The organism is Rothia nasimurium, assembly GCF_035916755.1.
Taxonomy (GTDB): domain Bacteria; phylum Actinomycetota; class Actinomycetes; order Actinomycetales; family Micrococcaceae; genus Rothia.
On the sequence record NZ_JAYWIX010000007.1, the window covers coordinates 1 to 57,671 of the forward strand.

Below are 57,671 nucleotides of genomic sequence, written 5' to 3' on the forward strand. Positions count from 1 at the left end.
CCCCCCCCCCCCCCCCCCCCCCCCCCCCCCCCCCCCCCCCCCCCCCCCCCCCCCCCCCCCCCCCCCCCCCCCCCCCCCCCCCCCCCCCCCCCCCCCCCCCCCCCCCCCCCCCCCCCCCCCCCCCCCCGACCCCGCTAAGGCCCTTGCCAGCGGCAAGCTCATCGAGGTTGTGTACGCAACCATGGACGACACCGACCTGGCTATCCTGCGCTCAGACAAGACCTACGCCCAGCTCAAGCGAAGCGGCGTCAAGATCCGCCCCTTCTCCACCACCCGCCCCAACGCAGGAACCCCCATCAACATCCCCAGCACCTACTGGAACACCAACTACTCCTGCGCTATTGACGGCTTTGCCCACGAACTGCACGAGGGCGAATGGCTCTGGCGGGACGCTATCCGCTACACGGCCTCCGGCTGCCAGGTGCGGGGCGGCTCCAGCGGCTCCCCGGTGATTGACGCTAACACCGGCGCTATTATTGCCGTCAATAACACGACAGCTGATCACGGTGAAGCCTGCGCGGTGAACACCCCCTGTGAGGTAGACCCAGCAGGTAACAAGAGGACCATGCAGGGCCGGGGCTACGCCACCCAGACCTACAAGATCCCCACCTGCTTCAACGGTTCCAACCTTGCCATGAATAAGGCAGATTGCTCCCTACCCAAGAAGCGTTAGAGAACGCTAGGGTAGACCTTCTGGGGTGCCCCGTTCCTTCTGCTTGCTCCCTCTGCTGGGAGGGGTAGGGGAGCGGGGCACAACTATGCCCGGGGTTGCTGGCCTCTAGCGGCTGGTGGCTTTTACCTGCGGGGATGCTCTTGCTTTCTGTACGACAGATTGTTACCGGCCTGGCCCGACTGTGAAATTTTCTACCCGTGCTCTCTCTGCATCGTCCGCCGCCCTCTTGAGCCTGACCCTCCTGGTAGGCTGTGGCGCCAAGGAGGACACCGCCGCGTCCTCTTCCGCTTCATCCTCCAGCAGCGCCGCCGCTAGCGCCTCTGCCGCTGAAACCTCAGCTGCCGCAAGCGAGAGCGCCGCCCCCGCCAAGGAAGCCGTTATCCCCGAAGGTCACAAGGTTGTGACCGCCAGCCAGAACCAGATTACCTTCGCTGTGCCCGAGAGCTGGATGGAACTGAACGCCCAGACCATCGCAGAAATTGAAGAAGCTATCCAGGCCATGATTGAAATCAGCGGTGGTGCCTTTGACGCCGAGACCTTCAAGCAGCAGGTTGCCGCACTGGACCTGATGGCTATGTCCACTGAGCTGAACGCAGTAGGTGGCAGCAGCGTAACTGTGGAGGCTAAGCCTATCCCCGCGTCCTCTCTGCCCACCAAGGAAGAACTGACCCCCATTCTGGAGACCTTTGGCGCAGACGTGGGTGAATACTCCACCATGGAAACTTCCCTGGGTGAGGACGCTCAGCTGACCTACAATATGTCTGCCAACGGCATCACCGTAGAGGGCGCCTACCTGATTGTTCCTGCTGGTGGTGGCTCCGGCTACTCCATGATTGCGATTTCTACCTCGGACGCCGCCGAAACCAAGGCCCTGGCGGAAAGCATCGCTAACTCCCTGGCCGCCGCCTAAGGCCTCTAGGTTCCTGGAGCACTCTTTACCCGCCCCATCACCTGCTACTCCCCTCAGGGGGGTAGAGGTGATGGGGCGGGCTGTGTTGCGGTGCCATCTTTTAGGGAAGCGCGGTCGAGTGCAGGAGCTGCCCCGGATAACTGCATTGCTGGTGGGGGGAGCCTAGGCGGCGGAGTCCTGACTGGGCCAATTCTAAAATATTTTTTAGAACTCTTTAGAAGATTTTAGAAGTGCTAGGGGTGGGTAGTTTCTGTGCCTGTCAGGGGGACTCCCTGCCTGCTTTAACGTGCAGAGTGTTGAGGGGCTGTACATGCCGGTAAGGGCTAGCTCTGGCAGGGCCCGTGGTTTTAGAGGGAGGATAGGCAGTTTGGTGAAAGAACTGAGAGCGCCGCTTCATGCGGCTGATGACCTGGTGGAGCAGTGGCTGGCCGGGTGTAGCCAGACTTCAGCCAGGCCTGGTGCCTGATACGGACGGACTAGGGGAGCGGAAGGAATCATTAGAGGCCAGGATTTTGGCAGGACTACTGTCGGCTTCTAGGTCCCTCTTGTAGCATGGTGGTATGAGCATGATAACTGCTGAATCTAGGCTGACGCTGGATAAGGTTGCGGAGCACAGGGCTGAACTACAGGCTGTGCTCGACCGCTATGATGCCTATGATTTGCAGGTGTTTGGCTCTGTGGCTAGGGGAGAAGCTAAGGCCCAGAGCGATATTGATTTTATGGTGAGGTTGCGGAACCCGGAGCATCGTTTTTTAATGCGAATGGGCGGTATTAACGAGTTATTCCGTCAGATTTTGGGTAGAGATGTAGATGTTGTTGTGCCTGAGTTTCTGCGTGAAGGGGTTTCTGCGACTGCTTTAGAGGATTGCGTGCCGGTATGAGCAGGTCTTTAGAGCAACGTTTAGAAGATATTCAGTCAGCGATTGATAAGTGTTTTAAGTATCAGAAATTTCTGGGTAAGACAGATACTGAGCTGATGGCTCTTGACGCCATTATTAGGAACATCGAAATTATTGGTGAGGCTGTTCGGCATTTGCCTGATGATTTTAAAGCATCCCACCCGGAGATCCCCTGGCATGAGGTCGTGGGCATGCGGAATTTTCTTGCCCATCAGTATTTCAGCGTTCTTGAAGAGCAGATTAGAAGTGTCGTCGAGAACGACATTAGGGATATAGAAGTAGTAATTCAAAGATTCTTGGGTAGTAAATAGTTGAGGTGTAACTGAAACATCCTTCCTGATATTTCAGCTGCATATTTGGCGATTCTCCTTTCTTCTGGATAATTTAGCGTATATAAGATTTCCAGAGTCAAATTAGTTTATTGCGCTCACTGCTACGTTCTCGCACCCGCGAAAGCTCTTGGGCTAAAGATAAATACCTGAGCTTGAGAAACTGTAGTATATTTTAAATTAGTATTCATGCTGGATAATTTTATTAATTGTTCAATTGAACTGAATCACAGGATCTTGGGTATATTGAGAATGTTTCATCGATTGGTTGGATGGCAAGGTATGCAGCTTGCCTATTTGTATCTGCGGAATTCAGGTGGTGTTCTAAATATATCGCTTTTAAGGACTCTTGCGAGTGCTCAATTGGAACTATTGTCGCAATTTTTTCAGTTTTATCATTATTTACCTGTAGGAGGCAGCTTTGTCCAATAATTACTGAATCTCGAATTGTGTAGACACTGGCTAGGAGGAATATTGTCATCCAGATATAGGAGGCTATTTTTAGGGGTTTATCTGAGATGGGGATTTCTTTAAAATGACTATGGATTCCCCAGAAAGTGATGGTTAAAAGAAAGATAGCCCGTAATAGTATAGATAAAGTTCCGTGGAATCCAAGAAAAAATTCAATGAAGAGTGAGAGCACAGTAAGCGGGATGGTAACGTGAGTAATTATATCGCGTGTGTATTGGATTTTCCGCGGATTCCCTTGTTCTTGCAGGTGTTTAATTCTTTTATATCTGGCATAGTAAAAAAGCGGTAAGGAAATCACTAAAAATAAAATCGATAATGTTGCGATATTACCGACTAGCCACGACTGTAGGGACATAGATTTCATAATTTCGTAGGCAATATAGTAGTCTCCGTGCGCTGATTTTAATGCGCTGGAGTACAGTAAAATATTGCTTGCTATTACAAGAATCAGAGAGTAGCTTCCAATTTCTTTAAAGTTGGTAATGTTCATTAAGCTCCTTGTATTAATTTTTTGTGGAAACGAGATTGCTGGTTTCCTGATCGGGGAACATTCTTCTGAGCTTTGGCGATGAACTTATTTTCTCTATTTCGAAGGCATATTCTGCTTCACTCCAGGTTGAGTGTTCATCTGTGCAGGAATCCAATGAGCGTAATTCAGATTTATCGACAGTTATTTTAGTAGGAATTTGCAATTTGCTATCATCAATCCATCTATCACTACTACCTGGCAGGATTGCAATTTCAATCTTCTCTGCCCAGTTGTTAGTCTCAAAATATCTGTAGGCATAAATTCTATCGTTTTCAATTTTGTACGCACATGATTGTGCATAAAGAGATTGAGGGGAGGAAAAATTTATTATTCCATTGAGTGGGATTGTAATTGCAATTACAAATATAATAACTTTAAATGGTATGTGGAATAAATCTTTATATTGATAGATTAATCGAGTGAAAACATTCAGGGAGATTGGCGCTATAATGATAATCAATACCATAAGGGCGAGGAGTGGGGGGAAGTGTAATTTTATGTAAATCCCCATCGATATAACCCCCATCAATATTAAAAGAATTATTACTTTTTTCCATATGGTAGGTATGTTTAATTCGTGGAGCTTATCTAAAAGTAGGTTTATGGGAGTTCCAAAAAATAGGAATCCTGCCAGGATGGATGAATATATAAATATCCCAATTATGGTGAATAATATTATATTGAAGAATATATCTCTGGTTAAATATTTGGATAAGTCTGCGGCGTAGTTAATATTCCAATTTGTTATCTGGAGTAGGAATAATGACGCCAAAAGTGTTGTTAGTCCAAAAACTACGGGTGTAGATGCAGAAACTTTTTTGCTGTATTCTGAAAGGTTTTCGACGGTTATCGTTTCCAAGATTTTTTTGAAATGGGGGAGGAGCCCATCTTTTGTGTATTCGGAAATCTTTCTGTAGTGAGATTTGTACGGGGTGAATGCATTGCGAATGTTTTCATTCGAGGTGTCTAGAGTAAAATCTGTACCTTCTTTGTATATATCAAATATATATCTAATTTTCTGTTTTTCGTTGCTCTTTTGGTAAAGCTTGTTGATTGAAATATACTCTGCTAATTTTGATAGGTGGATATAGTTGATATGAGCTGGGTTTTTAAGCGGATCTGAAGAGTATTCTTCATATATCTTATCGAGAGTGTTGAGATCGTGTGTGATGGGGAGATTGAGTCCTTTGACGTTCTTATAATATTTTTCGCTGTCTATGAATCTGCCGAAAATTTTACTAACTTTTTCAAAGTTAGTAGGGTTTGTGGTAAATTTATTTTTCCCATTTCTCTTATATGAGAAGTTGGTGAGTGGCCCTGGGGTGGCTGTTGAGAATTCTAAATCTTGGGTTCTTATGCCGCGTTTGTGAAGATGGGCATCAATTTTGAGAGGGTGGGTAAATTCTTTATCGCTTATTCTCAGATTTACCTCTTTATCTAAGTTGTAAGATGTAAGCTTGTGCTCTTCGATTTTAATCGTTAGGTGAGTCGGCTCTATTATAAATTTAGCCTTGACCCAGATGGCTCCACCATGGGGGAATTTTAGCTTCCTGAAGATTTCATCAATTAGCTTCTTGTTAACATAATCAGGTTCTTTGGATTTGATTAAGTCTTTAATTTTTTTAGGGAGTTTGTTTTCCTTCTCGGTGTTATAGGTTGAGCTGAGGATTCTAAATTCTGCTATTTCTTTGAGGGTAAGTTCTTTCATGTGGCTACCTGACTAGTTGAACTGGAAAAGCTAATGCTGTAAAGAAGGCCCCAGCATTTCTGCCGGGGCCACTCTTCACTTTCGGGGTTTTACTTGGTCAGGCTATCCACAACCTCATTCAGGGTTTTGCTCGGGCGCATGGCCGCATCCGCCAGCACGTCCGCCGGCTTGTAGTAGCCGCCCAGGTCCACAGGCGTACCCTGCACACCGTTCAGCTCAGCCACAATCTTCTCCTCGTTCGCTGCCAGGGCATCAGCTACCGGGGTGAACTTAGCCGCCAGGTCGGCGTCCTCACCCTGAGCAGCCAGCTCCTCAGCCCAGAACTTAGCCAGGTAGAAGTGCGAACCGCGGTTATCAATCTCGCCCACACGGCGGGAAGGCGACTTGTTCTCATTCAAGAAAGTACCGGTGGCCTTATCCAAGGTGTCAGCCAGAACCTGGGCAGAAGCATTACCGGTGGTCTTCGCCAGGTGCTCAAAGGAAGCAGCCAGAGCCAGGAACTCACCCAGAGAATCCCAGCGCAGGTGGTTCTCTTCTAGAACCTGCTGAACATGCTTAGGGGCAGAACCGCCAGCGCCGGTCTCAAAGAGGCCGCCACCGTTAATCAGCGGAACAATCGACAGCATCTTGGCTGAGGTGCCCAGTTCCAGGATGGGGAAGAGATCGGTCAGGTAGTCACGCAGTACGTTACCGGTCACCGAAATGGTGTCCTCACCCTTGCGGATGCGGTCAATGGAGAACTGGGTTGCCTCAGCCGGAGCCAGAATGCGGATATCCAGACCTGAAGTGTCGTGCTCGGGCAGGTACTTCTCGACCTTGGAAATCAGGTTAGCGTCGTGGGCGCGGTTCTTATCGAGCCAGAAGACAGCGGGGGTCTGGGAGTCGCGGGCGCGGGTGACAGCCAGCTTGATCCAGTCTTGAACGGGGATGTCCTTGGTCTGGCAGGCGCGCCAGATATCACCGGCAGAAACCTCGTGTTCAATGAGTACGTCACCGGCAGCGTTCACAACCTGAACCTTACCGTCCGCCTCAAGCTGGAAGGTCTTGTCGTGTGAACCGTATTCTTCAGCCTTCTGGGCCATCAGGCCCACGTTGGGCACGGTACCCATGGTGGTGGGGTCGTAGGCGCCGTTAGCCCGGCAGTCCTCGATGACGGTCTGGTAGACGCCAGCGTAGGAGGAATCGGGGAGCACAGCCAGGGTGTCAGCCTGCTGGCCTGACTCGCCCCACATCTGACCGGAGGTACGAATCATCGCGGGCATAGAAGCATCCACAATGACGTCCGAAGGAACGTGCAGGTTGGTGATGCCCTTATCAGAATTGACGTAGGCCAGCTCGGGGCCCTCCTGCAGGCCCTTGTGGATGAGCTCGCGGACGTCCTCACGGATATCCTCGGGCAGGGTATCAATGCCAGAGATGATAGCGGCCAGGCCGTTGTTGCCGTTCAGACCGGCGGCATCCAGCTGCTCACCGTAGGTCTCAAAAAGCTCGGAGAAGTAGGCGCGCACGACGCGGCCGAAGAGGATGGGGTCAGAAACCTTCATCATGGTGGCCTTCAGGTGTACAGAGAAGAGCACACCCTCAGCCTTGGCACGGGCAACCTGCTCGGCCAGGAACTTATCGAGTTCAGCTACATTCATGTAGGTGCCGTCGACGATTTCGCCAGCCAGTACGGGCACAGATTCCTTCAGGACGGTCACGGTGCCGTCGGTGCCAACATGCTGAATCTTCAGGGTATCGTCAGCCTCAATAATCACGGACTTCTCGTTAGAGAAGAAGTCGTCGTGGCCCATGGTAGCAACATTGGTCTTGGAATCTGCTGACCAGGCGCCCATGGAGTGGGGGTTCTTGCGGGCGTAGTTCTTAACAGACAGGGGAGCGCGGCGGTCGGAGTTGCCCTCGCGCAGAACCGGGTTCACGGCTGAACCCTTGACGCGGTCGTAGCGGGCGCGGACGTCCTTATCCTGCTCGGTCACAACCTCATCGGGGTAATCGGGGATCGCGAAGCCCTTCTCCTGCAGCTCAGCGATAGCGGCCTTGAGCTGGGGTACGGACGCCGAGATGTTGGGCAGCTTGATGATGTTGGCTTCGGGGGTCTTAGCTAGCTCACCTAGCTCGGTTAGAGCGTCCGCCACCTGCTGGTCGGCAGGGAGGATATCGCTGAACTGAGCCAGAATACGGCCCGAAAGTGAAATATCGCGGGTCTCTACCTCAACACCGGCGGTTGAAGCGTAAGCCTCAAGAATGGGCAGGAAGGAGTAGGTCGCCAGCAGCGGAGCCTCATCGGTGTGGGTGTAGATAATCTTTGCCATGAAGGGCGTCTCCCTTGTCGCTTGTGGGCAGTTTCATTTCCAAGAATACAACGATGTGCCTGCGCTCACTAAATAGATGGGCATGTGTGACAACATGACTCGACTACTGAGATAGGGTTACTGGTATGAGCACCGATACTCCAGCCCCGATTGTTGTTTCTGCACTTGTCATTCGTAATGCCTTGGGTGAGGTCCTCACTGTTCGCAAACGCGGTACCACAGGGTTTATGCTCCCCGGAGGTAAACCTGAGCCGGGCGAAACCGCCGAAGAAACCGCCCGCCGTGAAGCTACCGAAGAACTGGGCCTTGTTCTCGATAGCTATTCCTTGATGAATCTGGGAACCTACGAAGCGGCTGCCCTCAACGAGCCGGGGCGAACCGTCCGCGCCCATGTTTACCTCTTGGTAACTGCCGGGGGTGCTGCTGATCTGGAGAAGGCCGCGCCCAGCGCTGAAATTGAGGAAATCCGGTGGGTTCACCCCGACCCTGCACGCGATGACCACAGCAAGCAGGCCCTACTGAATACTCAGCATATTTTCCCGCTTCTCGCCGGCGATGATTTTGAGGACCCGGACGCGCTACCGCCCCGATAGGTACTGGTGATACCGTAGTGTATATGACTGACACCACACTCCAAGAAAAAGACCAGCAGAAAAACGCTGCCTACCTATCGCAGCTCATCGAACACCCCCGCATGGTCGGGCTGACGGCAGGCCGCACCGGTGCTCCGGTGCTCACCGTCAACACCCTCAATAAGGACGGCGCAAAGTGGCGCCCCCGCCTCTGGGCCCTTCCCACCGGTCAGGAGAGCAAGCCCTACCCGCTAACCGCACCCGAGTCGGGCGCCTCCGTCCTGACCATCACCGATGACGGGCAGATCTACCTGACCCTGGGCAAGGACGTCGACGAAGCCGACTCCAAGAGCCTCAAAGGTGTCTACCGCCTGCCCGAGCATGGTGAACCCGAACTCATCTTCACCCACCCCGGCGGCGTGGAAGCCCTCGCAGTACGCCAGCGCGGTGAAACCACCCGCTACATCTACAGCGCCAAAGCCCACCGGGGCAGCCTCGAAGAGCAAGCCAAGACCCTCGACGAACGCGAGAAAACCGCCACCTCCGGCGTGCTCTATACCGAATTCCCCACTCGCTACTGGGACCAGGACCTGGGCACCGGCGTCCGCGCCCTCTATGTTAAGGACGGGGACGGCGAACCCCGCCGTATTGCCCTACCCGGGGACCGCGCAGAACTCGCCGGTTTCGAAGTCTGCCCCACCGGCGACCGCGCCGCCATCACCCTGCATACCAAGGCCCGCGGCATCCACCAGCGCTACAGCACCTGGCTGCTAGACCTCAACGGCGAGAAAGAACCCCAGTTACTGGTCGAAGCCAGCGAAACCCACGACTACTCAGCAGGTGCCTTCACCCCGGACGGCTCCGGCCTGGCTATCACCGAGGTACGCCGCTGGCTGCCGGGCCAGTCCATCAAGGTCAATGCCAGCCACTACAACCTAGAAACCGGGCAGATTACCGAACTCTCCCGCGACATTGACCGCTGGGCAGACAGCATCGTATGGCTCGACAATCACCGCTACGCCTTCGTCACCGACCACCTGGGCGCAACCGCCATCTTCACCGGCAGTCTTGGCGGGGAAACCCGCACCCTGGTTGATGACGGCACCACCCACTTCTCGGCGCTGACCTACAACGAGGGTTCCCTGCTTGCCCTGGCTGATGCGCACCAGCATTCGCCCTACCCGGTGCGTATCGACCCAGAAACCGGCCAAGTCACCCGAATCGCCACCCCCGTAGAAGAGCTGAAAGCCCCCGGCCGTTTTGAGCGCCTGAGCTCCACCGCCGCTGACGGCACCGAATTCACCTCCTTCCTCGCTTTGCCTGAAAAGGACGCGGACGGCCCCCTACCTCTGCTGGTCTTTGCCCACGGCGGGCCCTGGGGATCCTGGAACTCCTGGACCTACCGCTGGAACCCCTGGGTCTTTACCGAGGCAGGCTACGCTGTACTGCTGCCAGACCCCGCGATTTCCACCGGCTACGGCCAGCACATGCTGGACCGCGGCGGCGACGACCTGGGCGGCACCCCCTACACCGACATCATGCAGGTGGTCGAAGAGGTCTCTGCGCGTGATGATATCCAGGGGGATAAGGTGGCCTTCTCGGGCGGCTCCTACGGTGGCTTTATGACTAACTGGGTGGCAGGACGCGCGGGCACCCGCTTCAAGTGCTACGTCACCCACGCCTCGATTTGGGACTACAACACCATGTACTACCTGTCAGATAACGGTTCCTGGCACGAATGGAAGGTCGAGTTCGGGGGAGAGGGCGATAGCATCTCTCCGCGCCATCGTGCTGCCGATATTGCAGCTCCCATGCTGGTGATCCACGGCGATAAGGACTACCGGGTGCCCATCGGCCAGGCCCACCACCTCTGGGCTGACCTGCAACGCCACTCACCAGATCTTGGCCACAAGTACCTCTATTTCCCCGATGAAGGGCACTGGATCCTGAAACCCGGCAACTCCCGCCTTTGGTACCAGGTCTTCACGGCCTGGCTGGACCAGCACCTCCTGGGCCAAGAGTTCAAGACTCCTGAAATTCTGGGCTAGGAGACCCTATAAGCTGGTCAGACCAGTTACCGCGTTCCGCCGTCTTCTGAAGAGGGAGACGGCGGGACCGATATTAACAACAACCCATAGGGGGTTTGTTATAACGAGCAACATAAATACGGTGCGTAAAAGTGATGAAGCATTTTCACTTAGCGTGAGATAGTTAAGCCAAATGGTGGCTCCAAAATATAAAACGGTACCCGCAGCTAAATAAACTGTTGCCCACCAAAATTCGCTGGCTGATGCATGGCCTTTGCTGTTCCAGTAGTGTCGGTAAAAAAGACGCACAGCCCCTGCGAAGCCTACCTGCTGGGCCACGGCCGGGGTGCGAAGCTCGTCCGGGTGCTCTTCATCGTCGAATCCATCGAGGTTAAGGGCTTCGGGGGTGTCTTCCAGAGGTTCTTCGCTGTGGATATAGCGGGTAGGCTTGTGCTCAGACATACCTTCAAGAATACCTAAACCGCAGGAGTCGACGATGACCACCCTTCTGCTGACTTATTTCGGCCCCTTTGAAGGGGTACCCATCAACCCCAGCCAGGCGGTAGCATTTGGGGCACAGGAAGCCCTGGCGATCTCGGCTCCACATCTCAGCGTTGAAGTTCACGAACTGCCGGTGGAGTTCGCCGAATCAAGCCGGGCGCTGGGTGAGCTCTTAGAACGCATCAAACCTGAGCTAGCTATCAGTCTCGGTGTTGCGGCTGGCCGCGATAAGGTTAGCCTGGAACGGGTTGCCATCAATCTTGACTCTGCCCGTATTCCAGATAATGCTGGTGCCCAGCTTATCGACCAGCCCATCCGCGGTGACGGCCCCGAAGCCTACTTCTCTACTCTGCCTACTCGAGTAATTTTTGAAGAGCTTAGCTCTCAGCAGCTGCCCGTGGAGCTGTCGTACACCGCTGGAACCTTTGTGTGCAACCACGTTTTTTACGAGCTCATGCACGCAACCAAAGGGGCAATACCGGCGGGCTTCATCCACATTCCCCTCACGCATGTAGAAGCCGCTGGGGGAGCGGACGCTGCGCCCGAGCGTCCGCAGGTCACGGCAAGCGCAGATGCTGGGGGAGTGGAGGGAAACAACCTACCTACCCTGCCAGAGTCCCAAGTGGTTGCAACCATCGAACAGGCGATCCTGGCCACCCTGGCCTAGTACTAGCACAAGACCCCGGTAACTCATGAGTTACCGGGGTCTTGTGCTGCGAGGTATATTTACCTGGGCGTCTAGCCGAAGCGATACTAGTTGCGGTTCTCCAGGTAGTAGCTAATCAGGCCCTGGGTCGAGGAGTCCTGCTGAGCCAGGACCTCGCGGTCGCCGCCTACGGCGGGAGCCAGCTGCAGGGCCAGCTGCTTGCCGAGTTCAACGCCCCACTGGTCGAAGGAGTCGATGCCCCAGACAATACCCTGAACGAAGGTGATGTGTTCGTAGAGGGCGATGAGCTGACCCAGGGCGGCGGGGGTCAGCTGGGAGGCCATGATGGAGGTGGTGGGACGGTTGCCTGAGAAGACACGGGCCGGAACGATTTCTTCGGCGGTGCCTTCGGCGCGGACCTCGTCGGCGGTCTTGCCGAACGCCAGGGCCTTGGTCTGGGCGAAGAAGTTGGCCAGGAAGAGCTCGTGGACGTCCTGCTCGCCGTCGCGGGTTGCGTGAACCGGGTTGGCGAAGGCGATGAAGTCGGCGGGGATCAGGCGGGTGCCTTGGTGGATGAGCTGGTAGAAGGCGTGCTGGCCGTTGGTGCCGGGCTCGCCCCAGAAGACTTCACCGGTGGCGGTGGTGACGGGCTTGCCGTCGGCGCGCACGGACTTGCCATTGGATTCCATGGTCAGCTGCTGCAGGTAGGCGGGGAAACGGTGCAGATACTGGTCGTAGGGAAGGACTGCGTGGGTTTCAGCGCCCAGGAAGTTGACGTTCCAGATGTTCAGTAGGCCCATGAGAGCGGGAACGTTTTCGGCCAGGGGGGCGGTGCGGAAGTGCTCGTCCATGGCGTGGAAGCCTGCCAGGAACTGCTCGAAGACCTCGGGGCCCAGCACAATGGCCAGGGGGGTGCCGATGGCGGAGTCGACGGAGTAGCGTCCGCCTACCCAGTTCCAGAAGCCAAAAGCGTTCTCGGGGTCGATGCCGAAAGCCTCGACCTTATCCAGGGCGGTGGAGACGGCGACGAAGTGGGCGGCAACGGCATCCTTTTCGTCCTTGCCGTCCAGGGCACCGGCCTCGCGCAGAGAGGTGAGCAGCCACTCGCGGCAGACGCGGGCGTTGGTGAGGGTTTCGAGGGTGCCGAAAGTCTTGGAAGCGACGATGAAGAGGGTGGTCTCGGGGTCGAGGTCCTTGACGGTCTCGGCGGCGTCGGTGGGGTCGATGTTGGAGATGAAGCGGGCAGACAGGCCGGGCTGGGCGTAGGGCTTCAGCGCCTCGTAGACCATGACGGGGCCCAGGTCTGAACCGCCGATACCGATGTTGACAACGGTTTCGATGCGCTTGCCGGTAATACCTACCCACTGGCCGGAGCGGACGCGGTCGGCAAAGTCGTAAATCTTGGCGAGGACCTCGTGAACGTCGGTATCGACGTCCTGGCCATCAACCACGAGAGCGGGGGTAGCGCCCTTGGGGCGGCGCAGGGCGGTATGCAGGACGGCGCGGTCTTCGGTGACGTTGATGCGCTCACCGGCGAACATGGCGTCGCGGCGCTCTTCGAGGTTAACCTCTTCAGCCAGCTGGGTCAGCAGGGCAAGGGTCTCTTCGGTGATGAGGTTCTTGGAGAGGTCAACGTAGAGGTCGGCGGCGGTGAAGCTTAGCTTTTCGGCGCGGGTGGGGTCGGCTTCGAACCAGGCGCGCAGGTCGGCGGTGGTCTTCTGCTGGTGGTCGGCCAGGGCTGCCCAGGCCTTGGTCTGGGCGGGGTCGGTGATGGCGGGGAGAGACATGCGTGCTCTACCTTCCTGTCGATTTGGGTGTTCTTGCCTCTATTTTATGTTGGTTTGGTAGTTTTTGACCCTGCTGGCAGGTGTGGTTTTTTGTGGTTTTGTCGGCATTGGCCATCCCAAGAGAATGCCTACTTATTATCAGTGGTGTTATTATTGGGGTGGAACAGGCATCTCTAGCCCCTTCCCGAACCACGCTATGCGGCCCCGCGCCCCTTGCGCGAACGTGGGTGCGGACGGCGGCACACGAGGTGCTTTTGCATGTCACCTAGGTCGAAACGTAAGAAGATATAAAGGACACTTTATGGCTACAACCCAGCAAACTCCGCCCGGCTCGGGCCCCGACCTGCGGAAGGGGGATATCGACGCGGCCGCCAAGGAAAACATGCGCGAAGGTTCCCTGGCTCCCAAGGTCTTTATTCCCGCAGCCGTCATCATGGCCGCCTTCATCGGCATTACCCTGGCCTTCCCCTATCGCACCAAAGAAATCTTTGATGCCCTGCAGGCCGACGTCATCAACTACTTCGGCTGGTACTACGTCGCTATCGTTGCTTTCTTCGTTATCTTTGCCCTCTACCTGGGCTTCTCCCGCATGGGCGACGTCAAACTAGGCGATGACGATGACGAACCCGCCTACCCTTTCACTACCTGGTTTGCCTTCCTCTTTGCCGCCGGTATGGGTATCGGCCTGGTCTTTTACGGGGCAACTGAACCCCTCATGCACTACGTTGCCCCCCGCCCTGGCGTGGGCGACGGCACCAGTGAAGAGATTGCCCAGGCAGCGATGAGCCAGTCCTTCCTGCACTGGGGACTGCACCCCTGGGCGATCTACGTCATCGTGGGCCTTGCCATTGCCTATGCAACCCACCGTCTCAAACTGCCCCTCTCCATTCGCTACTCACTCAAGCCTCTGCTTGGTGACCGCGTCAAGGGTGGAGCTGGCGACGTCATCGATATTGTTGCCCTCGTCGGCACCCTCTTTGGTGTGGCGACCTCCCTGGGGCTAGGCGTCATGCAGATCGCCGCTGGCCTGGGCTACATGAATATCCCTGCCGAAGGCAATGGCTGGTTGGTAGGCATTATCGTGGTGCTCATGGGTATTACCCTCTTCTCTGTGGTGACTGGCCTGGAGAAGGGCATGAAAATGCTGTCTAACGGCAACCTCATGCTGGCCGCTGTAGTCTGCCTCTTCGTGCTGGTCGTTGGCCCCACCCTTTTCCTTTTCCGTAACTTCGTGGGCTCCATCGGTAACTACCTGCAAAACGTTGTTGCCATGACCTTCGAAACCCTGGCTCTCTACGGCGTTGATGGTGAACAGTTCCAGGCTGCCTGGACCACCTTCTACTGGGGCTGGTGGATTTCCTGGTCGCCCTTCGTCGGCATGTTCATCGCTCGCGTCTCTAAGGGCCGCTCCGTGCGCGAGTTCGTTATCGGTGTGCTGCTGGTACCTGCGCTGACCTCCTTCTTCTGGTTCTCCGTACTTGGTGGCACCGCCCTGCACCAGGAACTCTTCGGCACCGGCACCAGCTTGGTGAGCGAAGATGGTAGTGTCTCTGCAGAAAATGCCCTCTTCCAGATGTTCCACAACCTGCCCGGTGGCGTCATTCTGACCGCCGGTGCGGTCCTGCTGATTACCGTCTTCTTCGTGACCTCGGCAGACTCCGGCGCCCTGGTGCTTGGCATGCTTTCCACCAACGGGTCACCTGAGCCCAAAACTTGGATTCGTGTCTTCTGGGTACTGGTTGCAGCTGCCACCGCTATCTCCCTGGTTGTCATCGGCGGTAGCGAATCGCTGTCGGCAATTCAAACCGTGGCAATTCTGACGGCCCTGCCCTTCTCCGTGGTCATCGTGCTCATGTGTATCTCCCTCTACAAGGCCCTGAGCGTTGAGCACCGTCTCTTCGTCCGCGCCCAGCGTCGTAACGCCCGCCGCGAGATCGAGGCCTCCCTGGCCGAACAGATTGACGACCGTGTCAACGAGCTGGTTGCCGAAGGTGTTGAAGACCGCGTCACCGCAGCAGTGGGTGAGCACCTCGACGAACACCTGGACGGCCAGCTAGAAGCCGCCCTGGAAGAAGCCGTGGATAAGGCGGTTGAGGCCAGGGTCGAAGAGGCCGTGGACTCCGCGGTTGAAAGCGCCGTCGAAGCCAAGGTCGAAGAGGCCGTAGAAAAGGCCGTGGACGAAGTCTCCCTGCAGGTTGAAGCCAACACCGCCGCGATTGAGCAAATCCGCACCGCAACCGGCTCCATCCCCGTGGTCAAGCCCCAGGATGTAAAGCAGACACCCTGGAATAAATAGGAAATAGATAGGGGCTTATTCAAAAGAGCGGTGTAGCAGGCTCGCAGCGAAGCTGCTGGCTCGGCGGCTGGCGTGAATCGCATTGTGAGCGAAGCGAACCCTGCGAGAGGGTCGGCAGCGAGCGCGAGCCTGCGGAACCGTTCTGAATAAGCCCCTTATTCATTCCTAATGTGTCCCAGAAGATAGCGGCTAGTTTAGGTGCCGCCGGTATAATCAAACCGAAAGCCCTCTGCGCTGGTGCCGAAAATTCGGTAGGTAAGCCGCGCACCGGCGTCCTTATCCCCAACATGTAAGCGAGATACTTTCCGCATGTCTGAAACTCAGAACACCGCTTCACGGAGCGACCTTCGCAACGTGGCAATCGTGGCTCACGTTGACCACGGCAAGACCACCATCGTTGATGCGATGCTCAAGCAGACCAACGCCTTCTCCGCCCACGCTGACGTGGAAGACCGCGTCATGGACTCCGGTGACCTTGAAAAGGAAAAGGGCATCACCATTTTGGCTAAGAACACCACCGTGTTCTACTCCGGCCCCGCAGCCAAGGGCGAAGAAATCACCATCAACGTTATCGACACCCCCGGTCACGCTGACTTCGGTGGCGAGGTTGAGCGCGGCCTGTCCATGGTTGACGGTGTTGTGCTGCTGGTGGACGCCTCAGAGGGCCCCCTGCCCCAGACCCGTTTCGTGCTGCGTAAGGCCCTAGCCGCTAAGCTGCCCGTTATTCTGGTTGTTAACAAGGTTGACCGCCCCGACGCCCGTATTGACGAAGTTGTTGGCGAGTCTATGGACCTGCTTCTGGGGCTGGCCAGCGACCTGGCCGATGAGGTTCCCGACCTCGACATCGATGCTCTGCTGAACGTCCCCGTCGTCTATGCATCAGGTAAGGCAGGCGCTGCTTCACTGAACCAGCCCGCCGACGGTGCCCTGCCCGATAACGATGACCTGGAACCCCTCTTTGAGACCATTCTGGAACACGTTCCTGCCCCCACCTACGACCCTAACGAGGTACTGCAGGCTCACGTAACCAACCTCGACTCCTCACCCTTCCTGGGCCGCCTGGCCCTGCTGCGTATCTTCAACGGCACCCTGAAGAAGGGCCAGACCGTTGCCTGGGTACGCCAGGACGGCGAAACCAAGAACGTCCGTATCTCCGAACTGCTGGCTACCAAGGCCCTGGAACGTGTTCCTGCTGAGTCCGCTGGCCCCGGTGAAATCGTCGCAGTTGCCGGTATCGAAGACATCACCATCGGTGAAACCCTCACCGACCCCGAGAACCCCAAGCCCCTGCCCCTGATTAAGGTCGATGACCCCGCGATTTCCGTTACCATCGGTATCAACACCTCACCGCTGGCCGGTAAGGTCAAGGGCGCTAAGGTTACTGCCCGCCAGGTGAAGGACCGTTTGGACAAGGAACTGATTGGTAACGTCTCCCTCAAGGTTCTGCCCACCGAGCGTCCGGACGCCTGGGAAGTTCAGGGCCGTGGCGAACTCGCCCTGGCAATTCTCGTTGAGCAGATGCGCCGCGAAGGCTTTGAGCTGACCGTGGGCAAGCCTCAGGTTGTCACCAAGACCATCGACGGTAAGGTCCACGAGCCCATGGAGCACATGATCATCGACGTGCCCGAAGAATTCCTGGGCGCCGTCACCCAGCTCATGGCAGCTCGTAAGGGCCGCATGGAAAACATGGCCAACAACGGCACCGGCTGGGTCCGCATGGAGTTCGCCGTGCCCGCCCGTGGCCTAATCGGCTTCCGCACCAAGTTCCTCACCGAAACTCGCGGTGCCGGTATTTCATCGTCCTACTCCACCGGCTACGAGCCCTGGGCCGGCGACATCGACTACCGCTCCAACGGCTCCATGATTTCTGACCGCGCCGGCGTCGTCACCCCCTACGCCATCATCGGCCTGCAGGAACGTGGCACCATCTTCGTCGAACCCACCTCAGAGGTCTACGAGGGCATGATCATCGGCGAGAACTCACGCGCCGATGACATGGAAGTTAACATCACCCGCGAAAAGAAGCTGACCAACATGCGCTCAGCTTCAGCAGATAACTTCGAAAACATGACTCCCCCCAAGAAGCTCACCCTCGAAGAGTCCCTGGAATGGGCCCGCGAGGACGAGTGTGTGGAAGTCACCCCCGAAGCGATCCGCATTCGCAAGGTTATCCTTGACTCCAACGAGCGTGTGCGCGAAGCACGCCGCCGCGCCCGCGCCTAAGGCTACAAAGGGATAGACGCTCTGCTCTCAGGGCCGTGGCCCGTTCCCCCGGTAGGGGAGCGGGCCACGGCCTTACTGATAGCCACAGGATAAAAGAGCGAGATGACCTAAGCGCATCGTCAATACAGCAAACCCAGCTAGAGCCCAGCTAGTCCAGCTAAAATTGCTAGGAACAAAACAGCACCCAGCAGAAAATCGCCACCATGGAACTCGACGCCCAGCCCCACTACCCGGTTGCCGGTGAAGTCATCACCGACAGCGCCACCTTCAGCCTGATCCCTGAAAGCCTCAAACCCAAAGACGCCACCGTCCTCTTCGTCCATGCCCACCCCGACGACGAAGCCTCATCCACCGGCGCCACCATCGGAGCCCTCACCGCCGCCGGCGTCACCGTCCACCTGCTCACAATGACCCGCGGCGAAATGGGCGAAGTGATCGATCCTGCCCTGCGTCACCTCGAAGCAACCCACCCCGCTAACACCGACCGGGGCCATGCCCTGGGCGAGTACCGCACCGGGGAACTCAAGGCCTCCCTCAAAGCCCTCGGCATCCGCCATCACCTCTACCTGGGCGAAGGGGCCAGCTACCTGCCCGGTGAGCGCACCAGCTACCGCGATTCCGGCATGACCTGGGGGTCGGACGGGCGCGCCATCGCCAACCCCGCCGCAGCCGACGACTGCCTCACCCGCCTGCCCCTCAAACCCCAGGCTGAGGCAATCGCCAGCGCTATCCGCGAGATCCGGCCGGATGTCGTCGTCACCTACGACGCGGACGGCGGCTACGGGCACCCCGACCACAAGCGCACCTACGAAGCTACCCTGGCGGCCGTCCGCTCCCTGGAAGGAACTCCCGCAGCCCCCACCGCCCTCTGGGGTATCGAGGGCGACCCCAATCCGCACGATACCCGCCAGCAGGCCGTTATCATGGGCAACTTAGACCGCAAACGTGAAGCCATGCGGGCCCACACCACCCAAATCGTCATCACCAGCGATACCACTTTTGAATATTCAAACGGGGTCTCTCAGCCCATCAACCCCACCGAAACCTACCGCCTGCTCTGGGGCACTGCCCAAGCAGGAACCCCAGCGGACGCTGCCCCCGAAGAGAGCGTCGAAGCTCCCGGACCTATCAACTCGGCCATTACCGCCGTCGCCCTCGGCCTAATCGCGGGTTTTGCCGGAACCATGTACCACGCCCACATCTGGTACCCCACCAGCACCCTCTGGGTGCCCTGGGGCGCTGCCCTCGGCCTGCTCACGGTCTACTTCGCCGCGACCTGGGCAGCAATCCACACCGAAAAGAACTGGGCCGCGGCCGTCGTTGGGGCCACCGCCTTCGTGCTCATTGGCATCTTCGCCTACACCAAAGGCACCTCAATGCTGGTCTACATCAACCCCGTCAACCCCGTGGGAACCGCCGGAACCATCTGGGCACTAGGCTCCCTGGCCGCCGCAACCTTCGGCATGGTGAGCGCTACCAGGTACCGCCGCAACAAAAATTAACCCGGCTCAACAAGCTATCTCATCCATCACAAAAATCTGCCCCCACACCGGTGACCAGATACACTAGAGCACAGTTAACCAACACACCACGCACCGGTGCGTCACCACCAGAAAGGCACCCATGACCTACATCATCGCCCAGCCCTGCGTCGACGTAAAAGACCGCGCCTGCGTCGAAGAATGCCCCGTTGACTGCATCTACGAAGGCGAACGCTCCCTCTACATCCACCCCGACGAATGCGTCGACTGCGGTGCCTGCGAGCCTGTCTGCCCCGTAGAAGCTATCTACTACGAAGACGATGTACCCGAAGAATGGGAAGACTACACCGCAGCTAACGCCGACTTCTTCGACGACCTGGGCTCACCCGGTGGCGCAGCCCGCCTGGGCGTCATCGCTAAGGACGCCCCCATGATTGCGGCCCTGCCCCCGCAGAACCAGGACTAAGATTCTAAACGCGGTTCAAGGAGCGAGTATCTCGTGAGATACTCGCTCCTTTAGTTTTATGCGAAGGCTTACACTAGAAAACAAACATATTCACAAGAGAAAGCAGACCATGCACGAATTTGGCCTCGACCTGCCCGACTACCCCTGGGACACTATGGCCCCCTACCGGGCTACCGCTGAAGCCCACCCCGAGGGGCTCATTAACCTCTCCATCGGAACCCCGGTTGACCCTACACCCTCAGTTATCCGTGATGCCCTGGCCGGTGCCACCGACGCCCACGGCTACCCCACGACCCACGGTACCCTCACTCTGCGTCAGGCTATCGTTGATTGGTTCGACCGCCGCCGCGGCGTGCCCGGCCTAACCACCGACCAGGTCATGCCCACTATCGGTTCAAAGGAGCTTGTTGCCTGGCTGCCTTTCCTGCTGGGTCTGGGGGAGGGGGACGTGGTCGTCCGCCCCACCGTTGCCTATCCCACCTACGACATCGGTGCCCAGCTCGCTGGTGCAACCCCCGTGGCAGCTGACTCCCTGGACGAGCTCGATGAGGTGACCCGTTCCCGCGTCCGCCTGGTATGGATCAACTCGCCGGCCAACCCTACCGGCATTGTGCGCGATGTGGAGGAGCTGAAAAAGATAGTGGAGGACGCCCGCGCCCTGGGCGCCGTAGTTGCCTCCGACGAGTGCTACGCAGAACTGGGCTGGGGGGAATGGGACGCTGCCCGCGGCGGGAAGCCGGTACCCTCTGTCCTTGACCCCCGCGTCTGCGGCGAGAACCAGGACCTGGTGCTGGCAGCCTACTCTCTTTCTAAGCAGTCCAACTTCGCTGGCTACCGCGGCGCTTTTATCGCGGGAGACGCCACGATTATGGCCAACCTGGTCAACTCCCGTAAGCACGCCGGTATGATTGTGCCTGCTCCCGTGCAGGTAGCCATGACCGCAGCGCTCTCAGACGACGCTCACGTTGAAGCCCAGAAAGACCTCTACCGGGCCCGCCGCGAGACCCTGCTGTCCGCCCTGGAAGGCTTTGGCCTGACCGTTGAGCACTCCGAGGCCGGGCTCTACCTGTGGGCTACAGCAGGTGAAGATACCTGGGCTACCGTCCAGCGCTTTGCGGACAAGGGTATCGTGATTGGCCCCGGCGTTTTCTACGGAACCGCAGGTGAGGGCTATGTGCGCATTGCCCTGACCGGCTCAGATGACGACATTTCCCGTGCCGCTGCCCGACTGTCAGAGTAAAGCAAAACTGTTAATGTCAAATAAGCTCAGCTAAAGAACGTAATGTAGCTTCTGAACTCACACCAATGTGACCCCGCGCATCATTCTGCTGTAATGTAGACCATAGATGACGTGCGTACGTGCACGGTGCGGCCTTCCACCACCCCGCGAAAGCCGCACCGTCCTTTTTAGAATCCCACTTCATCACACAGCACGTACGTTGCCTCGTATGACAGGAGGAACACAATGACTGAGAACAAAGCGCTGTTGAGCTATGACGGCAAAGAACTGCCCCTGCCCGCAGTAGAAGCAACTGAAGGTAACGGCGCCTTCGAAGTTGCAGGCATGCTCAAAGAAACTGGCAAGGTAGCCTACGACCCGGGCTTCATGAACACCGCAAACGCCAAGTCAGCTATCACCTACATTGACGGTGACACCGGCATCCTGCGCTACCGCGGCTACCCCATCGAAGAGCTGGCAGAAAAATCCAGCTTCATCGAAACCGCCTACCTGCTCATCTACGGGGAACTGCCCACTCCCGCCCAGCTTGAAGACTTCGACCAGATGATTCGCCGCCACACCATGGTGCACGAAGACTTCAAATTCTTCTTCCGCGGCTTCCCCCGCGACGCCCACCCCATGGCCGTCCTCGCATCCAGCGTCTCAGCCATGTCGACCTTCTACTCTGACTCTCTCGACCCCTTCGACCCCCGTCAGGTAGAAATCTCAACCTACCGCTTGCTCTCCAAGGTACCCACCCTGGCAGCCTACGCCTACAAGAAGTCCAAGGGCGAGCCCTCCATCTACCCCAAGAACGAGCTCAACTACACCGAGAACTTCCTGCGCATGTGCTTCGGCTTCCCCACCGAAGAGTACGAGGTCAACCCCCTGCATGCTAAGGCCCTTGACCTGCTGCTGCTCCTGCACGCAGACCACGAGCAGAACTGCTCCACCTCCACCGTGCGCCTGGTCGGCTCTTCAAACGCCAACATGTTCGCCTCCGTCTCAGCCGGCATCAACGCCCTCTACGGCCCCCTGCACGGTGGCGCCAACGAGGCAGTGCTCAAGATGCTCAACCAGATCCAGAAGGACGGCATCAGCCCCGAAGACTTCATGGAAAAGGTCAAGAACAAGGAAGACGGCGTCCGCCTCATGGGCTTCGGCCACCGCGTCTACAAGAACTACGATCCCCGCGCTCGTATCGTCAAGAAGACCGCAGACGAAATCCTCGAATCCATCGGCGGCAACAACGAACTACTCGATATCGCCAAGCGCCTTGAAGAAAAGGCCCTCAACGACGACTACTTCATCGAACGTAAGCTCTACCCCAACGTAGACTTCTACACCGGCCTCATCTATAAGGCCATGGGCTTCCCCGAGCACATGTTCACCGTCCTCTTCGCCCTGGGCCGCCTCCCCGGCTGGATCGCCCAGTGGACCGAAGGCATCCAGGACCCCGACCGCAAGATCGGCCGCCCCCGCCAGGTCTACATCGGCGAAACCGAACGCCACTACCCCGAGCGTTAACCTGCCAGGCAGCAAAATAACTAAGCCCCGGCGTCCTTACCTCCCAGGAGGTAAGGACGCCGGGGCTTGGTTTAAAGGGGATATTCGGCTACGCCTCTTTCCCGCGCTCCGCGCGCTTTCTAAAATCGCCACATCGGTGGCGATTTTTTAACGAAAGATATTCGGCTACGCCTCATATCCATTTGGATTATTCTTCTGCCAGTTCCAGTGGTCGCGCACCATAGTGTCGATGTCGCGAGTAGCAGACCACCCCAGATCGGCCAGGGCAGCAGCCGGGTCAGCGTAGGAAACAGCCACATCGCCGGGGCGGCGGTCCACAATCTTGTAGGGCAGCTCCTTACCGGCAGCCTTCTCAAAAGCGTGCAGAACCTCAAGAACCGAGTAACCGTTGCCGGTACCCAGGTTCCAGGTGTGCAGACCACCGTGGGTGGTGATATAGTCCAGGGCCTTGAGGTGGCCGTCCGCTAGGTCAACGACGTGGATGTAGTCGCGAACGCCGGTGCCGTCGACGGTAGGGTAGTCGTTACCGAAAACGTTGAGGTATTCGCGGCGACCCACCGCGACCTGGGCGATGAAGGGGACCAGGTTGTTGGGGATTCCAGCCGGGTCTTCACCGATACGGCCGGACTCGTGGGCACCTACCGGGTTGAAGTAGCGCAGCAGAGCGACGTTCCACTTGGAATCTGAGGCGGCCAGGTCAATGAGCATATCTTCGATGTGCTCTTTGGTGCGACCGTAGCAGGACTGGGCGTCCATGTTCAGCTTCTCGGTCAGCGGCATAGACTCGGGCTCGCCGTAGACAGTAGCCGATGATGAGAAGACGATGGAGTGGCAACCTGCGTCTTCCATGGCGTAGAGCAGGTTGAGGGTACCAGCGACGTTGGTCTGGTAGTACCAGAGGGGCTTCTCAGCAGACTCGCCTACAGCCTTAAGGCCGGCGAAGTGAATCACGGCATCGGGCTTGACCAGGTTGAAAAGCTGCTTCATCTCGGGTAGATCCAGCAGGTCAACCTGGCGGAACTCCACAGTCTTGCCGGTGAGTTCTTCAACGCGGGCCAGAGACTCCATGGAGGAGTTTGAGAGGTTGTCCATAACGGTTACCTCGTGGCCTGCCTTGAGCAGTTCGAGTACGGTGTGGGAGCCGATGTAGCCGGCGCCGCCGGTAACGAGAATCTTCACGTTTTCCCCTAGTAGACGATTAGTGTTCTTTCTAGCTTACCTGCACTCAGCCCCGCCAGCCGGTAGAAGTGGTGGCGGGGCTGAGCATATATCGAGTAAGTGTAGGGCGCGGACGCCTACCCCTAGCTGTTCTTGCGGCGGGCGGCGAAGAAGGCGGTAGCGCCTAGACCCAGCAGTAGGGCAGCACCTGCGAGGAAAGGCAGGGCAGTAGCGCCAGTGTGCGCTAGCGCGCCGCTCTTTCCAGTTTCACGGGCCCCTGCCACAGCACTCTGGCTGGCGTCAGCGGAGGCCGATGAAGCCGGGCTTTCGCTGGGAGCCGGGGCGGGGGCGTCCGCACTGGCGCTTGCCGTTGGCTCTTCGGTGGGGGCTACCGTGGGATCAGCCGAAGGAGCAGCGCTGGGGCTGTCGCTGGGAGCCGGGGCCGGGGTCTCTTCGGGTGCCTGCTCGGTGGGCAGGGAGCTGGTGCCGACCGTCCAGTTCTTCACGAAGAAGGTGGTCGGGTCGATGGTCTTGTTGGCGATAGCCCAGTCGATCATGAGGTCGCGCACGGCCTTCTGCTCCTCGTAGACGATAGGAGCTGCGGTGACGTGCGGGTAGCCTGAGCCGCCTGACCAGCGGTAGTTGTTCAGAGCCAGGATGACCTTCTGATCATCGGCGAGGGGAGTTCCGTCGAGCAGGGTGAGGCCCTCGATGCGCTCGCCGACAGGCTTGGAGATGTTGATGTGGTAGTTCACACCTGAGAGCACGTCGTAGGAGTAGTCGGGAATACCGCGGGTTGCCCCCTCGTAGAGGGCGTTAGTAACGGTGGACCAGTCGGTGATTTCAGCGCCGGGTTCCTGCTGCTTGTAGTAGCGGGCTGACCATTCAAGGTAGTCCTTGAGCTGGGCACCGGTGAGTTCAACAGCGTAGAGGGTGTTGTCGTAGATGTAGAGGCTTGCCATATCGGCGATGGTGACATCGCCCTGCTTGAAGACGGCGGTGCGGGAGAATGGGGAGGCCTCAGCAAGGACGGGTAGACCCTCGTACTGGGTTCCGCTCAGGGCCCGGGTGACTTCTTCGGTCTGCACCATATTGATGAAGTCCAGAACAGCGGTGTCTTCCCAGGCGCTGGTGGCGGCGTGCATTTCAGCGCTTGCCTGGGCAACAACGGTCTGCACCCACTCGGTAGTCTTTGAGTGGTAGGGCTCGATAGCGGCGAGGACGGACGCGTCGGCAGCGTAGTCACCAGCGTTGAGGGCAACGGCGGTGGGCTTTTCGGCCTCGGTCCACTTGACCTCGATATCACCGTCTGCTTCCTTGACCAGGGGCAGGGTGACCTCGGAGAGGAACCGGGCCCAGTAACCGGGCTGGGTGTAGAGCACCGGCTCACCGTTCTTGTTGGTGAAGTATTCCTGAACCTTGTTGGTGACGTGGGAGTGGCCGCCCACAACCACATCAACGTCGGTGGACTGTTCAGCAACAGACTTGGCGACGTTTTCGGTCAGGTCTGCCGGGTTGTAGGTGTAGTCTTCGGCGTCCAGGCCGGTGTGGGCGAGGACGATGACCACGTCGGCCCCTGCCGCCTTAACCTTGGGTGCCCACTCGGCGACGGTAGCGGCGGCGTCCTTAAACTCCAGCTTGCCCTCGACGGTAGCCTTATCCCACACGCGAACGCCGGGAGTTACCACGCCGATCACGGCTACCTGAATCTTCTCGCTGCCCACGGTCTTTTCAATCATGGTGTAGGGCTCGTAGGCGGGAGCACCGGTTGCGGTGTCGATGACGTTAGCACCCAGCAGGGGCATAGTCAGATTCTGGGTGTACTGGGCGGCTGCATCGGGGCCGTAGTTGAACTCATGGTTGCCCACTACACCCGCGTCATAGCCGAGCAGGTTAAAGACCGAGGCCATGGGGTCAATGCTGGTGGCGGTGCGGTTGTTCTGGTAGTAGGTCTGTAAGGGGTTGCCCTGGTTGGCGTCACCGTTATCGAGCACCAGGGTGGACTCTGCACCCTTTGCAGCCCGGGTCTGGGCAATGGCGGTTGCCAGGTGCTCCATACCTAGAGCCTGAGCACCTTCGCCGTAGGGGGCACCGGTGAAGTAGTCGTAGTTGAGGGCACGACCGTGAACGTCGGTTGAGGCTAACACGGTCAAATCGCCCAGGTCAGTAGTACCATCTGCTGCAAAAGCTGCGGGAACGAGAACGCTGGAAGAAACCAGGCCAAGACCTGCCAGCAGAGAAAGAGAACGCTTCATGAATAGCTTTCTGATGTGTTGTGAGTGTGTTCTCCCATTGTAAAGACCCGCCCTGCCGGTCAGTCGGTAGGGCGGGTCTTGAATATATTAATCTGCAGTAAATATCAACGGGTGAAATGATGACTTACTTTTTAGTTAGCGTGCAGCTCTGAGTTCAGTTCCACGGTGTTGTTGGCGCGAGGCAGAACTTCGATAGCGCCGGTCACGGAGTTGCGGCGGAAGAGCAGGTTATTGACGCTGGAGAGTTCCAGGGCCTTGACGACCTTGGGCTCAGCATCGGGGTTGAGGACGGTGACGCGGGAGCCAGCGGTGACGTAGAGGCCAGCCTCAACCACGCAGTCATCGCCCAGGGCGATGCCGATGCCAGCTTCAGCGCCGAGTAGGGAACGCTCGCCGATGGAGACACGCTGAGTGCCGCCGCCGGAGAGGGTGCCCATGGTGGAGGCGCCGCCGCCGATGTCGGTGCCGTTGCCAATGACAACGCCCTGGGAGATTCGGCCTTCGACCATGGATTCGCCGAGGGTACCGGCGTTGAAGTTGACGAAGCCTTCGTGCATGACGGTGGTTCCTGCGGCCAGATGGGCACCCAGGCGGACGCGGTCAGCGTCGCCGATACGAACACCGGCGGGCACGACGTAGTCAATCATGCGGGGGAACTTATCGACGTGGGTAACCACCAGAGCGCCGCGGCGACGCAGCTTCAGCGAGACAGTGTTGAATTCGCTGGCGAGGACGGGGCCGAAGTTGGTCCAGGCGACGTTGGCGAGTGCCCCAAAGAGGCCGTCGAGGTTGATGGTGTTGGGGGCAACCAGGGTATGGGAGAGCAGGTGCAGGCGCAGGTAGGCGTCCGCTGCGTTGGCGGGGGCCTCGTCGAGGTTGATGGTGACGTTGACCAGCTCACGCACGACGTTACGGTCTTCGTCGGCTTCGACTAGGGCTTCGAGGTCGGCTGCTACGGAGTCGTTGGGGGTTTCGGTGAGGGCGGGGGCGGGGTACCAGACATCGAGTACGGTGCCTTCGTTCTTGCCGGAGGCGACGACGGTGGCCAGGCCCAGGCCGGATGCTACACGGGTGTTGTTTTCAGTCATGCCTACCAGTCTACGGAATCAGGCGGGTGCGGGGCGCTATCTGCTTGTATGGTGGAACTATGACCAAGAACCCTACCCTCGCCCAGGCCGCTGAGTTCGCTCAGGTGGGCCCCGGCGTCCTCAACCTAACCCAGCCCGTTGAAGACCTGACCGCTGATCTGCTCAATATTTATTCTGTGTCTGGCGCCGAGGTGCGCCTGGCGGACGCCGTGCAGACAGCCCTTGAGGGTATCGGCGGCTTAGAGATAACCCGCGACGGCGACGCCATCATCGCCCGCACTAACCTGGGCCGCGATACCCGCATTGTGCTGGCAGGTCACCTGGATACGGTGCCCCTGCCCCGTACCGAGGGCTCACGAGGTACCGTACCTGCTTCTTGGTCTGAGGAAGCGGGGGAGCGGGTTCTCTACGGCCGCGGGGCCGTGGATATGAAGGGCGGGGTTGCCGTGCAGCTAGCCCTAGCTGCCCACCTGAAGGAACCCCGCTACGACATTACCTACGTCTTTTACGACAACGAAGAGGTCGCCTCCGAGCTTTCAGGGCTTGCCCGCCTGATGCGCAACCACCGGGAGAAGCTGACCGACGCGGCCTTTGCCGTGCTCCTGGAGCCCACCGACGGCACCATCGAGGGTGGCTGCAACGGCACCATCCGCTTCTGGATTCGTACCTCGGGCGTCGCTGCCCATTCTGGCCGCGCTTGGAAGGGCGTCAACGCTATCCATAAGATGGCGGACGTGCTGGGGCGTCTTGCCACCTACCAACCTGCCACCTATGAGGTTGAGGGCCTGGCCTACCGCGAGGGGCTTAACGCCGTACAGATTTCAGGTGGGGTTGCGGGGAATGTGATTCCCGATGACGCTGGCGTGCACATCAACTACCGATTTGCCCCCAACAAGACCCTGGACGAAGCCGTCGCACACCTGCACGAGGTTTTCGAGGGCTACGAGCTGGATTTCGTAGACCTTTCATCAGCAGCCCGCCCAGGCCTGGACGCTGCGCTGTCTAGGTCACTGATTGAGTCGGTTGGCCAGGCCCCTAAGCCCAAGTACGGGTGGACGGACGTCGCCCGCTTCAGCGAAATCGGCATCCCCGCCGTGAACTTCGGACCCGGCGACGCCCTGCTAGCCCACACTGATAACGAGCATGTTAAAGCCTCCGAGGTGCGTGCCTGCTACTCGGCGCTGGAAAGCTGGCTGACGGCGTCCTAACCCTGCCAGCCTGTGCAGACTTCTTGGGCTGTGTGCAGAGAAAAACCTGCTCATAGCCTAAGAACCTTGCCCAGCCCCATCGAGAAAAAGGCCAAGGTCCCCATCACACGATGAGGCCCTTGGCCTGCAACCAGAGCCAAAGCGGCGGGCAGCGGCCAGCAGCTCGGGGTAGGAGATGATGTAGCCCAGGGCGGTGTCCTTAAGAATAACCACGAACTGCGAGAGCAGCGAGGGCATCATGTCGGTCAGAGCCTGGGGCACCAGGATCAGGGTCAGCACCTTCCATGGGAGTCAGGCCGATAGCCAGACCAGCTTCACCCTGGCCCTTTGGCAGGCCGAGGAGGACGACAACCTCGCCCTTGCCGATGGAAATTGATGTCCTTGAGGACGTGGTTCTCACCGTAGCGCTTGTTGACGTGGGTGAGCTGAACCAGTGCGTCAGTAGTCACTGGGCTTCGTCTCTTGTGGTGGATTCAGTGCGTGCGCCGGTAGCATTGAGGTGCTGTGGCGCAAACCAAATGGTGTATGTGCCTTACCTGACCCCCTGTAAGGTAAACAACTTGTTACACGGGGTGTCGTGTTTTTACAGTCATATTTGTTGGGTTTTGTTGAGTGGCGCTGGGCGAAAGGGCTTGGCTCCTGCGGGAGGACGGTATGAATTATCTACTGGTTGCGGTGACTTTTGTGGTGCTGGCGGTGGTGATGGCCGGGTGCGCGGTGTTGGGCACTGACCGGTTGATTCCGGGGCGGAAGGCTATCGATGCGGTAAGCCAGGACGGCGTAGCGCTGGTTCCTGCCACTGAGCCACCCCTGATTCTTTCGGACCACCCGGGTGCGGACGAGCTGGAGCGGGTTCGTTTTGCTACCTCGGCTCTGGGCTATAACCGCGATGAGGTTGATGGGGTGCTCGCTAAAGTGGTTGCCGAGAACAGCCGCCTGCGGGCAGAGCTTGAGGCCCTGCGCGGTGCTCGGGGTCAGGACGCCGCTACCAACCTTGGCGGGGAGGGCTAGGGGAGTGGGGCGTCCGTCCGCACCACAGCGCAGCGGGATACTTGGCCGCACCGCTGCGACCCTGAGCGTGAGAGCCAGTCAGGGTCTACTTTTTTTCACAAGCCTGCCTATCGGCCTGCGGGTGGCCCTGGTCTATGCCGCAAGCCGGCTCTGGGGCTGGTTTATTTTTTCAACCGTGGGTCTGCATCAGACCTTTAGCCCCTGGAAAAATACCTCAATGGGCTACCTGGAATTTGTCACTATTTGGGACGCCGACTGGTACGCCAAGATAGCCGCCGGTGGCTACCCCGATGTGTTACCCCTGGACGGCAACGGGCACGTCGCCCAAAACGAATGGGCTTTTTACCCCCTCTATCCCCTGATCAGCGGAGCCATTACGAGCGTGACCGGTATCAGCTACCAGGCGGTAGCCCCCACCGTTTCTTTGCTGTTTGGGTTCGGTGCTGCCTGGTTCATCTACCGGCTCTTTGAAGCGAGCCTAGAGATGCGCATGTTAGCAAGTGGAGCAGGCAGCCGGGGCACTGAACTAGAGACAACCGCCCTGTGGGCAACCGCCGCCGTTAGCTTCTGCGCCGTTGCCCCCATCCTACAAACCGGCTATGCCGAGGCAACCGGCCTCTTCTTCCTGGCCTGGGCTCTCTACTGGCTGGTGCAGCAACGCTATGTGCTTCTGCTCATTCCGGCCCTTGGCGCGGCTCTGTCCCGCCCCGTAGGAGTGCCTCTGGGCGCTGCTGTCGGCATCTGGTGGTTGATCTGCTGGGCACAGCAGACCCGCGCGACCAGCCCCCTGGTCGCCCTCAAAAATACCGGTACCCAGCTGGCGTCTGCTCTGGCTGTCTGCGCCTTTGCCTTCATCCACCCGGCACTTGCCTGGGTCTCCACCGGGCGTATCGACGCCTACACCGCTACCGAGGCCGCGTGGAGAGCTGGCGGGGAGCATGTGCTTCCCTTTGTGCCCTGGTACACCCAGAGCCAGCTCTACCTGGGGCAGGTGCTGGGCCCAATCGTCCTGGTGATTCTTCTTTTCGCCTACCTGCTGGCCCTTCTGGCTCCGGTGACCCGGCGGGTGCTCCACCCGGCGCTTATCACCTGGTGCTGGTCCTATGCGCTCTATATACTGGCTTTCTTTAATCCGCAGTCCTCAACCTTCCGCCTGCTACTACCGCTCTTCCCGCTCCTGCTGCCCCTTGTTGCCTTATCCGCTTCGCGGGCCTACCGCTGGCTGCTGATGTTCAGCGGGGCAACCCTGCAGTTTGGCTGGGTCGGCTGGCTCTGGCACTGGAAGCAGCTACCCGGCGGCGGGGACTACCCGCCCTAAACCTGTAAGTTTCCACCCAAAAACGCCAGAAGTGAGCCACTAAGCACTATGATTAAAAGAAGGTGAGACCGGCAACAGAAGCCGAGAACCCGCAGACCAACCCTCGTTGAAGGAGAACCAAGATGGCAGCTCAGAAACCACGCACCGGCGACGGCCCCCTCGAAATCGTGCGCGAAGGGCGCAGCATCGTCATGCGCATTCCCGTTGAAGGTGGCGGCCGCCTGGTTCTTGATATCACCGAAGAAGAAGTTGAAGCGATCCGTAAGTGTGTTGAAAACGTCTAGGCTTCGGCTCTAAGCCCGGCCCCCTACTCCGAACCCTACCGGTTTGGGATGGGGGCTTTAGCGTTTGTAGACCAGGTAAAGACCCTCGCCCGCGTGTACGAGCGAGACAAAACATCGGCGGTGCAGGCCGCTACCTCGTGGATAACAGAGCGAACCGAAACGGTAACGGCATCGCGGGCCGTGGGGTCAGCAACAGCCCCGCCCACCAGCGGGTCATGCAGAATAAGGAGCCCGCCGGGCTCTAGGAGAGCCAACGTATCATAGACCAGCTGTTCAGCCAGCTGGCTACCGGCATCTATAAAGGCCAAATCGTATGAGGCCGCTGAGAGGCGGGGGAGTACCTCGGCAGCATCGCCGGTGATGACGCGCACCCGGTGGCTCTTATCGAGACCGGCAGCTGCCAGCAGAGTGCGGGTTGCTTGGCAGCGGGTGGCATCGATATCGATGGCGGTGAGCGCTGCACCAGGGGCCAGACCCGTGAGCAGGGCAGCCGTAGCAACGCCGGCCCCGCAGCCGATTTCTACAGCGTGTTGGGCCTTGGTAGCGGCAGCGAGCACCGTGAGTAGGGAAGCTACCGACGGGGCGACGGGGGCGGCGTCCAACCGTTCGGCCCCAGCCCGGGCAGAAGCTACCGCCGGAGCCTCCAGCGGGAACTCTTCAGCATAAACCCAGCTTCGAGCCTGTTCCTGAGTATTCACCTAGTACTTCACCTTCACATGAGTGTGCGCGGGAATGATTCTGGAAACATCTTATTCAACCCCGCTCGTTTTATGGGCGAACACTCGGGCTGAGCTGGTAATCTCTTTGTGTGTTTGGAATTAGCGGCCTCGAATTTATCGTTCTAGCGATCCTGGTGTTTGTTGTCATCGGGCCAGAACGCATGCCCGAATATGCCCAACAGCTCAAAGACTTTATCAAGTGGGTTCGCCGTATGGCCTTTGACGCTAAGGACGACCTCAAAGAAACTCTCGGCCCCGACCTGGGCGATATTAACTGGCGCCAGTACGACCCCCGCCAGTACGACCCCCGCGTCATTGTGCGCGAGGCTTTTGCTGAGGACGACGAAGAGCGCCGCAAGGAACTTGAAGAAAAGGCGGCGGCTGCACCGGCTCCCTCTGTGAGTGTGCGCCTGCCCCGCGGCGCCTGGGCCCCCTTCGACACCGAGGCCACCTAAACTCTTTCTCCCCCTCCATCTAGAAACCAAGGGGACCTGATTTTCAAAAAAGGACCACATAATATGCGGTCCTTTTGAAGTTTTGCGCTCCCCCTGGTCTAGGTCAGACGGTAAAGGGCAGGGGGGCTCCCGCTAGCCCGCGCGGACGGTGGGTCAGGGCCCGGGCGGTTTTTACCAGCTCCTGGGCCGCGGCGGTCTCGGGCGCACCCCAGACGACCGGGGTGCCGGCGTCCCCGCCCTCGCGCAGGGCAACCTCGAGCGGTACCGACCCCAGTAGGGGCACCTCGTAGCCCAGGGCCTGACTCAGGGACTCGGTGAGGACGGCCCCGCCCCCTTCTCCGAAGAGGGGCAGGGCGGTGCCGTCCGGTAGCTGCATGGCGGCCATGTTCTCTAGCACCCCGATGACCTTCTGCTCGGTCTGCAGGCTGAGGGTACCGGCCCGCTGGGCCACGTCCACAGCGGCTAGCTGCGGGGTTGAGACCAGAAGAATCTCGGCATGGGGCAGCAGCTGGGCCATTGAAATCGCGATATCGCCGGTGCCCGGGGGCAAATCGAGGAAGAGCACATCCAGGTGACCGAAGTGCACGTCGGTGAGGAACTGCTCCAGAGCCCGGTGCAACATGGGGCCGCGCCAGGCGACCGGCTGGTCGGGCTTCACGAACATACCGATAGAAATTACCTTGATGACACCGCCACCTGAAGGGGCCTCAACCACCGGCGGAATAATCATATCGTCCATGCGGGTAGGGCCAGAGGTAATGCCCAGCAGCCCGGGAATCGAGAACCCGTGCACATCGGCATCAATAATGCCAACACTCAAACCCATGGAGGCACAAGCCGCTGCCAGGTTAGCGGTCGCAGAGGACTTGCCAACCCCGCCCTTACCCGAAGCTACCGCAAAAATACGGGTCAGTGAGCCGGGTGCAGTAAAAGGGTTCTGCTTGGTGTGGCCAAGACGCTGGCGCAAGGTCGCGCGCTGATCCGGGCTCATATAACCAATCTCAAGCTGAACCTCGCTCACCTGCTCCAGGGCAGAGACCGCAGCGCGGACGTCCGCCTCAATCGTCGAACGTAGTGGGCAGCCCTCAATAGTCAGGAGCACCCTGATATCGGCGACCAAACCGGTCAGCTCAGCCCGGTCAACCATACCTAGCTCGGTGATGGGCTGGCGCAGCTCAGGGTCAATAACTGTTGAAAGAGCTGCAAGCAGCTCCTCATTCAGATGTGATGTCTGCATGGGGTAAATCGCCTACTCAAACGAGCGGTCGATGTCCTTTACCTTCTTCTTCTTACGCATTTTCGGGTGGTCATCGCTCAGCACATCAAAGGCACTGGTCACAGGCTGGGCGGCATTGGGGTCAAAAGGTTTAGTAGCTTCTGACGCCTCAAGCTCATTTGCCTTAGCCGCCAGGGCCTCAGCGCGGGCAAAGAGCTCCTCCTGGCGGCGCTGCACCTCAGCAAGCTCGTCCATAATGTCGCGCATCTCCCCGCGCACAAAGTCACGGGTGGCAACCTCACGCAGGGTAATACGCAAGGAGGCAATCTCGCGGGTCAGATATTCGGTCTCCTCGAGGTTGCGCTGGTCGCGCTGCCTGTCCTGGCGGGCAACCACGCGGTCACGGTCGTCCTGCCGGTTCTGCGCCAGCAGCAGCAGGGGAGCCGCATACGAGGCCTGCAAAGAGAGCATGAGCGTGAGCAGGGTAAAGTTTAGCGAACGGGGGTCAAACTGAAGCTCCTCAGGTGCCAGCGTATTCCAGCCCAACCAGAGGGCACAGAAAATCGTCATCCACAGCAAAAACTGCGGAGTACCCATAAAACGCGCAATTTTTTCGGTCATCTGACCGAAAGCATCGGGGTTAGGGCTCAGCTGAAAGACCGGCCGCCGCTTCTTTTGCTGCGGGGTCCCGAGAGTCTGCGCTGAATCGTTGCGCTCGCGTGCATCACTCAAAGCGGCGGCCTACCTTTCGAATTGGGGTTCCATCGTCATAGGTGCGCCAGTCATCGGGCAGCATCTCATCGAGTACGTCATCCACAGTGACCGCCCCAACCAGGCGGTCGTGGTCGTTGACCACCGGGATGATGGTGAGGTCGTAGGTTGCCAGCACGCGGGTTACTTCTTCGATGCTGGCTGCGTCGGTAACCGGCTCAATGGAGGTGTCGATAATGTTGCCCACCTGCTCGCTGGGGGAGTGGCGCAGCAGCCGCTGCATGTGCACAATGCCCAGGTACTTGCCGGTAGGGGTTTCAAGGGGCGGACGCGTGACCATAACCGCCGCTGCCATAGCAGGGGAGATTTCTTCCTGGCGGATATGGGCCAGCGCTTCAGCTACGGTCGCTTCAGGCGAAAGAATAATCGGCACCGGGTTCATGAGCGAACCGGCGGTACCCTCCTCGTATTCGAGCAGGCGGCGTACGTCGTCCGAATCTTCGGGATCCATCAGGGTCAGCAGCTCTTCACGCTGGGTATCTGAGAGCTCACCCAGAAGGTCGGCCGCGTCGTCCGGCTCCATCTCTTCCAGAACGTTGACCGCTCGCTCCACCTCAAGGTGGGAAAGAATCTGCACCTGGTCTTCTTCGGGCAGTTCCTGCAGCACGTCCGCTAGGCGTTCGTCCTGGAGCTCCTGGGCAACCTCAACCATGCGCTTATCGGGCATCTCGTGAATAGCGTCTGCCAGGTCAGCGGGGTTGGAGTCTTCGTGACTTGCTACAAACGCGGTCGCCGCCTGCGGCTCAAAATCTGTGGAGAGAATGACCTCGTCCCAGTCCACAATCAGGGTTTCTTTGCGGCGGCGCATCAGGCTAGTGTGGCCGCGGGAAATAAAGAGCTCGGAGATAAACCAGTCACCGTTGCGGCGCTGCTCCATTGCGACGTCCTCAATCTGAGCCCGACCCGACCCGTCGCGTAGCTGCACCTTGCGGTCAAAGAGCTCACCGACCACCAGAGCTTCAGAACCGCGCTGCTCAAAGCGGCGCAGGTTGACCAGGCCGGTCAGAATTACCTGGGTGGAATCGATACTGGTCACGCGAGTCATGGGCACGAAGATGCGCTTCTTGCCCAAAATCTCGATGACGATACCCACCACAACGGGCTCCTTGAGCTTAGCCAAAGAGCCCACCGCGTTGAACTGGGTAAAGCCGCTTTTAAGCACCACCACATCGCGTAGACGGCCCAGGCGGTCGCCGTGGGGGTCAAAAACATCAAGGCCCAGAAGGCGGGCGATAAAAATCTTGTTCGGTACGCTACTCACAGTTATCAAGGGTACTCGCCCCGGCCCGCAGCTGCCACCGGTTACCAGCAGAGTGAGAGTAACCCTACTGAGTTCACCTGTGGCGATACCCCGGCGTGCTCCCAGCAAACTCCCTGCACTTTGCGAAAAAATAGGGGCATGGATCAACTCAAAGCACCTCCCGCCCTGGCCATGGCAGATGGCACCCACCTACCTCCCGGCGAGCTGGTCGCCACCTTCACCGACCGTAAAGAGGCCAACAAGGCTATCGAGTTTCTTGCCAGCCAGAAGTTCCCCGTACACTCCCTGTACGTGGTGGGCCGGGACGTGCAGCAGGTTGATTACATTACCGGTCAGGCCACCTATCCGCGGGCGGCCCTCAGCGGCGTCTTCCAGGGCCTGAGCCTCGGCGCCCTGGTTGCCCTCTTCAATGCCGTAATTACCCAGACCTCGATTCTGGCCAACTTCCTGAGCATCGTGCCCCTGGCTATTGCCTTCTGCATGATTTACGCAATTATCGTTGCCTCCCGCACCAAGGGCCGAGGTATCCGTACCCGTACCCAGATGCTACCCCAGCGCTTTGATCTGATGGCTATCCCCGCCACCGCCCAGGCAGCCCGGCACCTGCTACGAGTGACAGTTCAGCCCGGTGGCACCCACAGTGGCGTGCACGGCCCCGGCACCCACCCCTTCGCCCAGAACGGGCAGGGCTCAAGCCCCTATGTACACCCGGGCATGAGCCAGGCTAACCCCCAGGGCTATGCATCCCAGCAACCCCAGGGAACTCAGCAGCAAGCCCCTGGCAACCAACAGAACCCCCAATGGTTTGACCCCTCAGCCCCTGCTCCCAAGCAAGAGCAGGCCCCCGAACCCTTCCTGCCCGGCTTCAACCCGGCCGACCAGAAGCAGCCTGAGGCACCGGCAGCCGAGCAGCGTCCCTCCGCCCCCGTCTTTACCCCTCCCGCTGAAACCAACCGCGACGGCTCGAAAGCCGCCGGTAAATTCGGTCTGCGAGTGGAGTCCCCCGAAGAATTTGAGCAGATGATCCGTAAGGCTCCCGAGCCCCCTGCCACCAACGAGCGTATCGAAGCGATCCGCGCAGAAAAGGGGGAGCAGCGCTACGGCCTGCGCGTGGAAACCCCCGAAGAGTTTGAGGCGACCATCCGCAAGGCGCCCGAAACAGCAGGGGCTGAGCAGGAATCGCAGCAGGACGCCAAGTAAAAATAACCTGGCTCTGGCAGTACACGCTCAATATAAACCGCAGCGAAAACCCCGCCCGCTCTGGAAGAGAGCAGGCGGGGTTTCGTCACTTAGCGGGAGTTCTCCGCCATCCAGGCTTCGATACCCTCAACAGTACGGGGCAGGGCGGCAGAAAGGTTCTCGTTGCCGTCCTCAGTGACCAGTACGTCGTCCTCGATACGGATACCGATGCCGCGCAGCTCCTCGGGGATAGCGAGGTCTTCTTCCTTGAAGTAGAGGCCAGGCTCAATGGTGAAGACCATGCCTGGCTCGATGATGCCCTCCATGTAGAGCTCGTTCTTGGCCTGGGCGCAGTCATGCACGTCGAGGCCCAGGTGGTGGCTGGTGCCGTGGGGCATCCAGCGGCGGTGCTGGCCGCCCTCAGCCGACAGGGAAACCTCAGCAGAGACGGGCAGCAGGCCCCACTCGTGTAGGCGGGTCGCTAGAACCTGCATGGCAGCATCGTGAACCTCGTGGAACTTCTTACCCGGCACCGCAACCTTAAAGGCAGCATCTGCAGCTTCGAGCACGATGTTGTAGGCCTTGGCCTGAACCTCGGAGAACTTACCGTTGACCGGGAAGGTGCGGGTGACGTCCGCAGTGTAGAGGGTGTCGTCCTCAACGCCGGCATCGAGCAGAAGCAGCTTACCCTCATCGACGGTGCCGTTATTGCGGATCCAGTGCAGGATAGTTGCGTTGTTACCGCAGGCTGCGATGGTGTCGTAGCCCAGGTCGTTACCCTCAACACGGGCCTTAGCGAAGAAGGCAGTCTCGACCACGCGCTCGCCGCGGCGGTGGGCAACAGCTGCGGGCAGGACCTTGACAACCTCAGCAAAGCCCTCGATGGTCAGGTCAACCGAGCGGCGCAGGTTCTCCACCTCAATGGCGTCCTTGACCAGACGGGCCTCAGATAGGGCCTCGGTCAGGGCAGCATCGAGCTTATCTGACTCTTCTAAGTCAACAGAGGTGTTGTAGCGGGAGGTATCGACCAGGGCATCAACATTCAGGTCAACGTTGCGTACCAGACGGATGCGCACACCGCCCAGTGCCTCGGGGCCGGCGTTCTTGGTGATAGCTACCTCAAGCTCGCCCAGGTCCTTGGTACGCAGACCGTACTCGGCACCCAGCGATTCGAGAGTGGGGCGGGAGCCAATCCAGAACTCCCCGTAGCGGGGATCACGATAGAACATCTCGGTATCGCGGCCTGCCAGGGGGCGGAAGTAGAGGGTGACCTCGTGGTTCGAGCCGTTATCGCCCTGGCCCTCTTCAACAGGCTCAAATACGAGCACGGCGTCGGGCTCGTGGTCCAGACCCAGACCTGTCTGGTGGGCAAAGGCCGAGTGGGGGCGGAAACGGTAGTCAGTGTCGTTAGAGCGCACCTTGAGGGGGCCAGCAGGCAGAACCAGGCGTTCGCCTGGGAAGAGCGCAGAAATCTTGGCGCGGCGCTCAGCGGCGAAGTCGGCTACACGGGCGCGGGCCGGGAGTTCATCGGACGCCGGTGCCCAGTTCGCTGCCATAAAGTCAGTAAAAGCACTGGACTTGGGAGCAGCAGAGCGGTTGGTGACGCGCTCCTCGATGGGCTGGTCGTCGCCAGGGGTGGGGGTGTTATCGCTAGTAGTCATGCCTACCAGTCTAGTGAGCTGGGTAACGGCGCGTCTAGTTGAAGATAGTGGTACCGATACTTAAGGGCGGCTAATGGTTGCCACCTGTTACGGATGGGCCGCCGCAGGTAGGCTGGAGCTATGTACGACCTGCACACCCACTCCCGTATCTCAGACGGCACCCAGCCGGTAACCGAGCTGGTCGCCGACGTAGCCGCCGCCGGGCTTACCGGCTTCGCCCTGACCGACCACGACACCACCGCCGGCTGGGCTGAAGCCCAAGATACAGCCGGACGCCTGGGGCTAGACTTCCTGCCTGGCATGGAAATCTCGTGTTCGGCTCAGGGGGTAAGCATCCACCTGCTCTCCTACCTGCACGACCCGGCCAACGAGGCTCTCCTAGCTGAAATTAATCGCGCCCGTGATTCTCGAGTGGGACGCGCTCAGCGCATGGTTGAAAGACTCGCCGAAGACTACCCGATTACCTGGGAGACCGTTCAGGAACAGGTACACGAGGGAGCTACCGTAGGCCGCCCCCACATCGCAGATGCCCTAGTGGCCCTCGGCACAGTAGCCAACCGGTCAGAAGCCTTCGAAACCATTCTGACTACCCGCTCAAAATACTACGTACCCCACTACGCCGTTGACCCGGCGAGGGCTGTTGAACTGGTACGTGCGGCAGGGGGCGTGCCGGTCATGGCCCACCCCAAGGCGTCCGCCCGCGGCAAACTCGCCAGTAACGAAACCATCTACGCCATGATTGAGGCAGGGCTGGCCGGCTTTGAGGTCTACCACCGTGACAACCCCGAAGAAGGCCGCGCCTGGCTGCTTGAAACCGCAGCCAAACACGACCTTCTAGTCACAGGATCATCCGACTACCACGGCGCAGGCAAACCCAACCGCCTGGGCGAAAATACCACGCCCGGTGAGACGGTCGAGCGGATTCGTGAGTTAGCTAGGTAATTGGGCAGGGCAGATACATCGCCCGGCGACGACCCTCTCATAGCTCGCGCCGGGGCACTCGCTATGATTCACGCCAGCCCCGCGCCAGCCGCCGGGCGATGCATCTGCCCTACCCCTAGCTCTTCGGCTACCTCTTGAGCCAGAGCGTAGCCGACCCGGGCATGGAACCTGCGGCGAAGGCGTCCGCGGCACCGGGAGTAGAGCCGAGTACGAACTCGGCCTCAGTCAGGTCAGCGGGCAGGGGAGCGGGCTCGGTGCTGAAGTTGGTCAGGTTGACCCAGCCGCCGGGGCGCTCAAAAACCAGCAGGTCAGCCGAATCAGTGGCGAGCCAGGTCAGTTCCTCGGCCGGGCCACCTGCGAGCAGCCACTCGTGGCCTACCTTCTCGTTGGTTTTACCCTCTACAAAGGGTAGGCCGTAGCGGGTGGGGTGGCGCACCATATTGTGGTTGGAGAGCACCCAGGTGCTCGACGAGCCGGACTCAGCAGAGAGTTCCAGGTTTTCGGCCACTATTTTGCGGAACTCTCCTGCCGCGAAGCGGGCAGTGAGCAGGTCAAAGTTAAAGGCCTGGCCCAGGCCCTGGGCGAACGCGTAGGCGGGACGGCGGTCGCGCTCCACCCAGGCCTCTGCCACGGCGGTGCGGGGTGTATTCGTTGAAGACGGCGCGCCACTCCTTATAAATCTCGTGCACATCGTCGCGGTCCCACATGGGGTGGGTGCCGTCCTTGGGCAGAGCGTCAAGCTCTGCCTGGCTAGGGAGCACCTCAGGTAGGTCCTTGGCGATACCGTGGGCCACGTCGATGCGGAAGCCATCCACACCGCGGTCAGCCCAGAAGCGGAAAGTTTCTTTGAAGCCTTCGTGGACCTCGGGGTTATGCCAGTTCAGGTCGGGCTGCTCAACGGCGAAGTTGTGCAGGTACCACTGGCCGTCGCCCACCGGCTCCCAGGCCGGGCCGCCGAAAATAGAGGTCCAGTCAGCCGGGGGTAGCTCGCCCTTCTCACCCAGGCCGTCACGGAAGATATAGCGGTCACGGCCTGGCGCCACCAGGTGGGATCGTCGGCTGCCGGAACCAAGAGGTTTGAATCGCTCATCGTTGAACCTTTCATGGGAAGAAGCTACAGGGCAGGGCACCTGCCCCTGCCCACCAGCCTACGACCCGGCGTCCGCCTCCCCCTGAGCGGAAAAGATGCGCGTGGTAAAAATGCCACAAATTGGAGTTACGCAGGTTGCACGCTCAAAGCTAACAAACTGCCTGTTCAGCGGCACACCGCATAGACTAAGGGTATGAAGTTTCTCAACGACATGACCCCCACCACCGACCTTACCTACAACGACGTGTTCATGGTTCCCTCCCGCTCCGCGGTAGGCTCCCGCATGGGCGTAGACCTCTCCACCGCCGACGGCACCGGCACCACCATCCCCCTGGTTATCGCTAATATGACCGCCGTTTCAGGGCGCCGTATGGCTGAAACCGTTGCCCGCCGCGGTGGCATCGCCATCATTCCCCAGGACGTGCCCACCGACATCGTCGCCGAAACTATCCAGCGGGTCAAAAACTCCCACCTGATTTTCGACACCCCTATCACCGTCAAGCCCCACCACACCGCAGGCTACGTGCGCCACCTGCTACCCAAGCGTGCCCACGGGGCTGCTATCGTCGTGGACGGCGAGACCCCCATCGGCGTCATTACCCCTAAGGATCTGCGCGGGGCAGACAACTTTGACCAGGTACAAGACCTCATGAGCACCGAACTGCTCACCCTGCCCGATACCGTCACCCCGCGTGAAGCCTTCGACATTCTGCACGAGAAGTCCCGCAAGGTAGCGCCCGTTGTGGACGCTGACGGCAAGCTGGTCGGCGTGCTGACCCGCTCAGCCGCCCTGCGCGCCAGCCTCTACGAGCCGGCCACCGACGCCGAGGGCAAGCTCCGCATCGGCGTTGCAATCGGCATCAACGGCGACGTAGCGGGTCGTGCCGCCGCCCTGATTGAGGCGGGTGCCGACGTGCTCGTCGTCGATACCGCCCACGGTCACCAGGAAACCATGATTGAGGCCCTCAAGAAGGTCAAGGCCCTTAACCCCTCCATCCCCATTGCCGCCGGCAACGTGGTAACGGCTGCGGGCGTCCGCGACCTGGCAGAAGCAGGAGCCGACATCATCAAGGTCGGCGTTGGCCCAGGCGCCATGTGCACCACCCGTATGCAGACCGGCGTAGGCCGCCCCCAGTTCTCCGCCGTACTGGAATGCGCCGCCGAAGCCAAGAAACTGGGCGTACACATCTGGGCGGACGGTGGCATCAAGGACCCCCGCGACGTTGCCCTGGCCCTGGCCGCCGGTGCCTCCAACGTCATGGTCGGTTCCTGGTTCGCGGGCACCTACGAGTCACCCGGCGACGTACTGCAGGATGCCGACGGCCGCCTCTACAAGGAATCCTTCGGTATGGCCTCCCGCCGCGCGGTTATTAACCGCAACTCCAAGACCGAAGCCTTTGAAAAGGCCCGCCGTGAAATGTTCGAAGAGGGCATCTCATCAGCCCGAATCTACCTGCCCGAGGGCCGCGGTGGTGTAGAAGACCAGATTGACTCGATCATCTCGGGCGTCCGCTCATCCTTCACCTACGCCGGCGCTGCCTCCATTGAGGAGTTCGCCGAGCGAGCCGTGGTGGGTATCCAGTCTGCCGCTGGTTACGCAGAGGGCCAGGCCCGCGCCACCCGCTAGGTAGGTTTTCCCTGAAAGGGGACCTTAAAACCTAAAAGGGACCGCATATTATGCGGTCCCTTTTAAGTTTTGCGGTCCCTATGAGTCTTGTCTGCCCTCTACCCGGCGGGTGCGGCGGCGACGGCGGCGCTGGCCCTCACCCTGCTGGCCACCTTCAGCCACGTCAGCAGGCTTCTGCTGGCGCTGACGGCGGGCTGGACGCTCCTGCCCGGCTTCACCCTCTACCCGGCGGGTACGGCGACGACGCGGCTTGGGATCAGCCTCCCCGCTCTGGCCGCCACGCTGATCATCGCGCTTCTCAACCCGGCCCTCACCACCAGAGCGTGAGCCCTCGCGGCGCGGAGAACGGGAGCCCGAACGTCCGCGACGATTCCCGCGGCCACCGCGCTCCTGGCGCTTCTCACGAGCCGGGACACCCCCAAAGTCCTCAGCCTCTTCAGCCTGCAGACCCGCTGCGGTGCGCTCCTCCTTGGGCAGACGGCCCTTGGTTCCTTTAGCAATACCCAGGTCAGTGAAGAGGTGGGGAGAGGAAGAATAGGTTTCAACCGGCTCGTCTACACCCAGTTCAAGGGCCTTGTTGATGAGCTTCCAACGGGGCACATCCTCCCAATCCACCAGGGTAACGGCGGTGCCTTCCTTCTCGGCACGGCCGGTGCGGCCCACACGGTGCAGGTAGGTCTTCTCATCCTCGGGGCACTGGTAATTGATGACGTGGGTGACGTCCTCAACGTCAATACCGCGGGCTGCCACGTCGGTTGCAACCAGAATGTCAATCTTGCCGTTGCGGAAGGCCCGAAGGGCCTGCTCACGCGCCCCCTGGTTGAGGTCGCCGTGAATAGCGCCGGCTGCGAAACCTCGGGCGGTCAGCTCATCAGAGAGCTTGGCAGCGGAGCGCTTGGTCTTGGTGAAAATGACGGTACGGCCCCGGCCCTCGGCGCGCAGAATACGGCCGACCAGCTCGTCCTTATCCAGGGGGTGGGCCCGGTAAATAACCTGGCGGATCGAGGCCTTGGTCATGGTCTCTTCTTCGCCGGATTCTGCGCGGATGTGCATGGGGCGGCTCATGTAGCGGCGGGCCATGGTCAGGACGGGCCCGGGCATGGTTGCCGAGAAGAGCATGGTCTGGCGCGCCTCGGGTACGGCTGAGAGAATGCGTTCCACATCGGGCAGGAAGCCCAGGTCAAGCATCTCGTCGGCTTCATCGAGTACCACAATCTTGATCTGGCTCAGGTTGAGGTACTTCTGGCGGTGCAGGTCAATCAGACGGCCCGGGGTACCCACAATCAGCTCAACACCCTTTTCCAGTTCTTTGACCTGGCTGTCGTAGGGGCGGCCGCCGTAGAGGGTCGCTACTCGCACGCCGGTCTTTGAGGCAGCAACAGCGAGGTCATCGCCCACCTGGATAGCCAGTTCGCGGGTGGGAACGATAATCAGGGCCTGAGGCGCACCGGGGGCGGGAAGCTGGTTGAAGGCGTCCGTACCCGGGACCGAAAGGCTCTGCAGGGCCGGCAGACCAAAGCCCAGGGTCTTACCGGTACCGGTCTTAGCCTGACCGATGATGTCATGGCCAGACAGGGCCACCGGCAGGGTCAGGGCCTGAATGGGGAAGGGGGAGACGATGCCCTTCTCGGCAAGGGCATCGGCAATGTCTTGGCGCACGCCGTAGTCGGCGAAAGTTTGAGTGGTATCAGGGTTAGTCACGAATCGTGTTCCTTATAGAGTGAGGCCCCGGCCCGGGGCAAACGAGGAAGCCGATCGTGGGTTTTCATGCAGCAAAGAAGCTCTATCAACCGCTGGGCGGACGCTTGCAGAGCGTTGGGCGGGAGAGCTAAAGGCAGGTGAGTCTATACGGATGGTACGACCGGGCAACCAAATAACTTCTTTATTCTACCGCCAAGTGCCGTAAATGTAAGAGGGGCCCCAGGAGTTTTGCGTCAAACTCCCGGGGCCCCTCTGGCTGAGTAAGCCCGATGTTACTGGCCGATACCGAAGCCGATGCGGTGCTTGGTTTCAGAGCCCAGCTCGACATAGCCGATGTTAGCGGCCGGAACCAGGGTGGTGGAGCCCTTAGAATCGGTCAGTTCCAGGATGCCGCCCTGTTCGAGAGCCGCAGCGATCTTGGCGCGGACGTCTGAGGCGGTTTCGTCGGTGTCGATGACGACCTGGCTGGGCACGTTGATAACGCCAATCTTAATTTCCATGAGGTTTCCTTTCGATGGTTCCCTACCTGGCTGCAGGGGGTCTCTGCCCACCAGTCTACGTGAGTAGGGGCAGGAAAGGAGGTGGGTTTCGGTCTGAGCTGACAGGGTAGAGAAAGGGCACGACAGCGGGGAAAGCGCTACTCCCAGTCCTCATCGATGATGGAGATACCGCCCCAGGCCAGACGGAAGACGGCGCGCTCAGCCATTGCAAGCTGCTGGGGTGAGGAGTCGGTGCCGATGACCATGTGGGCAGCTGCCTGCACCATGCCGGTGAGCATGCGGGCCGTCATCAGGGCCTCTTCAAAGGGCATGCCGGCGTTGGGCGCTAGTACCTCGGCGATTCGCTTGGCGATGGTGATGTGCATGTTTTCGGTGCGTTCTTGTACCGCGTAGTCGTTCTGAATGTCGGATTCAAAGATGACGCGGTAGCCTGCCACATTATTGCGGGCAAAATTGAAGAAAGCACCGATGACGCCCTGCACACGTTCGCGGTTGACCTTGGTGGTGTAGAGGGGCTGCACCAGCTGGGTCATGAGGTTGTTGATTTGTTCATCGAGCACGGCCAGGTAGAGGTCGCGTTTGCCGGTGAAGTGCTGGTAGAGCACGGGCTTGGTCACGTTAGAGGCGGTGGCGATGTGGTCCATGGTGGTGGCATGGTAGCCCTGGGAAGCAAAAACACGCACGGCGTTGCCGATGAGCTGCTGGCGGCGCAGGTCTTTGGGCAGGCGGGAGGCCCCGGGCGGGTCGATGGGGTCGCCGGGGTCGGAGTCAGCTGAAAATATGGAGGTGGACATCGTTGCTGCCGAACCTTTGGGATGGTGGGCGGACGGGGATGCGGCTGGTGGGGTACCTGCCTGCTAGGAGGCGTCGGTTTGGGGCTCGGCCTCTTCGGGGGTTTCTTGCACTTCGATACCGTAGAGGGCTTCGAGGGCCGCTACATAGTCGTCTACCCGGCCTTCGCGTGCCATATCTCGGGCGCGGACGGTCGGGGTGTGCAAGAGGGACTTGACCATGCGGCGCATTGCGAGCTCAAGCTGTTCAGTTGCTGCGGTGCACCCGTACTGGTTGTGCACCTTAGCTAGCTCGGCGTCGAGTACGCTCATGGTGTGTTGTCTGAGAGCAACAATAGCAGCGTCAACGCTGCGGGCCTTCTCTTTGATGGAGAATTCTGCGGCGGCTTCGTCCACAATTGTGCGGGCAGTGTGCACGGACTCTACGGTCTCTTCGGGGGCGGCCAGACGCACAGATTCGAGGGTAATGAGTTCTACCTCGGGTAGGTCTGCTACCTCGGGGGCGAAGTCGCGAGAGAGCGCTAAATCAAGGATGACGCGCTTGCCGGCGGGGATTTCGATGGGAAGCATGGGGGAGGCACCACCCGAGCAGCCGATGATGATATCGGCCGCTGCCATCTGCTCGTGCAACTCCCCGTGGGGCACTGCCTGTACCCCGCGTTTGTCGGCAAAAGTGGCTGCACGATCTGAGCGGGAGTATATCCAGATATCGGTCGTCCCCCGAGAGTGCAGGGCAGCTACAGTAGCCCCGGCGTAGGCGCCAGTACCAAAGACCAGAACCCGGCGGTTCTCCCAGGTTTTGTCGGCGATGTCATCGGCCATATCCAGGGCAACCGACACGATAGAGCGGCCCCGAGAGCCCAGCATGGTTTGCTGGCCGACCCGGCGGGCGGTCTGGGCACCGTGTTCAAAGAGGCGCACCAGATTGCCGGTGGCCCGTCCTTGCTCCTGGGAGAGAGATAGAGCGCGGCGTACCTGGCCTGTGATCTCGCGTTCGCCCACAACGGCCGATTCCAGGCCTGAGGCTACAGTGAAGAGGTGGTGGGCTGCATCTGTATTTACCAGCACATCAAAGCTGTTTTCTACCAGGTCGTAGGAAAGCCCGGACCGCTGGGAGATCAGGTCAAAGATGTACTCTGAGGCGGTAGCAACGTCGTTGGCGATGTTCTGGTCGGTGGCCCCCGGCTTGCTGGGAATCTCGGCGTAAAGTTCTAAGCGGTTGCAGGTAGACAAAATCACCTCACCACGAATGCCGGTGCGTTCAAGATCCCGGTGGATTTTCTCAACGCCTTCGCTGAGGTAAGCCACGGTGGTGAGGTCGACGGAGCGATGCGATGCTACAAGGCTGAAAATAGTCACGACGACTCTATTATAGACAGCTCCCTGTTGGGGGTCTGGTGACAGGTTGTCTCTAAAGTTGTGCTTTAAACTTGGCAGAATGGTGTATATGAATCAGACCGTATCATCAGCGCTGCGTCAGCGCCCCCTGCTCACCGACGAGCAGCTTACCCATCTGCCCGCTACCCACCCCCTGAAGACCGCCGGCACTGGCGAGTCAGCCATGATTCGTACCCTGACCGGTCGCGAAGCTGAGCACGCCCCGGTCTGGTTCATGCGCCAGGCAGGACGCTCCCTGCCCGAGTACCGCGAAGTCCGTGAGGGAATCCCCATGCTGGATTCCTGCCTCAACCCCGAACTGGCTGCAGAAATCACGGTTCAGCCGGTGCGCCGCCACAAGGTCGATGCCGGTATCTTCTTCTCAGATATCGTCATCCCCATGAAGCTAGCCGGTGTGGGTGTCGATATTGTTCCCGGGCGAGGCCCCGTCCTGGACGCCCCCGTCCGCACCCTCGAGGACATCAAGAACCTGCCTGAACTCGAAGACTCAGCCCTTGACCCCATTCGAGAAGCTGTTGCTCTGACCGTTGAGAAACTGGGCTCCACCCCGCTCATCGGCTTTGCCGGTGCCCCCTTCACCGTGGCCGCCTACATGGTAGAGGGCGGGCCCTCCCGCGACCACCTGCGTCCGCGCACCATGATGCACGCCGACCCCGAAGCCTGGGCCGCCCTGGGTGCCTGGGCTGCCCGCACCTCAGCCCAGTTCCTGGCTGCCCAGATTGAGGCGGGTGCTTCAGCTGTTCAGCTCTTTGATTCCTGGGCAGGCTCCCTGGGTGAGGCCGACTACCGCCGTTTCGTCATGCCCCACTCCGCAGCCACCCTCGCTGCCGTTGAACGCTACGGGGTGCCCCGCATCCACTTTGGTACCGGAACCGCTGAACTGCTGCCCGCTATGCTCGAAGCCGGTGCGGACGTCATCGGCGTGGACTACCGCCTGCCCCTCTCCGAAGCCCAGCGCCGACTGGGCGGAGGTATCGTGCTACAGGGCAACATCGACCCGGCCCTGCTGGCATCGGGCTGGGAGGCCCTTGCCGCCCACACCGATGCGGTTCTTGAAGAAGGACGCTGTGCCCCGGCCCACGTGGTTAACCTGGGGCACGGGGTGCCCCCGACCACCGACCCCACCGTCCTGACCCGCCTGGTCGACTACATCCACACCTCAACCCGCAAAGGCTAGGAAAAAGAACCCCATGGCACAGCACCAGCACCTGTACAACACCGCCCTGGTGATTGGCGGCGGCATCTCGGGCCTGCTTGCAGCCCGCGAACTAGCCCGAGCCGGTAAGAAAGTCACCCTGGTTGAACGGGAAAGCCACCTGGGAGGTGCCGTAGGCGCCCACCAGTTAGCCGGTCTGGTGCTGGATTCTGGTGCTGAGTCCTTCGCAACTCGTACCGACGCGGTCCGCAACCTGCTCACCGACCTGGGGCTGGCTGACCGCATTGTGACGCCCGAGCCCCTTGGGTCCTGGCTCTACCTGCCCACCGGGCCCTACCCCTCACCGTCCACCGGTGTTCTGGGCATTCCCGGTAGCCTCGATGACCCGGCCCTCAAAAAAATCCTGGGCCGGGCAGGCTACCGCCGCGCCAAGCTCGATGCTATGCTGCCGCGTTCAGCCGGGTCTAACGCCAAAACCCTGGGTGAGCTGGTGCGGGTGCGTCTGGGCCAGCAGGTACTCGACCAGCTGGTAGCCCCGGTGGTATCCGGTGTGCACTCAGTACACCCCGACCAGCTAGAAATCGCCACCATCGCCCCCGGTCTGCTGACCGGCCTCCGCGAGCTGGGCTCCCTCACCGCAGCCAGTGCCCGCCTGCGAGCCGCCTCACCGGCAGGTTCCCAGGTTGCCGGTATCGAAGGCGGCATGAACCAGCTCTCCGAAACTCTCGTGGACGACCTGCTCCGTCAGCGCGTGCGCATCGTCAGCGGCTTCGACACCATCGCCGTGGACCGTGACCCCGTTACCGGCGGGTGGACGGCCATTCAGCGCCAGCCTGAATACGGCGAAAAATCAGCCATTATCCGCGGCGAACTGCTGGTGGTAGCCACCGACGCCCAGACCTCCATTCGCCTGCTCGGGCCCCACCTACCGGTGTCCGCCCTGCCCGCCGTTACCCCCGGCCCGGAAGTTGCCCTGGTCTCCCTGGTGCTCGACCAGCCAGCTCTTGACGCAGCCCCGCGCGGTACCGGCCTGCTGGTGAGCGAGGCTGCCACCGGCGTCCGCGCCAAGGCCCTTACCCACGCCACCGCCAAGTGGGCCTGGGTCGCAGAACGAGCAGGGGAAGGGCGCCACGTGGTACGCCTGTCCTACGGGCGCGGCAAGGATCACGACACCTCACCGCTGTCAGAGCTTGCCCTGCACGATGACCAGCTGGTCACCCTGGGCCTCCACGACGCAGGCCACCTGCTGGGCGTACCCATCACCAAGAGCCACCTGGTCGCAGCGGACGTCGTACGCTGGCGCAGCGCCCTGCCCTCCACCACGCCGGGGCACAAGGATCGCGTCACCGCCTTCCGCTCGGCCCTCGCCGACCTGCCAGGTGCCACCGCCGTTGGCGCCTGGATTGCCGGAACCGGCCTGGCAGCCGTCACCGCAGACACCCAGGAACATCTGGGGCGCTTCATCCAGAAAAACACCGACACATCAGCTAACGACTAGGTAGCGGCTACTCGCCCTCAACGTCCCACATCGAAAGGTAACCCCATGTCACACCACGGTAACCCTGCAGAACACTCCCACGGCGCCAGCGCTTACGGCAGCGCAGGCCACGGCTCAGCTGGTCACGGCGCTTACAGCCACGGCGGTCGTCCGCCCATGCCCACTGCCAAGGACACCCACGGCAAAATTCAGGGCCAGCGCCCCGGTGAAGTAGCCGAAGGCGACAGCCAGTTCCATTACGCCCTCTACACCGTCTTCGCCCGCGAAGGTGCCGCCAACCCCGCCGCTACCGGCGCTGAGGCTACCGCCGAACTCGAAGCCCTGGTTGCTGAGCTCGAAGCCAAGGGTGTGATTACCCGCGGCTTCTACGACGTCTCAGCCATGCGTAACGACGCTGACGTGATGGTCTGGGTCCACGGTGCTGTGCCCGAAGACCTGCAGGCAGCAATCCGCAGCTTCCGCCGCACCGCAGCTTTTTCGGGCACCAAGATTGTCTGGTCGACCATGGGCGTACACCGCGACGCCGAATTCTCAGCTGGTCACACCCCCACCTTCGCCAAAGGCATCGCCCCCGAACAGTGGGTCTGCGTCTATCCCTTCGTGCGCTCCTTCGACTGGTACACCATCAACCCCGAAAAGCGCCGCGATGTGATGAAGAGCCACGGCATGAAGGGCATCGACTTCCCAGAGGTGTTGCCCAACACCATCGCCACCTTCGGCCTCAACGACTACGAGTGGCTTATCGCCCTCGAAGCTCCCGAACTGGTGCTCATCGTTGACCTCATGCGCTCCTTCCGCAATACCGAAGCCCGCCACTTCGTACGCGAAGAAATCCCCTTCTACACCGGCCGCCGCATCGAGGCCGCCGAGGTTGCCCAGGTGATCGCCTAATGACCACCCAGCTCCCTGCCGACATCATCCCTAACCAGACCGACCCGGCCAACACCGCCTCCAACGGCCCGGCCGTGCTCGATGAGAGCACCATCGGCACCTACACCAGCGAGCGCACTCTCACCCGCCCCCGCGCGTCCGCCCCCCAGGACTATGACCTGGTGATTCTGTCCTCCTTCGGCGGCCCCGAGGGGCAGGACGACGTGATTCCCTTCCTGCGCAACGTCACCGCCGGCCGCGGCATCCCCGACGAACGCCTCGAAGAAGTCGCCACCCACTACCGGGCCAACGGCGGCGTCTCACCCATCAACGAGCAGAACCGCGCCCTGCTGGCAGCCCTGAGTGAAGCCCTCGCTGAGAAAGGCCCCGCTATCGACATCACCTGGGCCAACCGCAACTGGAAGCCCTATGTCAACGACGTGGTCCAGCAGGCCTATGACGAGGGCAAGCGTAAGATCCTTGTGCTGGCCACCAGCGCCTACCCCGGCTACTCCTCCTGCCGCCAGTACCGCGAAGACTACGGAATCGCCATCGAAAAGCTGGGCCTAGACGGCAAACTGCAGATCGATAAGGTCCGCCAGTTCTGGGACACCCCCGGCTTCATCCAGCCCTTCATCGACGGCCTGGTCGAGGGGCTTGCGGACGTCCGTGCCCAGCTTGCTGCCGCCCAGCAGGCTGCCGCAGGTAACGGAAAAATCCGCATCATGTTCTGCACCCACTCCGTACCCACCAGCGCCGCCAACGAGGCCGGACCCCGCGGTGTCGACTACGAAGGTGGCTCCGCCTACGTCGAAAAGCACCTGGAAGCTGCCCGCGCCGTCCTCGCCGGAGTACAGGCCGTTGACCCCGCCCTGCTCGATGAAGTCGACTGGGAACTGGTCTACCAGTCCCGCTCTGGCCCCCCATCCATGCCCTGGCTCGAACCCGACGTCAACGACGCCCTCGAAGCCCTCGACGGTAAGGTCGACGGCATCGTGCTTGTACCCCTCGGCTTCGTCTCAGACCACATGGAAGTTCTCTGGGACCTCGACACCGAAGCCCTCGACACCTGTAAGCGCCTCGGCTTCGCAGCAACCCGCACCCCCACCCCCGGCACCCACCCCGCCTACGTTGAGGGCCTGCGCCAGCTAATCGCCGAACGAGTCGCCTCCACCGCCCCCGCCCAGGACGCCGACGGCATACAGGCAGCTCGCGTCTCCGTCTGCGGTGGAACCGGCTGGTTCGACGCCTGCAACCCCGATTGCTGCAAGTCCCAGCGCCCCGGCTCCGACAAGCCTGTGATTGCTAATTACCAGGGGTAGGTAGACGGCAAGGGCAAGTTAGTGAGGTGCGTAAGCGTGCGCCGTTTCCTTCTTGTTCCTAGCTGGGGGCGCGGGGACGCGCTTTTGCCGACTAACCTTCTTGAGCTCGCGCTGGGGCGCTCGCTCAATTCATGCCAGCCCCAGCCAGTCGGCTCCAAGCGCGTCCCCGCGCCCCCTCTGCAACACGGCGGCTTAAACATTTCAGATAAAGATTGCACGAAAGGACGCTCATTGGCAGCTCGAACATTTACTGTAGGCACGCGCGGGTCGGCTCTTGCGACAACCCAGACCGGCTGGGCTGTTCAGCGTATGCGGGAGGCAACCGGCATTGAGCTAGAGACCGTCACCGTCAAAACTGAGGGCGACGTGCTCACCGGCCCCCTGTCTCAGCTAGGTGGTACCGGTGTTTTTGCTGCGACCCTGCGCTCCCGCCTGCTCGATGGGGGAGTGGATGTGGCCGTCCATTCCCTGAAAGACCTGCCCAGTGCGCCCTGCCCGGGGCTGACCGTTGCTGCCACCCCGGAGCGGGAGGACCCCCGGGATGCCCTGTGCGCCCGGGACGGCCTGACCCTCGATACTCTGCCCACCGGGGCTAGGGTGGGTACGGGGTCGCCGCGTCGGGCGGCCCAGCTGCTGGCTATCCGTCCTGACCTCACCATCGTTGATATCCGCGGTAATGTGGGTACCCGTCTGGCTCGTGTGGCTGGCAATGAGCACTACGGGGTGGGCGCCCACGGCCTGCACGGTGAGAAGAAGCTTGGCGCTATCACCGGTGACTGCGATGCGGTCGTGCTGGCTGCTGCCGGTCTGCACCGCCTGGGTCTTGCTGAGACCATTACCGAGTACCTGGGGGTTGACAGGGTTGTGCCCGCTCCCGGCCAGGGGGCCCTCGCTATCGAAATTCGTACAGAGGATACCGGCGAGCAAACAGAGCTGGGGCAGGCTGTAGCTGCTGTCAACCACACCGAGACCCAGCTGGCTGTGACCGCTGAGCGCGCTCTACTGCGCCGTCTTGAAGCCGGTTGCGCCGCCCCCATTGGGGCTTACGCCCTGGTGGACGCCGGCCAGCTCGTCCTTAACATAGCTGTGGCTAACCCCGATGGCACCGAGCTGCTGCGGCACACCGTGCAGACAGAGACCCTGTCGGTAGAAGCCGCCGCCTTCCTCGGCACCCAGGCTGCCGATGACCTGCTGGGCATGGGCGCTGCCGCCCTCGCCGGTCTTGAAGGCGGTGCCTAGAGCTATGACTACCTACCTCATCACCCGCACCCCGGCTAAGGCCGCTGCGCTGACCAGTGCTCTTCTGGAGCAGGACGCCGAAGCGCAGCTGCTCTACGCCCCTATTCTTGACCCCGTAGGCACCGAACCAGAAGACTGGGAAGAAGTCGCCTTCGCCCTGATCCGCGGGGAATTCTCCTGGGTTACCTTCACCTCGGTCAACGGGGTACTGGGTCTAGACGCCCTGGCCCAAGGGCTGGGCCAAAGCTTGGTCGAACTGTTAGGCGCTGCCCAGATTGCAGCCGTCGGCCGGGCTACCGAGGCAGCCCTGATTAAGCGGGGCCTGCTGGTCGACTTCGTGCCCGAAACCCAATCAGCAGCCGGAATGGTCGACGAATGGCTCATCGACGAAGAATGGGATAACCCCATGGACGAAACCATCTTGGCCGTCCAGGGAACCACCGCCTCAGCGACCCTCGAAGAAGGGCTCACCGACTACGGCTACACCGTAGCCACCCTGCCGGTCTACGACATGCTGCCCTCCCCAGTAGCGAACCCCCTGACCGAGCAGAACCCCGCTGACCTTGGCGTTCCGTCAGGTTCCGCGCTCACCCTGAGCGAGGCCGTCATCGCGCTCGCTACCACCGACGTCCTGATTGCAACCTCGCCCCTGCTATTGCAGACCCTAGCGGACGCTGCCGGCAACACCCTGCCCCCCACCGTTGCCATCGGGGCCAGCACCGAAGCCGCCGCCCGCAACCTACCCGAGCAGCAGCGTCCTGCAACCATCACCGTGGCGGCAAGCCCCGCCGCCGCAGACCTGGCAGCAGCCGCACTCGCCCTCTAAGCTAAAAAAGACACCTACCCGTCAAGGAAGACCATGTTTGAACCTTCAGCCCTGCCGGTGCGCCCCCGCCGCCTGCGCACCACCGGCCCCATGCGGTCCCTGACCGCTGAAACCGCCCTGATTCCGGCTCACCTGGTGCAGGTGCTCTTCGTGCGCGACGGAATCGAGGAGCCCGTTGCCATCGAATCCATGCCCGGCCAGTACCAGCACACCCTGGAGACCGTCATCGGCGAGGTACAAAAAGCTGTGGACGCTGGCGTGCGCTGCATCGACCTCTTCGGCGTGCCCCGCGATGAAGATAAGGACGCAGTCGGCTCAGCAGCCTGGGCCGAGGACGGCATTCTCAATCGGGCGATCCGCGCTGTGCGCCAGCACTTCGGCGACTCGGTGGTCGTCATGGCAGATACCTGCCTGGACGAATTCACCGACCACGGCCACTGCGGCCCGCTGGTCGAAGACGCCTTCGGTAACACCGTCGTTGATAATGACGCAGCCGTGGAGTCCTACTGCAAGATGGCGGTTTCCCAGGCACGCGCCGGTGCCCACACCGTCAGCCCCTCCGGCATGATGGACGGCCAAATCGCCGCCATGCGCACCGCCCTCGACGAAGCTGGCTTCACCGACGTGTCTATCTTGGCCTACTCCGCCAAATACGCTTCGGCCTTCTTCGGCCCCTTCCGCGACGCTGTTGGTTCAACCTTCAGCGGCGACCGCAAAACCTACCAGCAGGACCCCGCCAACCGCCGGGAATCCATCTACGAAGTCCAGCTCGATATCGAGCAGGGAGCCGATATGGTCATGGTTAAGCCAGCTACCGCCTACCTGGACATCGTGCGCGAGGTCGCCGACTTCTCGCCCGTCCCCGTGGCCGCCTACCATGTCTCTGGCGAATACGCCATGATTGAAGCGGCTGCCGCGCAGGGCTGGATTGACCGCGAGGCCGTAGCTCTCGAAGCCCTCATGGGCATCCGCCGAGCAGGCGCCTCTATCATCTTGACCTACTACGCCACCGAAGCCGCCACCTGGCTCAACGAAAGGTAAACCCCTTGACCGTCTCAGAAGACCTCTTTGCCCGCTCCGCCCGCGTCATTCCCGGCGGCGTCAACTCACCCGTGCGCGCCTTCAATTCCGTTGGCGGCACCCCCGCCTTCATGGTGGAGGCATCCGGCCCCTACCTGACCGATGCCGATGGCCGTAACTATGTTGACCTGGTCTGCTCCTGGGGCCCGGCCCTGCTCGGCCACAAGCACACCGGCGTCATCGAAGCCGTGCACGCAGCGGTAGAACACGGCCTCTCCTTCGGTGCCTCAACCGCCGCCGAAACCGAGCTGGCTGAACTCGTGGTTGACCGCATCAACGCCGTAGCCCCCGGAACCATCGACCAGATCCGCATGGTCTCCACCGGCACTGAAGCAACCATGACCGCCATCCGCCTGGCCCGCGGCTACACCGGCCGCGACAAGATCATTAAGTTCGCAGGCTGCTACCACGGCCACGTCGATGCCCTGCTCTCAGAAGCCGGCTCCGGCGTTGCCACCCTTGCCCTGCCCGGCTCGGCGGGCGTCACCGCAGCTACCGCCGCCGAAACAATCGTTCTTCCCTACAACGACGAGGACGCCGTCCGCGCAGCTTTTGCTGCCAACCCCGGCGAGATTGCCGCCATCATCACCGAGGCAGCCCCCTGCAACATGGGCGTTGTGACCCCTGCTGAGGGCTTCAACGCCTTCCTGCGCGAGATTACCCGCGAACAGGGTGCCCTCATGATTTTTGACGAGGTGCTGACCGGCTTCCGCGTCTCCTCCGCAGGCTACTGGGGCTATTCCGCCCCCGTAGAAGGTAACTGGGCACCCGATATCTTCACCTTCGGCAAGGTGATTGGTGGCGGTATGCCCATGGCCGCCCTGGGCGGTAAGCGCGAGATCATGGAATACCTGGCTCCGCTGGGCCCCGTCTACCAGGCAGGTACCCTCTCCGGCAACCCCATCGCCATGGCTGCTGGTCTGGCTACCCTTAAGGCCGCTGACGCCACCGTCTACGAAACCATTGACGCCCGCTCAGCCCAGCTGCAGGCAGCCCTGGTTGAAGCCTTCAACGCTGAGGGGGTCAATCACTCTATCCAGACCGCAGGTAACCTCTTCTCCGTTGCCTTTGGTACCGCTGACAAGGGCGTGCACAACTACGAAGACATCAAGGCATCAGAAACCTACCGCTACAATGCCTTCTTCCACTCCATGCTGAACTCCGGCATCTACCTGCCGCCCAGCGCCTTCGAAGCCTGGTTCCTTTCAGCAGCCCACGATGATGCCGCCATGGACCGCATCATCGCGGCCCTGCCTGAGGCTGCCCGCGCGGCGGCGGAGGCGACAGTCTAGGCTCATGCTTTCTACGGGCGCGGCGCACTGGCCGGTAGCCAACTGGCTGGGTCTGGCATGAATCGCTTGCGAGCTTGCGAGCCAGCGAGAAGGTTAGTTGGCGAAGGTCAGTGTGCCGCGCCCATAGTTGTGCCTGCTTCACCTACATCTGCGTGTCAGTTTCCTTATCTCATGTGCCCCTGCGGCAGGGAGGCCAGGTTCTGGGTGTCGCGGTCGTAGAGCCAGTTCTTGTCCATGAGCAGGCGGGACAGGGCCAGACCCATTCCTAGAGCAGCGAAGATGAGCAGGACCTGCACGAAACTGGCTAGGGCTTCATTGACATCGCCGTTAGAGAAGTGGGCCATGGACATGTAAAACATGACGCCGGGAACCATGGTGACGGTAGCTGGCACCGCCAGGGATATGCGGGAAACCCGGCGGGCGTGGAGGGGAGCGACGATTTCTGAGAGTACCCCGGCGGTAAAAACGGCCAGTGCAATGGCGAGGTGGGGCGCCCACCCGGCTTCTACCAGCCAGATACGGCCCGGGTTTACGATTGCAGCGATTGCCCCTGCCCAGGCGCAGGAGAGGGGAGTAGCCGAGAAGAGCATGGCGAAGCCGAAGGCGGCGGTGAAGGAGGCCAGCATCTGGAGGATCTGGAGCAGCCAGAAGCCCAGGTGCGGGGCTGGGGCCTGCTCTAGGGGCAGGCTAAAGACCAGGGAGATGAGCCAGACCGAGAAGGACGCGCTGCCCAGGAGTAGGGCAACGTAGGTGAGGCGGGAGATGCCGGAGGCGAAGTCCATGCGGGCTATTTCTAGCATGCCGGTGACCAGTGGGAAGCCTGGTACCAGGTAGAGAATTGACGAAATAAAGCCCACCAGGTGGTTATCTGCGATGAGGCCGGGAGCGATAAGCGCCGACATGACTGCCACATAGATACCGGCTGAGAGCAGGCCGCAGAGCATCCAGACCGCCATATGGTTGAGACCCCGGTGGGCGAGGGTGGAGCGTAGGAGCTGACCGGCGAAGGCCGCGACGAGAACGACTGAGCATTCAATGACCCCGCCCCGGTTGAGGAAGGCGAAGGCTGCACAGGCTAGGGCGGCAGCGAGAGCTAGGAGCCAGGGGGCGTAGAGGGGCTTTTCTTTCTCAATGCGGGTGAGCGTTGCGTCGGCTAGAGCCGGGTCAATGCGCTCGGGCAGGGACGAGATGAAGTGACTGAGTAGGTCGATTTTGTAGGCGGAGATTCCCTTGACGCGGGTTTCTGCAATTTCGGTGCGGAAGTTGCCGCCGGAGTAGGCGGTGGTGGAGAGTTCGGTGAAGTGTACCTGGGCGTGGTGTTCTTCAAGCCCTACGGCTTTGGCCAGGCGGGACATGGAGGTTTTGACGCGGTAGGCGCTGGCTCCAGATTTCATGAGGAGCAGGCCTAGTTTGAGGACGACCGCTGATTGGGCTACCAGTTCTTTGTGCTGGTTGTGGGTGGAGCCGAGGTAGATGCTGCTGGTGGGCGCGGGCTCGTTCACGGTCGTCCTTGCGGTTGAGGTGTATCTGCTTCTTTAAATCTAGTAGAGGGAGGGCAGAAAAGGACGCCGATGGGCAAGTGACGGTGCTTAAGGCACCTACCTGCCTACCGGCGTCCTAATCTTCACAGCAGGGGCGTGTCTAGTCGGTGCGTACTGGCCAGGCGCCACTGACGTCCGCCTGCTTGCCAATGCGGTTGAAGTAGTCCTGCAGCTCAGCTGCCTGCTCAGCTGCCCAGGTAATCTGCTGCTCATGCAGGGCTGTAGCAGGCTGTTCGATCTCTTCGTATTCAAAGCTCATAGCCGTCAGCAGGCGCTCAGCTGCTAGGGCGTCGTCCTTCGAGGTGTGGGCGTTTTCCAGCTCAACGCTGTACTCACTCGCCAGCACTTCCAGGGTGCGCTTGCCCTTCTTGAACTTGTGCACGTGCTTATTGATAACCAAGGGGTCAAGCACGGGGTAGCAGGTCAGCGGCGGGAAGCCATAGCGGGCCAGCTCAAAATGCAGTACCGAGAAATCGTAGGCAGCGTTAAAGGCGATGACGGGAACGCCATCGGCAAAGAGACCACCCAGAGCCATAGCCACCTCGTAGGCAACCTGCTGGGCAGGCTTGCCGTGCTCACGGGCGTACTCGGTGGTGATGCCGTGGATAGCGGACGCCTGCTCAGGAATCTCAACCCCG

At 60.3% G+C, this 57,671-nt stretch carries 48 protein-coding genes and 2 pseudogenes (1 of these 50 running past the window's edge); 29 read left to right on the top strand and 21 right to left on the bottom strand.

The window, feature by feature from the left end; genetic code table 11:
• From VSX42_RS08500 to VSX42_RS08515, 4 genes are all read left to right on the top strand, one after another.
• Positions 1-673 (top strand): trypsin-like peptidase domain-containing protein (locus tag VSX42_RS08500; RefSeq protein ID WP_326503878.1); only part of this gene is annotated, 673 nt, incomplete at its 5' end.
• A gap of 181 nt (positions 674-854) precedes the next feature.
• Positions 855-1,583, top strand: coding sequence for a hypothetical protein (locus VSX42_RS08505; RefSeq protein WP_326503879.1), 729 nt, complete (start codon positions 855-857; stop codon positions 1,581-1,583).
• Positions 1,584-2,143: 560 nt separating this feature from the next.
• Positions 2,144-2,464, top strand: coding sequence for a nucleotidyltransferase family protein (locus VSX42_RS08510; protein WP_326503880.1), 321 nt, complete (start codon positions 2,144-2,146; stop codon positions 2,462-2,464).
• A complete protein-coding gene (locus tag VSX42_RS08515) occupies positions 2,461-2,793 on the top strand; it encodes a DUF86 domain-containing protein (protein WP_326503881.1) in 333 nt (110 codons plus the stop codon). The genes VSX42_RS08510 and VSX42_RS08515 overlap by 4 nt, the downstream gene beginning before the upstream one ends.
• A 223-nt stretch (positions 2,794-3,016) precedes the next feature.
• Here VSX42_RS08515 and VSX42_RS08520 read toward each other — a convergent pair whose 3' ends face one another.
• From VSX42_RS08520 to VSX42_RS08530, 3 genes are all read right to left on the bottom strand, one after another.
• Entirely contained in the window at positions 3,017-3,772 is a 756-nt protein-coding gene (locus VSX42_RS08520) for a hypothetical protein (RefSeq protein ID WP_326503882.1), read from the bottom strand.
• 13 nt (positions 3,773-3,785) lie between these two features.
• Positions 3,786-5,519, bottom strand: coding sequence for a hypothetical protein (locus tag VSX42_RS08525; protein ID WP_326503883.1), 1,734 nt, complete (start codon positions 5,517-5,519; stop codon positions 3,786-3,788).
• 89 nt (positions 5,520-5,608) lie between these two features.
• Positions 5,609-7,831 (bottom strand): NADP-dependent isocitrate dehydrogenase, encoded by a 2,223-nt coding sequence (locus tag VSX42_RS08530; protein WP_326503884.1) that lies wholly within the window; start codon positions 7,829-7,831, stop codon positions 5,609-5,611.
• Positions 7,832-7,956: 125 nt separating this feature from the next.
• Between VSX42_RS08530 and VSX42_RS08535 the strand changes: the two genes are divergently transcribed.
• Both VSX42_RS08535 and VSX42_RS08540 read left to right on the top strand, forming a co-directional pair.
• The gene (locus tag VSX42_RS08535) at positions 7,957-8,424 is read left to right on the top strand and encodes an NUDIX domain-containing protein (RefSeq protein ID WP_326503885.1); all 468 of its coding nucleotides are present in this window, start codon (positions 7,957-7,959) and stop codon (positions 8,422-8,424) included.
• A 23-nt stretch (positions 8,425-8,447) separates the two neighbouring features.
• Positions 8,448-10,451: a prolyl oligopeptidase family serine peptidase gene (locus tag VSX42_RS08540; protein WP_326503886.1), complete on the top strand. Its 2,004-nt coding sequence runs from the start codon at positions 8,448-8,450 to the stop codon at positions 10,449-10,451.
• A 6-nt stretch (positions 10,452-10,457) separates the two neighbouring features.
• On the opposite strand, the gene VSX42_RS08545 is transcribed toward VSX42_RS08540, so the two are convergent.
• The gene (locus VSX42_RS08545) at positions 10,458-10,892 is read right to left on the bottom strand and encodes a hypothetical protein (protein WP_326503887.1); all 435 of its coding nucleotides are present in this window, start codon (positions 10,890-10,892) and stop codon (positions 10,458-10,460) included.
• 34 nt (positions 10,893-10,926) lie between these two features.
• On the opposite strand from VSX42_RS08545, the gene VSX42_RS08550 reads away from it, so the two are divergent.
• Positions 10,927-11,598 carry a pyroglutamyl-peptidase I gene (locus tag VSX42_RS08550; protein ID WP_326503888.1) on the top strand — a complete coding sequence of 224 codons (672 nt, stop codon included), beginning with the start codon at positions 10,927-10,929 and terminating at the stop codon, positions 11,596-11,598.
• 86 nt (positions 11,599-11,684) lie between these two features.
• On the opposite strand, the gene pgi is transcribed toward VSX42_RS08550, so the two are convergent.
• On the bottom strand, positions 11,685-13,364 hold the full coding sequence (gene pgi, locus VSX42_RS08555) for a glucose-6-phosphate isomerase (RefSeq protein ID WP_326503889.1): 1,680 nt from the start codon (positions 13,362-13,364) through the stop codon (positions 11,685-11,687).
• A gap of 301 nt (positions 13,365-13,665) precedes the next feature.
• Here pgi and VSX42_RS08560 point away from each other — a divergent pair, with 301 nt between their 5' ends.
• From VSX42_RS08560 to VSX42_RS08585, 6 genes are all read left to right on the top strand, one after another.
• Entirely contained in the window at positions 13,666-15,660 is a 1,995-nt protein-coding gene (locus VSX42_RS08560; protein ID WP_326503890.1) for a BCCT family transporter, read from the top strand.
• A gap of 309 nt (positions 15,661-15,969) precedes the next feature.
• Complete coding sequence (gene typA, locus VSX42_RS08565; RefSeq protein WP_185174363.1) at positions 15,970-17,883, top strand: translational GTPase TypA; 1,914 nt, start codon at positions 15,970-15,972, stop codon at positions 17,881-17,883.
• A gap of 203 nt (positions 17,884-18,086) precedes the next feature.
• Positions 18,087-19,385, top strand: coding sequence for a PIG-L family deacetylase (locus VSX42_RS08570; protein WP_326503891.1), 1,299 nt, complete (start codon positions 18,087-18,089; stop codon positions 19,383-19,385).
• A gap of 121 nt (positions 19,386-19,506) precedes the next feature.
• Entirely contained in the window at positions 19,507-19,830 is a 324-nt protein-coding gene (fdxA, locus tag VSX42_RS08575) for a ferredoxin (protein WP_135013646.1), read from the top strand.
• A gap of 109 nt (positions 19,831-19,939) precedes the next feature.
• The gene (gene dapC / locus VSX42_RS08580; RefSeq protein ID WP_326503892.1) at positions 19,940-21,070 is read left to right on the top strand and encodes a succinyldiaminopimelate transaminase; all 1,131 of its coding nucleotides are present in this window, start codon (positions 19,940-19,942) and stop codon (positions 21,068-21,070) included.
• A gap of 225 nt (positions 21,071-21,295) precedes the next feature.
• Positions 21,296-22,576: a citrate synthase gene (locus VSX42_RS08585; RefSeq protein ID WP_326503893.1), complete on the top strand. Its 1,281-nt coding sequence runs from the start codon at positions 21,296-21,298 to the stop codon at positions 22,574-22,576.
• A 165-nt stretch (positions 22,577-22,741) separates the two neighbouring features.
• Here VSX42_RS08585 and galE read toward each other — a convergent pair whose 3' ends face one another.
• The 3 genes from galE to dapD form a co-directional block, all read right to left on the bottom strand.
• On the bottom strand, positions 22,742-23,755 hold the full coding sequence (gene galE / locus VSX42_RS08590; RefSeq protein ID WP_326503894.1) for a UDP-glucose 4-epimerase GalE: 1,014 nt from the start codon (positions 23,753-23,755) through the stop codon (positions 22,742-22,744).
• Positions 23,756-23,877: 122 nt separating this feature from the next.
• Complete coding sequence (locus VSX42_RS08595; RefSeq protein ID WP_326503895.1) at positions 23,878-25,989, bottom strand: 5'-nucleotidase C-terminal domain-containing protein; 2,112 nt, start codon at positions 25,987-25,989, stop codon at positions 23,878-23,880.
• 131 nt (positions 25,990-26,120) lie between these two features.
• Entirely contained in the window at positions 26,121-27,086 is a 966-nt protein-coding gene (dapD, locus tag VSX42_RS08600) for a 2,3,4,5-tetrahydropyridine-2,6-dicarboxylate N-succinyltransferase (protein ID WP_326504016.1), read from the bottom strand.
• Between the two features lie 50 nt (positions 27,087-27,136).
• On the opposite strand from dapD, the gene dapE reads away from it, so the two are divergent.
• The gene (dapE, locus tag VSX42_RS08605; protein ID WP_326503896.1) at positions 27,137-28,285 is read left to right on the top strand and encodes a succinyl-diaminopimelate desuccinylase; all 1,149 of its coding nucleotides are present in this window, start codon (positions 27,137-27,139) and stop codon (positions 28,283-28,285) included.
• 129 nt (positions 28,286-28,414) lie between these two features.
• Here dapE and VSX42_RS10960 read toward each other — a convergent pair.
• Positions 28,415-28,619: pseudogene (locus VSX42_RS10960) on the bottom strand (amino acid ABC transporter permease); the annotation flags it as partial.
• A gap of 320 nt (positions 28,620-28,939) precedes the next feature.
• Here VSX42_RS10960 and VSX42_RS08615 point away from each other — a divergent pair.
• The 3 genes from VSX42_RS08615 (at position 28,940) to VSX42_RS08625 (ending at position 30,898) form a co-directional block, all read left to right on the top strand.
• Positions 28,940-29,296: a DivIVA domain-containing protein gene (locus VSX42_RS08615; protein ID WP_326503897.1), complete on the top strand. Its 357-nt coding sequence runs from the start codon at positions 28,940-28,942 to the stop codon at positions 29,294-29,296.
• A gap of 217 nt (positions 29,297-29,513) precedes the next feature.
• On the top strand, positions 29,514-30,614 hold the full coding sequence (locus tag VSX42_RS08620) for a hypothetical protein (RefSeq protein WP_326503898.1): 1,101 nt from the start codon (positions 29,514-29,516) through the stop codon (positions 30,612-30,614).
• 122 nt (positions 30,615-30,736) lie between these two features.
• Positions 30,737-30,898, top strand: coding sequence for a DUF3117 domain-containing protein (locus tag VSX42_RS08625; RefSeq protein WP_135013726.1), 162 nt, complete (start codon positions 30,737-30,739; stop codon positions 30,896-30,898).
• A 35-nt stretch (positions 30,899-30,933) separates the two neighbouring features.
• Here the strand turns inward: VSX42_RS08625 and VSX42_RS08630 are convergent, their stop codons facing one another.
• The gene (locus tag VSX42_RS08630; protein WP_326503899.1) at positions 30,934-31,596 is read right to left on the bottom strand and encodes an O-methyltransferase; all 663 of its coding nucleotides are present in this window, start codon (positions 31,594-31,596) and stop codon (positions 30,934-30,936) included.
• Positions 31,597-31,706: 110 nt separating this feature from the next.
• Here VSX42_RS08630 and VSX42_RS08635 point away from each other — a divergent pair, with 110 nt between their 5' ends.
• Positions 31,707-32,072 (top strand): Sec-independent protein translocase TatB, encoded by a 366-nt coding sequence (locus tag VSX42_RS08635; protein ID WP_135013724.1) that lies wholly within the window; start codon positions 31,707-31,709, stop codon positions 32,070-32,072.
• A 103-nt stretch (positions 32,073-32,175) separates the two neighbouring features.
• Here the strand turns inward: VSX42_RS08635 and VSX42_RS08640 are convergent, their stop codons facing one another.
• The 3 genes from VSX42_RS08640 to VSX42_RS08650 are packed head-to-tail and all read right to left on the bottom strand — an operon-like array spanning position 32,176 to position 35,320.
• Positions 32,176-33,309 carry a P-loop NTPase gene (locus tag VSX42_RS08640; RefSeq protein WP_326503900.1) on the bottom strand — a complete coding sequence of 378 codons (1,134 nt, stop codon included), beginning with the start codon at positions 33,307-33,309 and terminating at the stop codon, positions 32,176-32,178.
• Positions 33,310-33,321: 12 nt separating this feature from the next.
• The gene (locus tag VSX42_RS08645) at positions 33,322-34,020 is read right to left on the bottom strand and encodes a DUF1003 domain-containing protein (RefSeq protein ID WP_326503901.1); all 699 of its coding nucleotides are present in this window, start codon (positions 34,018-34,020) and stop codon (positions 33,322-33,324) included.
• Positions 34,013-35,320, bottom strand: a complete 1,308-nt coding sequence (locus VSX42_RS08650; RefSeq protein WP_326503902.1) for a magnesium transporter MgtE N-terminal domain-containing protein — start codon at positions 35,318-35,320, stop codon at positions 34,013-34,015. The genes VSX42_RS08645 and VSX42_RS08650 overlap by 8 nt, the downstream gene beginning before the upstream one ends.
• Positions 35,321-35,458: 138 nt before the next feature.
• Between VSX42_RS08650 and VSX42_RS08655 the strand changes: the two genes are divergently transcribed.
• Positions 35,459-36,520, top strand: coding sequence for a general stress protein (locus VSX42_RS08655; RefSeq protein WP_326503903.1), 1,062 nt, complete (start codon positions 35,459-35,461; stop codon positions 36,518-36,520).
• Positions 36,521-36,609: 89 nt separating this feature from the next.
• On the opposite strand, the gene VSX42_RS08660 is transcribed toward VSX42_RS08655, so the two are convergent.
• The gene (locus tag VSX42_RS08660; protein WP_326503904.1) at positions 36,610-38,160 is read right to left on the bottom strand and encodes an aminopeptidase P family protein; all 1,551 of its coding nucleotides are present in this window, start codon (positions 38,158-38,160) and stop codon (positions 36,610-36,612) included.
• A gap of 120 nt (positions 38,161-38,280) precedes the next feature.
• Between VSX42_RS08660 and VSX42_RS08665 the strand changes: the two genes are divergently transcribed.
• On the top strand, positions 38,281-39,102 hold the full coding sequence (locus VSX42_RS08665) for a PHP domain-containing protein (protein WP_326503905.1): 822 nt from the start codon (positions 38,281-38,283) through the stop codon (positions 39,100-39,102).
• A 283-nt stretch (positions 39,103-39,385) separates the two neighbouring features.
• On the opposite strand, the pseudogene VSX42_RS08670 reads toward VSX42_RS08665, so the two are convergent.
• Positions 39,386-40,232 (bottom strand): annotated as a pseudogene (locus VSX42_RS08670) (alpha-amylase family glycosyl hydrolase); the annotation flags it as partial.
• A 153-nt stretch (positions 40,233-40,385) separates the two neighbouring features.
• Between VSX42_RS08670 and VSX42_RS08675 the strand changes: the two are divergent.
• Positions 40,386-41,819 carry a GuaB1 family IMP dehydrogenase-related protein gene (locus tag VSX42_RS08675; protein WP_326503906.1) on the top strand — a complete coding sequence of 478 codons (1,434 nt, stop codon included), beginning with the start codon at positions 40,386-40,388 and terminating at the stop codon, positions 41,817-41,819.
• A 78-nt stretch (positions 41,820-41,897) separates the two neighbouring features.
• On the opposite strand, the gene VSX42_RS08680 is transcribed toward VSX42_RS08675, so the two are convergent.
• The 4 genes from VSX42_RS08680 to VSX42_RS08695 form a co-directional block, all read right to left on the bottom strand.
• Positions 41,898-43,520, bottom strand: coding sequence for a DEAD/DEAH box helicase (locus VSX42_RS08680; RefSeq protein WP_326503907.1), 1,623 nt, complete (start codon positions 43,518-43,520; stop codon positions 41,898-41,900).
• Positions 43,521-43,792: 272 nt separating this feature from the next.
• Positions 43,793-44,020 (bottom strand): DUF3107 domain-containing protein, encoded by a 228-nt coding sequence (locus VSX42_RS08685; protein WP_326503908.1) that lies wholly within the window; start codon positions 44,018-44,020, stop codon positions 43,793-43,795.
• 137 nt (positions 44,021-44,157) lie between these two features.
• Positions 44,158-44,814, bottom strand: a complete 657-nt coding sequence (locus tag VSX42_RS08690) for a TetR/AcrR family transcriptional regulator (protein ID WP_326503909.1) — start codon at positions 44,812-44,814, stop codon at positions 44,158-44,160.
• Between the two features lie 63 nt (positions 44,815-44,877).
• Positions 44,878-46,170, bottom strand: coding sequence for a glutamyl-tRNA reductase (locus VSX42_RS08695; RefSeq protein ID WP_326503910.1), 1,293 nt, complete (start codon positions 46,168-46,170; stop codon positions 44,878-44,880).
• 88 nt (positions 46,171-46,258) lie between these two features.
• Here VSX42_RS08695 and hemE point away from each other — a divergent pair, with 88 nt between their 5' ends.
• The 8 genes from hemE to hemL all read left to right on the top strand — a co-directional run bounded on the left by hemE (position 46,259) and on the right by hemL (position 55,492).
• A complete protein-coding gene (gene hemE, locus VSX42_RS08700; protein ID WP_326503911.1) occupies positions 46,259-47,386 on the top strand; it encodes a uroporphyrinogen decarboxylase in 1,128 nt (375 codons plus the stop codon).
• 13 nt (positions 47,387-47,399) lie between these two features.
• The gene (hemG, locus tag VSX42_RS08705) at positions 47,400-48,863 is read left to right on the top strand and encodes a protoporphyrinogen oxidase (protein ID WP_326503912.1); all 1,464 of its coding nucleotides are present in this window, start codon (positions 47,400-47,402) and stop codon (positions 48,861-48,863) included.
• Between the two features lie 156 nt (positions 48,864-49,019).
• Positions 49,020-49,754: a hydrogen peroxide-dependent heme synthase gene (hemQ, locus tag VSX42_RS08710; RefSeq protein ID WP_418950789.1), complete on the top strand. Its 735-nt coding sequence runs from the start codon at positions 49,020-49,022 to the stop codon at positions 49,752-49,754.
• Complete coding sequence (locus tag VSX42_RS08715; RefSeq protein WP_326503914.1) at positions 49,754-51,055, top strand: ferrochelatase; 1,302 nt, start codon at positions 49,754-49,756, stop codon at positions 51,053-51,055. Before hemQ ends, VSX42_RS08715 begins: the two co-directional genes overlap by 1 nt.
• Before the next feature lie 231 nt (positions 51,056-51,286).
• A complete protein-coding gene (gene hemC, locus VSX42_RS08720; RefSeq protein ID WP_326503915.1) occupies positions 51,287-52,294 on the top strand; it encodes a hydroxymethylbilane synthase in 1,008 nt (335 codons plus the stop codon).
• A 4-nt stretch (positions 52,295-52,298) separates the two neighbouring features.
• A complete protein-coding gene (locus VSX42_RS08725) occupies positions 52,299-53,120 on the top strand; it encodes a uroporphyrinogen-III synthase (RefSeq protein ID WP_326503916.1) in 822 nt (273 codons plus the stop codon).
• A gap of 33 nt (positions 53,121-53,153) precedes the next feature.
• Positions 53,154-54,161 carry a porphobilinogen synthase gene (hemB, locus tag VSX42_RS08730; protein ID WP_326503917.1) on the top strand — a complete coding sequence of 336 codons (1,008 nt, stop codon included), beginning with the start codon at positions 53,154-53,156 and terminating at the stop codon, positions 54,159-54,161.
• Positions 54,162-54,166: 5 nt separating this feature from the next.
• Positions 54,167-55,492 (top strand): glutamate-1-semialdehyde 2,1-aminomutase, encoded by a 1,326-nt coding sequence (gene hemL / locus VSX42_RS08735; RefSeq protein WP_326503918.1) that lies wholly within the window; start codon positions 54,167-54,169, stop codon positions 55,490-55,492.
• Between the two features lie 164 nt (positions 55,493-55,656).
• Here hemL and VSX42_RS08740 read toward each other — a convergent pair whose 3' ends face one another.
• Entirely contained in the window at positions 55,657-56,994 is a 1,338-nt protein-coding gene (locus tag VSX42_RS08740; protein WP_326503919.1) for a threonine/serine exporter family protein, read from the bottom strand.
• 139 nt (positions 56,995-57,133) lie between these two features.
• Positions 57,134-57,671 carry the 3' portion of a 3'-5' exonuclease gene (locus tag VSX42_RS08745; RefSeq protein ID WP_326503920.1) on the bottom strand. The gene runs 149 nt beyond the window's last position, so the window shows 538 of its 687 coding nt (coding positions 150-687); its start codon lies beyond the right edge, outside the window — the gene reads right to left on this strand; its stop codon occupies positions 57,134-57,136.

Coding starts and splice junctions, on each gene's coding strand:
- VSX42_RS08510 (WP_326503880.1), top strand. CDS start 2,144: ATGAGCATGATAACTGCTGAATCTAGGCTGACGCTGGATAAGGTTGCG.
- VSX42_RS08515 (WP_326503881.1), top strand. CDS start 2,461: ATGAGCAGGTCTTTAGAGCAACGTTTAGAAGATATTCAGTCAGCGATT.
- VSX42_RS08520 (WP_326503882.1), bottom strand. CDS start 3,772: ATGAACATTACCAACTTTAAAGAAATTGGAAGCTACTCTCTGATTCTT.
- VSX42_RS08525 (WP_326503883.1), bottom strand. CDS start 5,519: ATGAAAGAACTTACCCTCAAAGAAATAGCAGAATTTAGAATCCTCAGC.
- VSX42_RS08530 (WP_326503884.1), bottom strand. CDS start 7,831: ATGGCAAAGATTATCTACACCCACACCGATGAGGCTCCGCTGCTGGCG.
- VSX42_RS08535 (WP_326503885.1), top strand. CDS start 7,957: ATGAGCACCGATACTCCAGCCCCGATTGTTGTTTCTGCACTTGTCATT.
- VSX42_RS08540 (WP_326503886.1), top strand. CDS start 8,448: ATGACTGACACCACACTCCAAGAAAAAGACCAGCAGAAAAACGCTGCC.
- VSX42_RS08545 (WP_326503887.1), bottom strand. CDS start 10,892: ATGTCTGAGCACAAGCCTACCCGCTATATCCACAGCGAAGAACCTCTG.
- VSX42_RS08550 (WP_326503888.1), top strand. CDS start 10,927: ATGACCACCCTTCTGCTGACTTATTTCGGCCCCTTTGAAGGGGTACCC.
- pgi (WP_326503889.1), bottom strand. CDS start 13,364: ATGTCTCTCCCCGCCATCACCGACCCCGCCCAGACCAAGGCCTGGGCA.
- VSX42_RS08560 (WP_326503890.1), top strand. CDS start 13,666: ATGGCTACAACCCAGCAAACTCCGCCCGGCTCGGGCCCCGACCTGCGG.
- typA (WP_185174363.1), top strand. CDS start 15,970: ATGTCTGAAACTCAGAACACCGCTTCACGGAGCGACCTTCGCAACGTG.
- VSX42_RS08570 (WP_326503891.1), top strand. CDS start 18,087: ATGGAACTCGACGCCCAGCCCCACTACCCGGTTGCCGGTGAAGTCATC.
- fdxA (WP_135013646.1), top strand. CDS start 19,507: ATGACCTACATCATCGCCCAGCCCTGCGTCGACGTAAAAGACCGCGCC.
- dapC (WP_326503892.1), top strand. CDS start 19,940: ATGCACGAATTTGGCCTCGACCTGCCCGACTACCCCTGGGACACTATG.
- VSX42_RS08585 (WP_326503893.1), top strand. CDS start 21,296: ATGACTGAGAACAAAGCGCTGTTGAGCTATGACGGCAAAGAACTGCCC.
- VSX42_RS08595 (WP_326503895.1), bottom strand. CDS start 25,989: ATGAAGCGTTCTCTTTCTCTGCTGGCAGGTCTTGGCCTGGTTTCTTCC.
- dapE (WP_326503896.1), top strand. CDS start 27,137: ATGACCAAGAACCCTACCCTCGCCCAGGCCGCTGAGTTCGCTCAGGTG.
- VSX42_RS08615 (WP_326503897.1), top strand. CDS start 28,940: ATGAATTATCTACTGGTTGCGGTGACTTTTGTGGTGCTGGCGGTGGTG.
- VSX42_RS08620 (WP_326503898.1), top strand. CDS start 29,514: ATGGGCTACCTGGAATTTGTCACTATTTGGGACGCCGACTGGTACGCC.
- VSX42_RS08625 (WP_135013726.1), top strand. CDS start 30,737: ATGGCAGCTCAGAAACCACGCACCGGCGACGGCCCCCTCGAAATCGTG.
- VSX42_RS08640 (WP_326503900.1), bottom strand. CDS start 33,309: ATGCAGACATCACATCTGAATGAGGAGCTGCTTGCAGCTCTTTCAACA.
- VSX42_RS08655 (WP_326503903.1), top strand. CDS start 35,459: ATGGATCAACTCAAAGCACCTCCCGCCCTGGCCATGGCAGATGGCACC.
- VSX42_RS08660 (WP_326503904.1), bottom strand. CDS start 38,160: ATGACTACTAGCGATAACACCCCCACCCCTGGCGACGACCAGCCCATC.
- VSX42_RS08665 (WP_326503905.1), top strand. CDS start 38,281: ATGTACGACCTGCACACCCACTCCCGTATCTCAGACGGCACCCAGCCG.
- VSX42_RS08675 (WP_326503906.1), top strand. CDS start 40,386: ATGAAGTTTCTCAACGACATGACCCCCACCACCGACCTTACCTACAAC.
- VSX42_RS08685 (WP_326503908.1), bottom strand. CDS start 44,020: ATGGAAATTAAGATTGGCGTTATCAACGTGCCCAGCCAGGTCGTCATC.
- VSX42_RS08690 (WP_326503909.1), bottom strand. CDS start 44,814: ATGTCCACCTCCATATTTTCAGCTGACTCCGACCCCGGCGACCCCATC.
- hemE (WP_326503911.1), top strand. CDS start 46,259: ATGAATCAGACCGTATCATCAGCGCTGCGTCAGCGCCCCCTGCTCACC.
- hemG (WP_326503912.1), top strand. CDS start 47,400: ATGGCACAGCACCAGCACCTGTACAACACCGCCCTGGTGATTGGCGGC.
- hemQ (WP_418950789.1), top strand. CDS start 49,020: ATGCCCACTGCCAAGGACACCCACGGCAAAATTCAGGGCCAGCGCCCC.
- VSX42_RS08715 (WP_326503914.1), top strand. CDS start 49,754: ATGACCACCCAGCTCCCTGCCGACATCATCCCTAACCAGACCGACCCG.
- VSX42_RS08725 (WP_326503916.1), top strand. CDS start 52,299: ATGACTACCTACCTCATCACCCGCACCCCGGCTAAGGCCGCTGCGCTG.
- hemB (WP_326503917.1), top strand. CDS start 53,154: ATGTTTGAACCTTCAGCCCTGCCGGTGCGCCCCCGCCGCCTGCGCACC.